The sequence below is a fragment of the Pseudomonas cichorii genome, assembly GCF_015471405.1.
Taxonomy (GTDB): domain Bacteria; phylum Pseudomonadota; class Gammaproteobacteria; order Pseudomonadales; family Pseudomonadaceae; genus Aquipseudomonas; species Aquipseudomonas serbiensis.
In genome coordinates this window covers 401,808-455,656 of sequence record NZ_BLVZ01000002.1, presented here as the reverse complement: position 1 = coordinate 455,656, position 53,849 = coordinate 401,808, and the positions used below count along the sequence as shown (strand labels likewise).

Annotated in this window: 67 protein-coding genes (2 of these 67 cut by a window edge); 20 read left to right on the top strand and 47 right to left on the bottom strand. The window is 57.2% G+C overall.

Translation table 11 applies throughout. The features are described from left to right. The 36 genes from JL015_RS04075 to JL015_RS03900 all read right to left on the bottom strand — a co-directional run. A protein-coding gene (locus tag JL015_RS04075; RefSeq protein ID WP_201017539.1) for a Com family DNA-binding transcriptional regulator crosses the window boundary here: on the bottom strand, positions 1–150 show its 5' portion. The gene continues 42 nt to the left of window position 1, outside the view; 150 of the gene's 192 nt are visible here — the first part of the coding sequence; the start codon lies at positions 148–150; its stop codon lies beyond the left edge, outside the window. A 137-nt stretch (positions 151–287) separates the two neighbouring features. Next, positions 288–602 (bottom strand): hypothetical protein, encoded by a 315-nt coding sequence (locus JL015_RS04070; RefSeq protein ID WP_201017509.1) that lies wholly within the window; start codon positions 600–602, stop codon positions 288–290. After that, the gene (locus JL015_RS04065) at positions 596–1,165 is read right to left on the bottom strand and encodes a hypothetical protein (RefSeq protein ID WP_201017508.1); all 570 of its coding nucleotides are present in this window, start codon (positions 1,163–1,165) and stop codon (positions 596–598) included. Before JL015_RS04065 ends, JL015_RS04070 begins: the two co-directional genes overlap by 7 nt. A gap of 71 nt (positions 1,166–1,236) precedes the next feature. Next, a complete protein-coding gene (locus tag JL015_RS04060) occupies positions 1,237–3,798 on the bottom strand; it encodes a hypothetical protein (RefSeq protein ID WP_201017507.1) in 2,562 nt (853 codons plus the stop codon). Between the two features lie 11 nt (positions 3,799–3,809). Then, positions 3,810–4,175 carry a hypothetical protein gene (locus JL015_RS04055; protein WP_201017506.1) on the bottom strand — a complete coding sequence of 122 codons (366 nt, stop codon included), beginning with the start codon at positions 4,173–4,175 and terminating at the stop codon, positions 3,810–3,812. Continuing rightward, on the bottom strand, positions 4,172–5,302 hold the full coding sequence (locus JL015_RS04050; protein WP_201017505.1) for a phage tail protein: 1,131 nt from the start codon (positions 5,300–5,302) through the stop codon (positions 4,172–4,174). Before JL015_RS04050 ends, JL015_RS04055 begins: the two co-directional genes overlap by 4 nt. Then, entirely contained in the window at positions 5,295–6,416 is a 1,122-nt protein-coding gene (locus tag JL015_RS04045) for a baseplate assembly protein (RefSeq protein WP_201017504.1), read from the bottom strand. Before JL015_RS04045 ends, JL015_RS04050 begins: the two co-directional genes overlap by 8 nt. Continuing rightward, a complete protein-coding gene (locus JL015_RS04040; RefSeq protein ID WP_201017503.1) occupies positions 6,400–6,777 on the bottom strand; it encodes a GPW/gp25 family protein in 378 nt (125 codons plus the stop codon). Before JL015_RS04040 ends, JL015_RS04045 begins: the two co-directional genes overlap by 17 nt. 83 nt (positions 6,778–6,860) lie before the next feature. After that, positions 6,861–7,412 (bottom strand): phage baseplate assembly protein V, encoded by a 552-nt coding sequence (locus tag JL015_RS04035; RefSeq protein WP_201017502.1) that lies wholly within the window; start codon positions 7,410–7,412, stop codon positions 6,861–6,863. 9 nt (positions 7,413–7,421) lie between these two features. After that, a complete protein-coding gene (locus JL015_RS04030; RefSeq protein WP_201017501.1) occupies positions 7,422–8,537 on the bottom strand; it encodes a phage late control D family protein in 1,116 nt (371 codons plus the stop codon). Then, complete coding sequence (locus JL015_RS04025) at positions 8,525–8,731, bottom strand: tail protein X (protein WP_201017500.1); 207 nt, start codon at positions 8,729–8,731, stop codon at positions 8,525–8,527. The genes JL015_RS04030 and JL015_RS04025 overlap by 13 nt, the downstream gene beginning before the upstream one ends. Beyond that, positions 8,731–9,612, bottom strand: coding sequence for a phage tail protein (locus JL015_RS04020; protein ID WP_201017499.1), 882 nt, complete (start codon positions 9,610–9,612; stop codon positions 8,731–8,733). The genes JL015_RS04025 and JL015_RS04020 overlap by 1 nt, the downstream gene beginning before the upstream one ends. Further along, on the bottom strand, positions 9,612–12,299 hold the full coding sequence (locus JL015_RS04015) for a phage tail tape measure protein (RefSeq protein ID WP_201017498.1): 2,688 nt from the start codon (positions 12,297–12,299) through the stop codon (positions 9,612–9,614). Before JL015_RS04015 ends, JL015_RS04020 begins: the two co-directional genes overlap by 1 nt. Before the next feature lie 94 nt (positions 12,300–12,393). Beyond that, the gene (locus tag JL015_RS04010) at positions 12,394–12,750 is read right to left on the bottom strand and encodes a phage tail assembly protein (RefSeq protein WP_201017497.1); all 357 of its coding nucleotides are present in this window, start codon (positions 12,748–12,750) and stop codon (positions 12,394–12,396) included. 162 nt (positions 12,751–12,912) lie between these two features. Then, positions 12,913–13,434, bottom strand: a complete 522-nt coding sequence (locus tag JL015_RS04005; protein ID WP_201017496.1) for a phage major tail tube protein — start codon at positions 13,432–13,434, stop codon at positions 12,913–12,915. Beyond that, the gene (locus tag JL015_RS04000; RefSeq protein WP_201017495.1) at positions 13,434–14,861 is read right to left on the bottom strand and encodes a phage tail sheath subtilisin-like domain-containing protein; all 1,428 of its coding nucleotides are present in this window, start codon (positions 14,859–14,861) and stop codon (positions 13,434–13,436) included. The genes JL015_RS04005 and JL015_RS04000 overlap by 1 nt, the downstream gene beginning before the upstream one ends. Then, positions 14,861–15,061 carry a hypothetical protein gene (locus JL015_RS03995; protein ID WP_201017494.1) on the bottom strand — a complete coding sequence of 67 codons (201 nt, stop codon included), beginning with the start codon at positions 15,059–15,061 and terminating at the stop codon, positions 14,861–14,863. The genes JL015_RS04000 and JL015_RS03995 overlap by 1 nt, the downstream gene beginning before the upstream one ends. After that, a complete protein-coding gene (locus JL015_RS03990; protein ID WP_201017493.1) occupies positions 15,058–15,552 on the bottom strand; it encodes a Gp37 family protein in 495 nt (164 codons plus the stop codon). The genes JL015_RS03995 and JL015_RS03990 overlap by 4 nt, the downstream gene beginning before the upstream one ends. Continuing rightward, positions 15,552–15,983, bottom strand: coding sequence for a gp436 family protein (locus tag JL015_RS03985; RefSeq protein ID WP_201017492.1), 432 nt, complete (start codon positions 15,981–15,983; stop codon positions 15,552–15,554). Before JL015_RS03985 ends, JL015_RS03990 begins: the two co-directional genes overlap by 1 nt. Positions 15,984–15,986: 3 nt before the next feature. After that, positions 15,987–16,964 (bottom strand): major capsid protein, encoded by a 978-nt coding sequence (locus JL015_RS03980; RefSeq protein WP_201017491.1) that lies wholly within the window; start codon positions 16,962–16,964, stop codon positions 15,987–15,989. A gap of 9 nt (positions 16,965–16,973) precedes the next feature. Next, the gene (locus JL015_RS03975; RefSeq protein ID WP_201017490.1) at positions 16,974–17,342 is read right to left on the bottom strand and encodes a head decoration protein; all 369 of its coding nucleotides are present in this window, start codon (positions 17,340–17,342) and stop codon (positions 16,974–16,976) included. An 8-nt stretch (positions 17,343–17,350) separates the two neighbouring features. Continuing rightward, complete coding sequence (locus JL015_RS03970) at positions 17,351–18,370, bottom strand: peptidase (protein ID WP_201017489.1); 1,020 nt, start codon at positions 18,368–18,370, stop codon at positions 17,351–17,353. A 245-nt stretch (positions 18,371–18,615) separates the two neighbouring features. Further along, positions 18,616–19,092: a phage virion morphogenesis protein gene (locus JL015_RS03965; protein ID WP_201017488.1), complete on the bottom strand. Its 477-nt coding sequence runs from the start codon at positions 19,090–19,092 to the stop codon at positions 18,616–18,618. Position 19,093: 1 nt separating this feature from the next. Next, positions 19,094–19,954 (bottom strand): phage head morphogenesis protein, encoded by an 861-nt coding sequence (locus JL015_RS03960; RefSeq protein ID WP_201017487.1) that lies wholly within the window; start codon positions 19,952–19,954, stop codon positions 19,094–19,096. A 1-nt stretch (position 19,955) separates the two neighbouring features. Beyond that, positions 19,956–21,449 carry a DUF935 domain-containing protein gene (locus JL015_RS03955; protein ID WP_201017486.1) on the bottom strand — a complete coding sequence of 498 codons (1,494 nt, stop codon included), beginning with the start codon at positions 21,447–21,449 and terminating at the stop codon, positions 19,956–19,958. Continuing rightward, positions 21,446–23,065, bottom strand: coding sequence for a hypothetical protein (locus JL015_RS03950; RefSeq protein ID WP_201017485.1), 1,620 nt, complete (start codon positions 23,063–23,065; stop codon positions 21,446–21,448). The genes JL015_RS03955 and JL015_RS03950 overlap by 4 nt, the downstream gene beginning before the upstream one ends. A 1-nt stretch (position 23,066) precedes the next feature. Continuing rightward, complete coding sequence (locus JL015_RS03945) at positions 23,067–23,612, bottom strand: phage protein Gp27 family protein (protein ID WP_201017484.1); 546 nt, start codon at positions 23,610–23,612, stop codon at positions 23,067–23,069. A gap of 2 nt (positions 23,613–23,614) precedes the next feature. Continuing rightward, positions 23,615–23,911 (bottom strand): VpaChn25_0724 family phage protein, encoded by a 297-nt coding sequence (locus JL015_RS03940; RefSeq protein WP_201017483.1) that lies wholly within the window; start codon positions 23,909–23,911, stop codon positions 23,615–23,617. Beyond that, positions 23,908–24,213: a DUF2730 domain-containing protein gene (locus tag JL015_RS03935; RefSeq protein ID WP_201017482.1), complete on the bottom strand. Its 306-nt coding sequence runs from the start codon at positions 24,211–24,213 to the stop codon at positions 23,908–23,910. The genes JL015_RS03940 and JL015_RS03935 overlap by 4 nt, the downstream gene beginning before the upstream one ends. Further along, positions 24,203–24,427, bottom strand: coding sequence for a TraR/DksA C4-type zinc finger protein (locus JL015_RS03930; protein ID WP_236250154.1), 225 nt, complete (start codon positions 24,425–24,427; stop codon positions 24,203–24,205). Before JL015_RS03930 ends, JL015_RS03935 begins: the two co-directional genes overlap by 11 nt. A 6-nt stretch (positions 24,428–24,433) precedes the next feature. After that, positions 24,434–25,045: a lysis protein gene (locus tag JL015_RS03925; protein ID WP_201017481.1), complete on the bottom strand. Its 612-nt coding sequence runs from the start codon at positions 25,043–25,045 to the stop codon at positions 24,434–24,436. A gap of 216 nt (positions 25,046–25,261) precedes the next feature. Beyond that, positions 25,262–25,477, bottom strand: a complete 216-nt coding sequence (locus JL015_RS03920; RefSeq protein ID WP_201017480.1) for a DUF7940 domain-containing protein — start codon at positions 25,475–25,477, stop codon at positions 25,262–25,264. Next, positions 25,474–25,965 carry a structural protein gene (locus JL015_RS03915; protein WP_201017479.1) on the bottom strand — a complete coding sequence of 164 codons (492 nt, stop codon included), beginning with the start codon at positions 25,963–25,965 and terminating at the stop codon, positions 25,474–25,476. The genes JL015_RS03920 and JL015_RS03915 overlap by 4 nt, the downstream gene beginning before the upstream one ends. Before the next feature lie 133 nt (positions 25,966–26,098). After that, the gene (locus JL015_RS03910) at positions 26,099–26,515 is read right to left on the bottom strand and encodes a hypothetical protein (protein WP_201017478.1); all 417 of its coding nucleotides are present in this window, start codon (positions 26,513–26,515) and stop codon (positions 26,099–26,101) included. A 51-nt stretch (positions 26,516–26,566) separates the two neighbouring features. Continuing rightward, entirely contained in the window at positions 26,567–27,055 is a 489-nt protein-coding gene (locus JL015_RS03905; protein WP_201017477.1) for a hypothetical protein, read from the bottom strand. 17 nt (positions 27,056–27,072) lie between these two features. Then, positions 27,073–27,606, bottom strand: coding sequence for a helix-turn-helix domain-containing protein (locus JL015_RS03900; RefSeq protein WP_201017476.1), 534 nt, complete (start codon positions 27,604–27,606; stop codon positions 27,073–27,075). Between JL015_RS03900 and JL015_RS03895 the strand changes: the two genes are divergently transcribed. Continuing rightward, on the top strand, positions 27,595–27,807 hold the full coding sequence (locus JL015_RS03895; RefSeq protein ID WP_201017475.1) for a DNA-binding protein: 213 nt from the start codon (positions 27,595–27,597) through the stop codon (positions 27,805–27,807). The genes JL015_RS03900 and JL015_RS03895 overlap by 12 nt on opposite strands. Positions 27,808–27,852: 45 nt before the next feature. On the opposite strand, the gene JL015_RS03890 is transcribed toward JL015_RS03895, so the two are convergent. Beyond that, positions 27,853–28,113, bottom strand: a complete 261-nt coding sequence (locus JL015_RS03890; RefSeq protein WP_201017474.1) for a hypothetical protein — start codon at positions 28,111–28,113, stop codon at positions 27,853–27,855. 111 nt (positions 28,114–28,224) lie between these two features. On the opposite strand from JL015_RS03890, the gene JL015_RS03885 reads away from it, so the two are divergent. From JL015_RS03885 to JL015_RS03825, 13 genes are all read left to right on the top strand, one after another. Then, positions 28,225–28,704 (top strand): hypothetical protein, encoded by a 480-nt coding sequence (locus tag JL015_RS03885; protein WP_201017473.1) that lies wholly within the window; start codon positions 28,225–28,227, stop codon positions 28,702–28,704. Then, complete coding sequence (locus tag JL015_RS03880) at positions 28,701–29,003, top strand: helix-turn-helix domain-containing protein (protein ID WP_201017472.1); 303 nt, start codon at positions 28,701–28,703, stop codon at positions 29,001–29,003. The genes JL015_RS03885 and JL015_RS03880 overlap by 4 nt, the downstream gene beginning before the upstream one ends. Before the next feature lie 10 nt (positions 29,004–29,013). Beyond that, entirely contained in the window at positions 29,014–29,937 is a 924-nt protein-coding gene (locus tag JL015_RS03875) for a hypothetical protein (RefSeq protein ID WP_201017471.1), read from the top strand. 3 nt (positions 29,938–29,940) lie between these two features. Then, positions 29,941–31,716, top strand: coding sequence for a DDE-type integrase/transposase/recombinase (locus JL015_RS03870; protein ID WP_201017470.1), 1,776 nt, complete (start codon positions 29,941–29,943; stop codon positions 31,714–31,716). Further along, positions 31,716–32,897 (top strand): ExeA family protein, encoded by a 1,182-nt coding sequence (locus JL015_RS03865; protein ID WP_201017537.1) that lies wholly within the window; start codon positions 31,716–31,718, stop codon positions 32,895–32,897. The genes JL015_RS03870 and JL015_RS03865 overlap by 1 nt, the downstream gene beginning before the upstream one ends. Before the next feature lies 1 nt (position 32,898). Then, positions 32,899–33,216 carry a hypothetical protein gene (locus JL015_RS03860; RefSeq protein ID WP_201017469.1) on the top strand — a complete coding sequence of 106 codons (318 nt, stop codon included), beginning with the start codon at positions 32,899–32,901 and terminating at the stop codon, positions 33,214–33,216. Next, entirely contained in the window at positions 33,213–33,500 is a 288-nt protein-coding gene (locus JL015_RS03855; protein ID WP_201017468.1) for a hypothetical protein, read from the top strand. The genes JL015_RS03860 and JL015_RS03855 overlap by 4 nt, the downstream gene beginning before the upstream one ends. Then, positions 33,500–33,979 carry a hypothetical protein gene (locus JL015_RS03850; RefSeq protein WP_201017467.1) on the top strand — a complete coding sequence of 160 codons (480 nt, stop codon included), beginning with the start codon at positions 33,500–33,502 and terminating at the stop codon, positions 33,977–33,979. Before JL015_RS03855 ends, JL015_RS03850 begins: the two co-directional genes overlap by 1 nt. Beyond that, positions 33,972–34,598, top strand: a complete 627-nt coding sequence (locus JL015_RS03845) for a DUF3164 family protein (RefSeq protein WP_201017466.1) — start codon at positions 33,972–33,974, stop codon at positions 34,596–34,598. Before JL015_RS03850 ends, JL015_RS03845 begins: the two co-directional genes overlap by 8 nt. 233 nt (positions 34,599–34,831) lie before the next feature. Beyond that, positions 34,832–35,521, top strand: coding sequence for a DUF2786 domain-containing protein (locus tag JL015_RS03840; protein WP_201017465.1), 690 nt, complete (start codon positions 34,832–34,834; stop codon positions 35,519–35,521). Between the two features lie 75 nt (positions 35,522–35,596). Then, on the top strand, positions 35,597–36,076 hold the full coding sequence (locus tag JL015_RS03835; protein WP_236250153.1) for a hypothetical protein: 480 nt from the start codon (positions 35,597–35,599) through the stop codon (positions 36,074–36,076). Next, positions 36,073–36,528: a gp16 family protein gene (locus tag JL015_RS03830; protein WP_201017463.1), complete on the top strand. Its 456-nt coding sequence runs from the start codon at positions 36,073–36,075 to the stop codon at positions 36,526–36,528. Before JL015_RS03835 ends, JL015_RS03830 begins: the two co-directional genes overlap by 4 nt. After that, positions 36,525–36,890 carry a Mor transcription activator family protein gene (locus JL015_RS03825; RefSeq protein WP_236250152.1) on the top strand — a complete coding sequence of 122 codons (366 nt, stop codon included), beginning with the start codon at positions 36,525–36,527 and terminating at the stop codon, positions 36,888–36,890. The genes JL015_RS03830 and JL015_RS03825 overlap by 4 nt, the downstream gene beginning before the upstream one ends. An 88-nt stretch (positions 36,891–36,978) precedes the next feature. Here JL015_RS03825 and JL015_RS03820 read toward each other — a convergent pair whose 3' ends face one another. Further along, complete coding sequence (locus JL015_RS03820) at positions 36,979–37,797, bottom strand: Tc toxin subunit A (protein WP_236250151.1); 819 nt, start codon at positions 37,795–37,797, stop codon at positions 36,979–36,981. 612 nt (positions 37,798–38,409) lie between these two features. Between JL015_RS03820 and JL015_RS03815 the strand changes: the two genes are divergently transcribed. Continuing rightward, positions 38,410–38,640 (top strand): DUF6124 family protein, encoded by a 231-nt coding sequence (locus JL015_RS03815; protein ID WP_201017461.1) that lies wholly within the window; start codon positions 38,410–38,412, stop codon positions 38,638–38,640. A 127-nt stretch (positions 38,641–38,767) separates the two neighbouring features. Here the strand turns inward: JL015_RS03815 and JL015_RS03810 are convergent, their stop codons facing one another. Further along, the gene (locus JL015_RS03810) at positions 38,768–40,291 is read right to left on the bottom strand and encodes a fumarate hydratase (RefSeq protein ID WP_201000249.1); all 1,524 of its coding nucleotides are present in this window, start codon (positions 40,289–40,291) and stop codon (positions 38,768–38,770) included. Between the two features lie 186 nt (positions 40,292–40,477). Here JL015_RS03810 and JL015_RS03805 point away from each other — a divergent pair, with 186 nt between their 5' ends. Continuing rightward, positions 40,478–41,413 (top strand): iron-sulfur-binding ferredoxin reductase, encoded by a 936-nt coding sequence (locus JL015_RS03805; RefSeq protein ID WP_201017460.1) that lies wholly within the window; start codon positions 40,478–40,480, stop codon positions 41,411–41,413. Positions 41,414–41,523: 110 nt separating this feature from the next. Here JL015_RS03805 and pyk read toward each other — a convergent pair whose 3' ends face one another. Then, positions 41,524–42,975, bottom strand: a complete 1,452-nt coding sequence (pyk, locus tag JL015_RS03800) for a pyruvate kinase (RefSeq protein WP_201017459.1) — start codon at positions 42,973–42,975, stop codon at positions 41,524–41,526. Between the two features lie 178 nt (positions 42,976–43,153). On the opposite strand from pyk, the gene JL015_RS03795 reads away from it, so the two are divergent. Continuing rightward, entirely contained in the window at positions 43,154–43,528 is a 375-nt protein-coding gene (locus tag JL015_RS03795; RefSeq protein ID WP_201017458.1) for a tetratricopeptide repeat protein, read from the top strand. A 199-nt stretch (positions 43,529–43,727) separates the two neighbouring features. After that, entirely contained in the window at positions 43,728–44,087 is a 360-nt protein-coding gene (locus JL015_RS03790; protein WP_201017457.1) for a PilZ domain-containing protein, read from the top strand. Between the two features lie 10 nt (positions 44,088–44,097). Here JL015_RS03790 and JL015_RS03785 read toward each other — a convergent pair whose 3' ends face one another. From JL015_RS03785 to JL015_RS03760, 6 genes are read right to left on the bottom strand one after another with little or no spacing between them, the layout of a single operon-like run. Further along, on the bottom strand, positions 44,098–45,441 hold the full coding sequence (locus JL015_RS03785) for a DUF58 domain-containing protein (RefSeq protein WP_201017456.1): 1,344 nt from the start codon (positions 45,439–45,441) through the stop codon (positions 44,098–44,100). After that, positions 45,438–46,493, bottom strand: a complete 1,056-nt coding sequence (locus JL015_RS03780) for an AAA family ATPase (RefSeq protein WP_201017455.1) — start codon at positions 46,491–46,493, stop codon at positions 45,438–45,440. The genes JL015_RS03785 and JL015_RS03780 overlap by 4 nt, the downstream gene beginning before the upstream one ends. Further along, a complete protein-coding gene (locus JL015_RS03775) occupies positions 46,490–47,719 on the bottom strand; it encodes a DUF4350 domain-containing protein (RefSeq protein ID WP_201017454.1) in 1,230 nt (409 codons plus the stop codon). The genes JL015_RS03780 and JL015_RS03775 overlap by 4 nt, the downstream gene beginning before the upstream one ends. Next, positions 47,716–49,305: a DUF4129 domain-containing protein gene (locus JL015_RS03770; protein ID WP_201017453.1), complete on the bottom strand. Its 1,590-nt coding sequence runs from the start codon at positions 49,303–49,305 to the stop codon at positions 47,716–47,718. Before JL015_RS03770 ends, JL015_RS03775 begins: the two co-directional genes overlap by 4 nt. Then, positions 49,292–50,272 (bottom strand): stage II sporulation protein M, encoded by a 981-nt coding sequence (locus JL015_RS03765; protein WP_201017452.1) that lies wholly within the window; start codon positions 50,270–50,272, stop codon positions 49,292–49,294. Before JL015_RS03765 ends, JL015_RS03770 begins: the two co-directional genes overlap by 14 nt. After that, a complete protein-coding gene (locus JL015_RS03760; protein ID WP_201017451.1) occupies positions 50,269–50,994 on the bottom strand; it encodes an RDD family protein in 726 nt (241 codons plus the stop codon). Before JL015_RS03760 ends, JL015_RS03765 begins: the two co-directional genes overlap by 4 nt. Positions 50,995–51,153: 159 nt before the next feature. Here JL015_RS03760 and sbcB point away from each other — a divergent pair, with 159 nt between their 5' ends. Next, complete coding sequence (gene sbcB, locus JL015_RS03755) at positions 51,154–52,584, top strand: exodeoxyribonuclease I (protein ID WP_201017450.1); 1,431 nt, start codon at positions 51,154–51,156, stop codon at positions 52,582–52,584. Between the two features lie 87 nt (positions 52,585–52,671). Here sbcB and mvaT read toward each other — a convergent pair whose 3' ends face one another. Continuing rightward, entirely contained in the window at positions 52,672–53,049 is a 378-nt protein-coding gene (mvaT, locus tag JL015_RS03750; RefSeq protein WP_201000236.1) for a histone-like nucleoid-structuring protein MvaT, read from the bottom strand. A 346-nt stretch (positions 53,050–53,395) separates the two neighbouring features. On the opposite strand from mvaT, the gene purU reads away from it, so the two are divergent. Further along, positions 53,396–53,849: the 5' portion of a formyltetrahydrofolate deformylase gene (gene purU, locus JL015_RS03745; protein ID WP_201017449.1), read on the top strand. Its footprint extends 398 nt past the window's final position; only the first 454 of its 852 coding nucleotides appear in the window; it begins with the start codon at positions 53,396–53,398; its stop codon lies off the right edge, out of view.

The window sequence follows — 53,849 nt, the reverse complement described above, 5'->3', positions numbered from 1 at the left end:
ATGGCTTTGGGCGCTCGTTGGCGGTGTCAGGAGGCTCTCGGCCTTCAAGTGATTAAGTGTCCGGCAACGCGGACATTTGATCTGTAGCTCAATGAATCCACATGCAGCGGCAAGTTTCCGACTGCAGTGGCCACATCTAATCTCTTGCATCATCTGCAAACCTTTTGCACTTCTGGTAACCTCCTCTATGCTTACGCGTGAGCGGAGGGCCATGGCTGGCTTGCAGGCTATACCTGCTGGTTAGTGATCGATTTGAGTGCTGCAACACTCAAATCGATCGCCCTTTTTCAATCCGCGTGTCTTGCCACTCGGTCTGGTTCGATATTCTTTTCACAGTGCTTTGGATCAAACCGGTCCAGAAACTTGCAAAGCATGCATGCCCAACGCTTTCCCTTACGCGCCTCTTTACCTGCCCTGGAACTTATCGTTTCGTCTTCATGGCCACCAAATGCGGTATTGGCCAACTGATCATATGAAACAGCCAAACGCCAAGCGCGGGTGCTGTTGACCAGTACAGCAGCGAGCATCCAGAGACCGCCTACAATCGCCGCCAGCATGCATAACAGCCAAAGAGCAAGGCCCAGAGTCAAACGCTTCACCATACGATCACCTCGATATCCGGCAGGGTTTCTGCACGGTCAAGCTGATCCTCCAGAGCCTGCCGTTTACCGATAATAGCGCCTGAATACTTGGCGTAGCCCTCAGCCTTGGCCTGTACTCGGCTGGCCAACTCAACAGCCGTCAAGCCTCGTGCATCCGCGATAGCCGACAGCAAAGGTGTAGCGTTTGAGGGGTCAAGCAACAGCGCCGTGGCCTCTTGCACTTGCTGAGGCCAGCTCTGCAGTTCTCCCGCCGGATAAGTACTTGTCAGGGCTGTCAGCGAAAGGTCACAGGCCTCATTGATAAAAAGCAGCCTGGCAGCCTTGGCAGCAGCCAGTTTGTTTGACTCCGCTGCTGGGTATGTCAGTTCACCCAGATATTGGGTCTCTCCCAAGGAGCATGCGGGGATTTCATCAGGCTGCCCTGGGAGGATGACCGCGACAAAGAAACCATTCTCACGGTAGTCAGACGGCACAGCCCAGACACGGACCAGTGCATCTGCATGGATCAATGGCAGTTCGATGTGCTGATTACCAATAATCAGGACTCCATTTTCAACCTTCATTACTTTCTCCTACTGATAAGAGCGCCAGCTCGGTTGGTGCTCTCTGGGCATGGTTCAGTGCATGTGAAGCGTTACGCCTTTGCGAGGCGACCGCCTATGTATGAACTCGCATCTGATGCGGTGGTATCGATGTGTAAACAGAAGAGCCCAGCGCGTAAACCATGGCCATCGTAGCCACCATGGATTGCTATACAGCTGGCGTTGCTGTTGAAGTAGTCGCCGTAACTGCCGTTGCTTGCTGAGGCATCGCCTGTGGCAGGTACGAATATGTCCCGCAAGTCGTAATTGGTGTCTGAGTCCTGAGCCATGGTTACCGGGTAACAGCTCCCCAAAGCAGTCCGGTTGGTCGATTGATATAGCTTGTTGCCGTTTCGATCCCAGATCATGTATCGGCCCGTAGCATCGGTTTGCAGGCCGTCGACCATCTGCCAGACATTTCCCCAAAGCCCCACGATGCCGCGCCAAGTAGCTTGAGCAACCTGCTGGCTATCAACCGCCAGGACACTGCCAGTACTGACGTTGCCTTGACCGATGAGCGCTTGCGAGTCAGATCCGCCCATCTCAATCATTGCCAGCAACTGGATTGCGGACAACTGGTAGATCGACCACAGTGCGAATCCACTTACGCCTGAGACGTTACGTGCTGCAGCCAGAGCCTGCATGGCTTGGAAGTCGATATTCACAAGCGGTGTAGCCCCGGCCTTAGAGCCCAGCTTGCTCCCGTCCGCAGTACCTTGGTACTTCCCCACCCAGAACTGAGCGAGATCCGCGCCGACATTCTTGAATGCCGGGTGCAACTTGAAGCCCGTAGCTGGTTGATCAGAGATCCAAACTGCTTTTTTTCCAAGGTGTGGGCCTGAAGCGATGGTGCCGCGCTTCACATAGAACGCTGGAATCCTGACCATGCTCTGGCCATCAACGACTTGGTCCTGGATAGCGCCGTAGGTGGCATGCGAACTGAAGAACGAAGCATCAGTCACCTTTGTGGCCCCGGTTTCGTCGACCCGAGCCCACGTGCCTGCACCGCCGCCGGTGGTCAGCATGGCAATCCCGATAACATTCGCAAAGGCAGCTTTGGTGATGAACTTGCTCTCGGTAGACCACTCGGACCAACCTTTTGCCGCGCCCTTGTGGCGAACCTGGACATAGTAGTCCTGCTGCCCCTGCAGCAGCCTTCCAGCCGGAACAATAGCCGCGAGTTTATTGACCGTATCGGTACCGCTATCCCACACGGGAGCCGCATAGGTCCCTGCAGCCTGGCGGATTCGCCACTGGCTGGCCTCGTGCGTATCTGCATCACCCGAGACAGTGAAAACTGAACTGGTGATTGTGGGTTGCTCAGGAACATCGGTAGCGTTGGCTGCCGGACCTGTGACATTTGGCGCAACGACATACACGAATGAGGCCGCCGTGGAAAAACTGGACACCGTCGAATAGTCGGACCAAAGCCCTGCAACATCCTGCACGCGAGCCCGCCAATAGTAGGTCGAGCCTGCGACGAGCACTGATGCTGGAAGAGCATATGAGAGCCCGGAACCCAACACCCCTGAGTCATGCAAGACTGAGGTAAATGTTGCGGTCGTGGATAATTGGAACTGAACTGCAGCCTGGGCATTGCCAGACGGTGAGCTGTAGCCTGCCAGCGCCAGACTCGGTCGTTCCATCACCTCGGTTGCCGCTGATGCTGGCGCACTGATCAGTGGTGCCACAGGGCGCAGATCTGGGTTCACGAAACCGCCCAGCCCCGTCGACTGACCCAGCGCGACAATGTGCTTGATCGTCATGGCTTCGCCCTGGATATCCAGGCGCAACGAACCATCACCACGCATCGGCAGAATGTACTCATAGTCCGCATAGCCCGAAGGGATATCACCATCGGTACGGCGCAACGACCAACCCGTTTCCTTCCAGGCGGGCTGGTAGCCATCGCGATAATACAGGCGGGCCAAGCCAGAGTTCAGTGTGCGTCGAATCATTACTGAGCCACCTGCAGCATCGGTACCAATATTGATGGAGCGAGTCAGGTAGATGTCACCTGGTACTGCTGCTGCATGTGATGCGCTCAGCACCTTGATGCTGGAGCGGCGAAGCGTTGCGGTATTACCCCAGTCGCGAGAAAGGTTGGCGGTTAAACGAATCCGTGCATTGGACAGGATCGTTTGGATCTGAACTAAAGCCGACACTGGAGCCAGCTTTCCGTTCGAGTCGGTCGCAGCAGGATCACTCAGGACATAAAACTCTCCAGCGCGAAGCCCTGCTGTAGAGGCAACGTCGATAGAGTCATCACCACTGACACCCTGAACTACGGCGATCGGCTCAAGATCAATCAGCGTGTAACCCGAGACGAACATCTCGAAGCGAATCGCATTGTTGCGGTAGAGCCAGTCCAGATCCACCGCCCGCTGTACCGATACAGCGCTGGACAACTCAACATCTGCAAGGCGGTCATTCAGGTCGCCGACCTGGCCGCTCAACGTCAAATTGGCGTCTTCTATGGACTGGCGCAGCACAATATCGTTGTCCAGAAGCATCTGGTTGGCTGGGTTGAACGAGTCCGGGTGAGCGACACTGGATGTGGTGAGCTCAGGAAGGCTGATTGAAAACTTCGGCTCGGGACTTGGAATCAGTGGCATGGCGTTTTTCCTCAGTATTCAAAATCAAGGTCGAGTTCGATTTCGCTGGTGGACTCGAACTCTTTGGGTTTCACAACACGACGCCCCATGAGCACGCCAGTATCGGTTTCAACGGAAAACTCACGCAGCACATGGTTGCCGGCCATTGCTCCAGTCAGCGTTCCACTGACGGTAAGAACCGAGCCCGAGACGTTACAAACAACCGGCACGCGAGCGAACTCATCGACCAACCCAACGTCCTCATCTGGTGAGTAGGGATTGCTACCAGAGCCAAAACACATCCAGGCAGCCTTTGATAATGTGCCTCCTGTCGCAGCACAGACTGCGACGTGCTTCCGGTAGGCCAGTGTGGTTGGTGTGGCGTTTGGGTTACTCATAGCGGCTCCTGAGTTGTGATGCCGTTGTTTTTGACGCGCATGGTCGCGCTGAACCTAATACCGGGACCGCCCAGTTCGCCGCCAAGCAGCCATGTGCCGTCCAGGCAATGCATGCCAATACGATTGAGCTGAGCATCAGCGAGGCTTCGGCCCTCATCCAAGGGCCACCCCTGCAAGGTCTGCTTGTCCAGGCTCCAGCGCCCATCCAGCATGCGAAAGCGGTCCTCCAGGACCACAGGTGCTGGCGTACGCGCTCCACCCATGGACATGGCGGCACGCAGCGAGATTTTTTGGCGGGTATTGATGTGACCGCTCTCCAGGGCAAGCCCCGTTGGCGATCGTCCATTAAGCGGTCTGCCATCAAGCCGCCAGCCACCATCAAGCAACACGTCGACATAGCCGCCACCGAGCCTCCAGCAACCGTCAAGGGTGCGACGTTGTGCAGGCTGAAAGCGTTGGCATTTGGAGTACTTCATGCGCAAGCGGTCGGCCATCGACTTCAGGGTGATACGAGAGTCGAATCTGGCTTGCAGGGCGATGATGATGCCCACCAGCTCATCGCGGGCCGGCGCATAGGCCTCAGCGACCTGGCGAATACGCTTCTGCTGCTCGCGTGACCAGTCACCGTCAGAAGCATTAAGCCGGATCGCATACTGCGCCCAGTGGCTGAGTGCGATGCGCTTCATGACTTGGCCATTGATGCCAGTATTAGGTGGTGTCAGGTTGACCTTGCTGTCGAGCAACCAGGTGCCGTCCAGCGTCTTGCCACCTGCAGCAACCCACTCGGCCTGGTAGGTCTTCTGCTCGATTAGCTCTAGGACCGGATAGCCGATGATCGACAAGGCATGCTTGACCGCCCAGGGCGTGCCTTTATAGCGGTGCAGTTCAATGGCAGTCTTGATCAGGGCACGGCGGTCATCATCGGACCTGGCTACCGGCCAAGTGGCCTCATCGAGCATCGAGAACTGCTCTGCCAGTATCGGAAGCAGCGAGGGCTTCACCAGGTCGACCAGGTACACCAGCATCGCGTTGAGGTCGAGCTGCTGCACGTTCTCGTTCAGCAGTTCGTTAAACCAGACGAATCGCTCGTCACCAGCCAGCGCGGGCGGCAGTTGCTGCTCAGCCATTGGCAGTACCCGCATCCGTCAGCGTGATCGAGCTGCAGACGGCCCACTCATTCCCGGCCAGCTCACGCGGTACCGCTGGCAACTCTACAAATGCCCGGTACACACCTGGTACCTGCAGGCGGCTGGTCAACTGCTCAGGAACGATATCGACACCCAGCCTGGCGCTTAGCTCCAGAACGTAGTCATCGGCAGCCGCTCGAACGGCAGCCATGGTGGTGACCCGATCGGCGCTATTAAAGAAGACGATCCGGGCGTTGATCGAATAGTCGACCTGAGTCAGCAGCAAGGCATGCACGGTGTCGCACAGCGGGCGGACCTTCTCGCCGTTCACAACGTCCAGCATGCGCTGCAACAGGTCAGCGGTCGGCAGCCCGCGAGTCGTCAGGGGAAACAGCGCGACGTGGCCTGGCTGCTGTCCTTCAGCAGGACCATGGACGGCCACATCAATGATCGACTGATGTGCTGACATGGCGTGATATCGGTACGCGCCTCGGCTGCCGGCGTTCGAGAACGCTTCAGGTGCCAGAATGATGCGCTCGCGGTACCGGTCATCACTCTCGTCTTCGTCACCATCGGCGCTCACAGTGATGTTACTGGCCGTCAGGTCGTTCAACTCAGCATCTGATATGAGGCTGATCTGGCCCACCGCCCAATCGTTGCCGGTGTCACCAACCGTGCTACAAGTGGCAGTAATGCTAACCTGAGTTTGACCGGCCAGGATCAGGGCATCGGAGTCAGTCAGAAACGCAATCTTGCCGTCTTGCGTGGCCACCCGAGTGCCTATCGGGATCAACCGAGGCTGCGTTGCTACTGTCGCTAGGGTGAACCGCAGGGTACAACGTGCCGCGACAGCCAGCAGCCGAGGGGTGTCCACCATCTCGCCCAGGTAATCCAGGATCGGTCCATTCGCGTACCTGACCAGCAGTTGCTCGCCGGCATTCTGGATCGACATCTGCAGGCTGGTAGTGGCATAGGCGATCTGATCGATGAACAGTCGTTCGACCTGGGCTGGATACAGCGTCTTGCCCGACTTAGCCTCATATCGAGCAATAAGATCCGCTTCGGTGGCTGCCGGATCAATGGTGACGAATACCGGCTTAGGCAGCTCGCGCATACGACACCTCGGTCAGTTGTGGTAGACCATCGGCGACACGCCAGGTAATCCTGAGCCATACCTGTGAGCCTTCAATCGTCGGAGTGACTTGGACAACATTGATCCGAGGCTCCCAGATACGGATAGCGTCCACGGCCTCGCGCACCAAGTGCGGCACAACCCGGTTTACGGGCCAGTCGATATAGAGGTGGATGTCGCTGCCGAAGGTCGGGCGGTGCGGATCACTGCCCTTGGGGGTGGTGAGAATGATACGGATCGCCTGGTCGATATCACGCAGGCCTTCAACGACCGCGCCGGCAGTGCCCAGTGCGGGCTGCCAGTGGGCGGCGGTGATACTGGAAGGAGAGATAGGCGTCGTCATGCGCCCATAATGAGAAGGCCAGCCCCTACCTGCCTCTAAACAAGTTTAGAGTCCGTCTTTGCGTGACGGTCAGCTACTGCCGCTTAATGCGAGTGGTGATTCGAGTTGCCACCCGCATCCATCACCGAGCCAGCAGCATCGACATTTCCTCCAACCGTAACATTGCCGCTAACCTTCAGATTCCCCTTCAGATCCACCTCAGCTATGTCCAGCGTCGCTGAGGGTGCCTTGACCGACACAGGTTCACCGCACTCAACGCTGAGGTTCCTGGCGCATTTCAGTGTCGTAGCCCCTATGCAATCCACGGCCATGACACCTTCTCTGCGGTCGTAGGTCACGGTAGTGCCGTCACTGAACCGAATAAAGTCCGTGTCTTCGTCGACCACTGGTGGCGGTTCTGCAGACGAATAAACCCCGCCCAAGTACACGCCACCCACACCATCAGCATCGAGCAGCAAGGCCACTTGCTCGCCCAGTTCAGGCATCAGTGGCCTGCGCTTCGTGCCTTGGGTGTTGCGCTGCGGAACGCTCAGCCAATAGCTCTCGACACCATCGCGGTCATCAAGACGTACTCGAATCCGGCACCCCTGGTAATCAACCGCACTGACCTCGCCATACTCCAATTCAACGCCCATCGTTACCTCTTACGCCAGGGTGTCGCCCTGGGAAAAGCCATAGTGAGACAGCGCCAGGTCGGGCTGCGTGCTTTCTGACGTGAACTTGATCGACGGTGCTGATACCCGGCACAGATCGAGGTCGACCGTGTAGCCGCCATTGCGATTGATCCGGTGGTGCGCTGCAGTGATAAGGTAATTACCGCCCAGCTTGCCGGCAGCGCTCAGGCCGATGACATTGCCACTGACCAGGTTGGGCTGTCCCATCATTGCCCAGCCGCCCGTGGTGCGCTCTCGGTTCTTCTTGGCCAACTCGGCCTTTGCTTTGGCCTTGGCTTCTTCCACCGACGCTGCCCGCTTGCGACTCTTCTTGGTATCAGCACTGGTCGTGGTCTGGCTTGCGCTGCTGGGCACTGCCACGGTCTCGCCGTTCTGGATGTCGTAGGACATGAGCTTTTTGGTCGACGGGTCCTTGTGCTTGACCTGCACTTTGGCCGGTACCGTCATAATCTGGTCCCTCAACCTGACATTCTTCAACTCCTTCAGGCTCACCTGGACGACAGGCTTGCCCTTGGCCAGCTCGCTGATGGAGTGGAACACCAGCTTGGAACCGGTCACTTTGAACGCATAGTCATACTCGTCAGCCAGGTTGCGCAGAAACTCCAGGTCAGGCTCCTGCTGCGTTAGGCGATCGATCTTGATCGGTTCGATGCTGCCAACCAGAGTTAGGTTTTGCCGCTTGGCGATCGCCTGGGCAACAGCGGCCAACGTGGTTTTCTCATAAGCTTTGTGCTCGTCGGTTCGCAGTGCCGTGTTGATACCGGCTGCGATCGCACGGATGGTCACAGTAGAAGGCGGCGTGCTGAAGTTGATCTCATCGATCTCTAGGCTGGATAACTGGCGCAGCGGCTTGCCTTCCCAACCCATCGCCAGGGTCAGCTTATCGCCATGACCGGGGTACCAGGCGTCCAGCCACTTGCCATCTACGTCCTCCAGCTCGACATCGAGGCTGTCAGCCTGGCCGCTCAGTACGTCCGAATAGAAGATCGATATAAGGTGCTTGCTGATGTCGCGGGTAATATTGCGCTGCTGGTAGGTCAGTACAAATCGCGCTTCAGGCACCTGGGAAGGCGTTAACGCATCCATGGTGGAAGATCGTCCCCAGTCGTAACAGGTTCAAGGACAGGGATTGCCAGCTTCAAGCCTGAAGGCAATGCCCTGGTAATCGGCACGTGGGGATTGGCCTCAACGATCGGGTGGTACCGGTGGGCATCGCCGTAGTAACGCCAGGCCAATTGGTCCCAGCGTTCCCCCTCGACCGTCGTGTGTTCCAAGAACATCAAGCTCTCCTTGTGACGACTTGCGCGGCCAGTCCGGCGATGCGCGGTGATGCGCTTTCCATCTTGTCGTACGCCCGGCTCATGGATTCGCCCGAGCGCGTGAACCGCTCAGTAACGTTGTCCAGGTCAAGCGGGGTGAGGCTTGACCGGGCAATGCTGACATCGCCCATGACACCTTGGCCCAGGGCAACGATGTCTGAACCATCTTTCATCAGGCCAGCTACCTCGGTGAGCCCACCTATTGGCCCGAGCATGCGCTCACTCAAGCCGATCAATTGTGGCGCCTGGGCAAGCAACGTGGCCGGGTTGAAGTTCTTGACCGCGTCATAGATTCCCTTTGCCTGTTTGATCATGTTGCCAGCCTGGCGTGCGTAGCCAACCACCTGCTGGATAGTGCTCTTGGCCGGTGCAAGCTTCGATACCACTTCGGGAGTGGCCAGCTTCGATGCCAAGGTGTTCTTCACCGCAGAGTCCACCAGACCGGCTTTGACTGTCTTCGGCTTGAATTGGCCATCAAACTCCCGCAGGCCGACCTGAACCGCAGTTGAGAAAATACGACCATCAGCGGATGCGCGCTTCGGCACGCTGCTGATGTCCGTGACAACGAAGGTGCCGAGGTACTCGCCGCTGCCCAGGACAAACGCAAGCGGCTCATGCTTGGCTTTCAGTTCGCGTAAGTTGCGCAGACGGACCTCGGGATCGCCTAGCCACGGATGCAACTGCATGGTGAAAGTAATCTCTTCTAGGCCTTCACCAATCCACTCCAGCTTGGGCTTGCCCTTGATCAGCGGATGTTCAGCCCAGTCGGCTGTGCCTCGCTGCTCCATACCAGTTATGCCGCTGGCGACCTCAAATTCCAGCTTTCCCAGGACCGCAAACATCAGCGTGCTCCTGCAGCAGGACCGTAGCTACGGCGCGCCTGGTCGTGCATGTAGCGCTCCATGAACTTGACGAAATCGGCATAGCCCGCCTGTAAAGCTGAGCCCACCTGCGCACCTACGCCTTCGCCACCGGGAACACTGATCACCGGAGCATATGTGATGGAAGGCAGGCCAGAGCCTTGACTGCTACTGCTCATTCCATCTGGCCCGGCCATGGATGAACCACCTGCAGACATGCTGGCCCTTGTCGCGCCGGCCAGGTTGGGCAAACCCATCTCGACCATCGACTCGCTTGCCATGCCCAACGCCGCCTGGCGCACCATGCCTGCCTGGGAGGCAATGCCGATCGCTGCGCCTTCACTGATGTTGGCCCCGTAGCCCATGAACACCCGGCTCGGCGACTGAATGCCTAGGGGGTCGGTGAACCAGCCCTTGATCGAGGAGCCGATGCCCACCACTGTGTCCTTGGCGCTCTCCAACTTATTGCCCAGGCCTTTGATCAGGCCATCAATGATCATCCCGCCGAAGTCTGTGAACTTTGCCGGCAGCTCAATCCCAAAGTACGTCGAGACGCCCGCAAAGGCACGGTAGAACAAGCCGAGCGGCGAGAAGTTGGCGATATGGGCTGCCATACTGCCAAGGCCACCGCTGAAGGCATCAGGCAACGCGGTTATGCCTTCCAGAACCCAGCGCAGGGGCGCCAGCAGGCCGCTCAGGATCGAACCGACAACCTGGCCGAACTGGATGCCTGCATAGCCGACCCGACCCAAAGCATCACCGGACATGTCGACCGGCGTCAGTAGCTCTTTGAACCAGGTGATCACCGGCGCCAGTAACTGGCCCAGCTTCGTGAACATAGGACCAAATGGAGCGAATGCTGCCGAGAAGGCGGTGCCGATCGGCCTGATGCCATCCATGAAACCGGTGAAGAAACCACCGACGAACGCCTTGATTGGGTCCCAGTATTTATAGATAAGCAGGCCAGCAACAGCGACGGCTGCTATACCAGCCACTATCCAACCAATCGGCGTAGCCATAATGGCACTCCCGAATGCTGAAAGCGTGCCGGCGATCGCGGGAAAATGGACCAGCATGTGTGCCTTCAGCAAGGTCCACTTTGCAGATGCTGTTGTGAACATCGTGTTCATCGCGAGAAACGGTGCCATCACCAGGTTCGCTCCATAAGCGACTCCCAAGATCCCCAACTTCAGGCCGAACAAAGCACCCACTACCGCAACGGTGCCTTTAATAACTTCGGGGTTTTGGCCAGCCCAGTTCGAGAAAGCTTGCGCGACCGGAAGAATTGCCGAGGTGACATCAACCAATGCAGGCAGCAAGACGGTGCCTACGGTGATTGCTACATCGTTCAGGTTGGTAGTGAGCAGCTTCAACTGCTCTTTGGGGCTCTGCATTCTGCGAGCCCAGTCTTGGTCAAGCACACCCTGTTCAGCAGCAGCCATGCTGCCTTTCTGGATGTTCCTACCCTCATCTCTGTTCGCAATGGCAGGCCTAATAAAGGCAAGCACTTGCTGGTCTGCGAACAACTCACCCAGTTTGTACGATTCGTTAAGGCGGGCGAGCGCGGTTTCACGCTCAGTGTCATCCTTGATCGCCATAACTTTTTCAAAGTCAGCGGCAGCTTTTGGACCTTTTTTACTCATGTACTGAGTAATGATGTCCAGCATGGCCTGCATGGGAGTCATTCCCTTGGAGACCAGGTTCTTCATTGCGTCCTGAAGATCAATGCCCGCATCCTTGAATGACTTGAGCGTGTCGGCAGCAGTGATTTTTGACATGAAGTTCTTGAAATTGTTAGCGGCTTCGTCGTTGCTGCCAGCACCTTTACGGGCAATCTGTAAAGACGCACCGATCTCAGCTACAGCGCGCTCACCGGTAATACCTAGGGCGGCGAACTGGGGGGTCAACTGCGGCAACCATTTGGCCATGTCCGCAAGCTCGAATTGACCACTCTTACCTGCGAACGCGAGCATGTTCATAGACCGTTCAAGCCCCGCTGCACCGATCCCCAGATTGTCATTCAGGGCAATGGCAACGGAGCCTAGGTCATCCATGCTGGCACGTGTGGCGGTCGCGGTTTTGGCCATGATGGGGGCATAGCCTTCAAGCTCACGAACGTTTGAAATGCCACCCGCAATGAGCACGGCCGTTCCCTTGGCGACCTCTTCCTGAGTCTGGTTCCATTTCAACGCCGCGCCGCGCATCACATTGCTGAGAGACTCTTCCTTGGCCTGATCAAAGCCACCTGTAATAGCGATATCGTTCGTCTGGTCCTTGTAATCGATCGCCGACTTCATCGAGAGCACGACAGGCGCAGCGACCACGGCCGCATTACCGAGGGTCTCCATGATCTGGCCACGGGTTTCGCCGCGTTCTTCGGTATGCCGCTCTTGCCGAGCAATGCTTGCGTTGAGGTTTTCCTGCTTGACCTTTAACTGGTCGATCGTGCGGCCCAGTTGGGTGTACTGACTGCGCATCTTCTCGATGCCAGTGCCACCACGTGCCAGGCTCGCAGCAAGTTCTGCACCGAGCAGCTTTTGGCGGGTTGTGAGGCTGTCAGCGGTTCGACCAAGCAGTTGCATGGTCGAGCGCGCAGATCCGAATGCAGACTGCAGAGAGCCGGATACAGCGGCCCCGATGCGGAGCCCGACAAGAACTTCATTGGCCATTGCCAGGCTCCTTGAAAGTGTACTTCTGGGGTATTACTTGGAGTTCATGCGTTCTGATGCTTCGATGCGCCGATCAATTTCGCGTTCGCAGGCTTCAACCCAGAACAGGTAGTCCGGCATCTCCAGGTTCGCTATCTCCGACGGTTGCATCCGCAGTACCAGGAGCAGCGCTTCGTCCCAGGATTGCAGCCAGGTCTTGTCCCTCAGCCATTCCCCGAAACACCTTGGTCAGGGTTGCAGAGTCGGCAATATCGAGGTCGCTCAGGTCCTCCATGGTCATGCTGGTCATCTTGGCAACCAGAAAGTCTTCCTGATCGGCAGCGTCAGCGCTGTACTTTTGGGCAGAGGCGATGTCTTTGCGCTTCAGACGAGTGATCGGCAGTGACTCGATGCGAGTACCGAGAGCATTGTTGAAAGGGAATTTCAGAGGGATTTTGAGAGTATCAGCCATGATTGCAGCTCCAGATGACGGGGTTGTCTTTGAAAGAGTCCAAAGCGTCGCATCTGGTCTTCGGCCTGGCTTTTAACCGACTTTAAAGAGAAGCCCCGCACAGTGGCGGGGCTCCGTTTGCATCCATGCAGCCCCGTCCATGGGGCTCATCCTACTTCGCCATCAAGCCTGGCCAGTGTTCTTGCGATAGTTGACCAACTGGTCCTCACCGTTGACCTTGAAGATGTTGGCCATGTAGTCCAGGAGTAACACTTCTTCACCGTCGAGCACCTGGCGCACGTAGGTCGCTGAGAAAGGCGATTCGTACTTAGCCGGGTCGCGCGGCTTATGACTGCCGAGTTTGTACTCTTTGAATGTGATGGTCATCATCGTAACCAGCGGGATTTCCTTTACCAGGCCAGTGCCATCGAAGACCTGGACGTTCGAGCGACACTGGAGCTGAACTGCCTTGAACGGTGACGCCAGCTTACGGGCTGCGTCGGCATACATGCTGTTCCAGTTGATCTTGCCTTCGATTTTGTCAAAACCATCAGGCAGTTCAATCAACCCGATGAGGCCAAGGCCAAGGAAGTCGCTGGTGACAGCCTTGACTGAGCCCAGGTCAATTTCCTCGGCTTTACCCAGGAAACTGTTGCCATCAAGGTAAATTGTGGCGTTTGAAACCCGATGTGCAGAAAGGCCCATTACGGTGCTCCCAGGTTGACCAGGTATTCCCCGGTGATTTCAGTCTCGAACGTGCCGCGCTCGAATGGCAGTGGCACGGTCAGCTTGTAGTTGAACAGCACATGCCCCAGTTGCAGCTCGGTCTGAGGGTTGCGTGCCTGGTCGTACCAGCACTCGCCACCGATCAGCGCCTCGTCACCAATCAACTTGCGCAGAAACAGATTCACGCTTTCGGTGATGCTGTCGAGTAACGCATCCGTGATGGGCATATCGACGAACTGCAGAGAGCTGTAGCGGATCGACTCGTCGACAATGTCCTTTGTACGGCGGACATTCTCGAAGTTGCGCATCTCAGTCACTGTCGGCCATGCCGCAGTCCGGTTGCCCCACAGGCGCAAGCCGGTACCGAACGAGTTGAACACGGTGGTGATGCCGTTCTCGTTGAGCAGGTTGACCTCACTGCTCGCATCATCAACACGGGCGGTTAGTGGACGCTCCAGACCGATCACACCCAGCAGCTCCTGGTTGGAGCTACTCCACCAGTAGCCCTTGTCGTTATCGACTTTGGCACGCAAGCCTGCAGCACGAATGGACAATGGCTCCAGGCGCTCCAAGCTCGTCGCGGTATCGAGCACCTTGACGTGCGGATAACACAGACGAACACGGTCGCTGCTGGTATTGAAGTTGATCGCACCTGCAGGGCCGCGACCGGCAATGCACTGCTGCACAGTGGTGCCGATCGGCGCATCGATGTACGCAACGCCGCCGACCTGTGTTGCTGCAGCGATCAGTTCAGTGCTGACAGCATTGAGCTGGCTGAACCATGGGGCGATGAAGATCTTCGCGAAAAAACCCAGGGTGTTATAGCTGTCAGCGAAGGCCTTGATACCACTGCGCTGGCCAGCGATGTTCACTGCACCGACGATCTCGGCCAGAGTGACTTTGCTCGGGTCTGCATGGGTGTAATCCGCCAGGACCGCGCCATGAACTGGAATAGCGCCTGTGCGCATCCGCGTGACCTTGCCGGTCAGCATGTCGACTGTGAAGTCTGTGTCTTTCACGTAGGCATTGCCAGCGGCGGCAGGTTTCAGCGTCAGAGCCTGCAGCGCCCCGTGCCCCAGCTTCAGCAGGTCGTTATCGCCAAAGGACCGAGCCTGGTCGACGACATTGGTGCGGTGAACCAGCGGGTCAAGGACGTTGACCACGAGGACTGTGCCAGCGCCAAAGTCATAGATCCCTTCCAGGGCTTTCGGAATGCTGAAGCCGTCCAGGTCCGCTGGGCCGAACTGCGCACCATCGGTATCATTCAGCGACAGAGTCACCGCATTGACTGGGCCGACGGGCGCGGTACCGACCAAGGCAATGACCGCAGACTTGACCACGCGAATGGCACGAGGGCCTCGGGACACTTCGATCGTTTCAATACCGTGCAGGTAGTTAGCGGCCATCAGGTTTTCTCCTTGCCGGTCTTGGCGGGAACAGGTTGCAAGTGTTCGAGTACCAACAACACCTGGACATACTCGTGCTCGGCAGGCAACTCGACTTCTTGCTCGGGTATGAGCTGGACATCCAGCAGCTCTTTGGTGTCGCCCACACGCAGTGACGCTGCACTTTGAGGGCCTTTGTATAAGTAGCGTGTCAGTTTCACGGGCTTTCCTCGAAACGGAGCTGTGTAAGGCGAGGCCCATTTTCGGGCTCCATGATTTGCATCTGTGTTGAGCGGGTGGAAATGTCGAGGCCGTACTGCCACAGCCCTTGGCTCTGCCCGATGAATGTCTCCGCAACAGGTCGACAGGCAATGTCGCAGTGAGGGGGCTTCCAGCCCGTAAGCCTGGCGCGGATACGATCCAGATAGCTGATAGCCCCGTCCTTACCATTCAGCTGTCGAAACACCAATGTCAGACGCAAGGTGATCTTTCGAGCCTGGAACATTGAGTCAAAAGACTCAGACTCATCAAACGTCGACTTTCCGAAAGCCACGAGAACCGCTCCCCTTGGGTGGTTCATCCGATAGCCACTCGGACTTTCCGGGAACAACTCGACCATCAACTCCTTGCCAAACCCTGTTGCCAAGCGATCAACCATCGACGTCATCAGTTGCTCGGTTTGGGTCTGTGGTGGTGAGGCTGGCCGGCTCATCAGTATTTGTCCCATTCCGTGTCGCTGAACTGCTGACGTCTGGATCTGACGCGGATCTCGCCGGGCTCTGGGGCTGCCTGACCGGATGGCATGCCCAGGGTTACAACGCCATCGCGAATGCTTTCCAGCAGCTTGATGGTGTCTTTGCGGCTGTCCTTGACCGCATCCGGCAGCCCACCTTCAGGACGGCGCTGGTACAACCAGTGCCGTGCCAGATAGACCACCGCATCCCGCAATACAGTGGGTACCGGGTCGAGTGGCAAGGTGTAACGACCGCGCAGATAGCCATCCACCAGTTCTTCAGCCTGACGCACACCGTCCTCGACCACTGACTCATTTGCCTCCATGGCTGCTGAGTCGTCGTTCGAGAGCTGAATGAGCGTCATCTCAGGGATGGCGTTGCCGATATCGGCGCGGGTGCAGTAGCGCATCGGTCAGCAAGCCAGCTCAACAAGCGCTTCAGGGAACAAGCACATGGCCAAAGGATTGGCCTGCGCTTCCAAGTCCCAACCCTTGCCCAGCTTGCGTTCTTCCGCTTTGCTGTAGAACGGCAGCCCCATCGTGTTGACTGTTTCGTTGTAGTTCGCGGGCGCGTTGAACATTTTGAAAATGCCTTTCGCGACCGGGAACACGCGGGCTACGTTGCTCGGAATGAAACGCTGGCCACTGACTGTCACGTCGTACTCGATGAACTCGATACCACCGAAGGTGAAGCCAGAGCGCATGTCACCACCGAGCCGATCCTGGGCTTGCTGATAATTGGCAAATGCTGCTTTGACCTTATCGTGTTCAGTGAAGGCATCGAACCAGTCCGGGCCGCACATAGCTCTGAAACCCGTGACCATGACACTGCCCAGCTTGGATTCGGCATGACGCTTCGCATCCAGACAGATCTTACGAACGTTGGTCCCACCGACATCTAATGCTACAGGGACCTTCTTTTGCTCGACGCCGAACTCCTCGTAGAGATCCGCGATGACAGAACCGTCAGCGTCGAGCAGCTTGCCGCCCAAGGCACCGACCCGTTGAAACTCACGGGTAGCTTCGACGCTGTTTTTCATTTCCTGCAACTGGTCGTTGATCACGGTTGCCTGAGGCAGTGCTGCCGTTTCCTGGCCGAACGAAGCAATGCCTTGCAACTGGCTGGGCAATATCGGACGAGAGACTGGCAAGTGAAGGGTTTCAAAGGTGCGTCGCGCACGACCACCGCCTTTAACCGGCGCAGGATCTGCGTTGCGCGAAGTGTTGGGTACCAGCACCAGGCGCCCTTCATACTCATCGATCACGACATGAGTGGTGGTGATGCCTTTCTCTTCAAACAGGCCCATCGCGCCGACCTTGCCTGGAACAGTGGGCAGTTTGTTGATCGCGGCACTGAGGGTCGCAACGGTAAACAGATCTTGAAGATTCATAGCGTTTCCTTAGAGCGTCGCACGGGCGACGATGCCCAGAGCGATAAGCTCTTCCAGAGCGGTGGATTTCTGCGCGTCGGTAATACCGGCAGGCCAGGTAAGTTCGTTGATATCCAGGACGCCACCACGGGCAATGACCACGCCTGGGGTATCACCCGTGGTGGCGTCGACACTCTCTGTCAGCACTGCGGCAGCTTTCTTGGCAGCGCCAGTACCAGTTGGATCAAGAACCTGGTACTTGCCGCTGACCTTGGCCAGCACGCTGCCGAAGGGGTAGATCGAACCGCTCAGAAGCGTGATCTTTTCCTTGGTCCAGCCAACTGCTACTTCGACCAGGAGCAAATCGCCAACCTGCTTGGCGGGTTTAGACGTAGCCATACGGCCTCCTATTGCTTGCTGCGCGCTTCTGCGTCAGCGACCAGCGGGTTGATGGATTTATCCACGGTCTTGCCAGCGCGAGCCTTGGAGGCCTGCTCGCCGAAGTTGACGGCCCCTGTCAGTTCCTGGAACACGGCCTTGAGTCCGTCTGCCAGAGGTTGGCGGTCATCAACTTCACCGAACTCCAGGGGCTTGTCGCTCGACTCGGCAAAATTCAGAACTGCAACGACTGCCGGCACGTGAGCCGGCTTCATGCCGCTGGCGACCAGGGCCTCAGCGAACTCGGTGTTCTTGACGCTGATCGCTTCCAGGGCAGCGGCCTTGTCGGTCTTGTCGCGCAGAGCCAGGCTCTTTTTCAGTCGCTCGTTTTCCGCCTGCAGGGCGGCCTGTTCTTCCGTCGTCACGGCATGTACCTCAGTAGTGGATTTGGGTTCGGAGTAGGACGGGCCGATGCCTTGCTCTGGACGACGCGCAGCTTCAGCCAGGCTGTCGATCTCCCAAGAGGGGGCGACCTTGTCGGCGGTCTCGGCACCGAACTGGCCGATCAGAAATTCGCGAAAGCGGCGCCAGAGGCCGGAACTGACCTCATGTCCAAAGTCGCCGAACTCGATCACACCTTCATCGGTATCAGCGAGTTCGATCGGTCGCAGGCCTTTGATCGATGGTGGCTGTGCGCCGAGAAAGCCGACATGGCGTAGGTAGTACACACCTGGCACAGGGTTGCTCGGTGAATCTGGGTGGTAGAACGATGCGGAGATTTTCTTGTAGCTACCACGGCCAACCAGCTCGGCGAACGCTGGGTCGACCTGTTGAGTTTCGGCAACCAAGCCCTCGGATGTTGCCTGCAGAGACTTCACCCAGCCCGCAGCCGGTGCATCATGCTTCGGATGACCAATCACGAGAGGCGCTTCGTGCAGAGCTGGGGAGTAAGCACGCACCGTGGCGGCCAGGTCGCTCTCACTGAAATTGAAGCTGTCACCGCTCATTGCGGTGTGCTGACCTGGCTTGAAAATATGCAGTGGCTTCATCGGGAGTCTTTGCGTGTTTGTGGAATACACGCACAGCCTGCCCCACGAGCTGAACCAGGACTTTTAATCGGGTTTAAAGAGTGATTGAAAGGGGAATTTCAAGAAACGTTGCGTATGCACCTGCTCATCTGATCATGAGGTGCGGCAGGGAGTGCTTTATAAAGCTTTACAAGGCCCATGCAGATAACTTCATTGGGCAGTTGTTATGAATCATAAATGAACGCGCCTAATCGCGTCCTGAAGCCTTACAGGCGAGCAGCCTTTTTAAGATGCAGCAACGCCAAATCAAGAAGCGCCTCTTCAGCTTCAGGCTGCAATACTCCGTTTTCATCCATCGGCAGATAAGGTCGGGCTGGAATGTCACCCCACAGATGCGGAAAGGATGCCTTTGAGCCGCCAAAATGCATCATGGCTGCATAAGGTTTGTTGCTGCCCACCACTGCAGTAGCATCCGTGGAGTAGCTAGAGATCGAAGCTGCCAGGCCTGCCGAACTGACCTGCAGGATCTGCCCCGGCCATGTGCCAGATTTCTCGCGTTGCGAGATCCGCGCATCTGACAGCTCGGTCCAGTTGGGCCGACCTTGCTCTTCAAGGTTCTCTTCAGTCTGTGATGCCAACTCGGCAGCAAGTGATCGCATAAGCGGAGCAATATCACCCACGGCCCATTCGATTTTGTTCAGCAGTTGCTGCAGGCGCTGGTGATCCATCTCGATAGTGATCATGTCAGTCTCCTTGCATGGCATTGGCCTGTTTGGTTTTCAGAACAGCAGCAAGGCCTGTACCTGGTGCATGATTGAACCCTGGATCAGTGCGGAACAAAACCACCCGACCTTCGGCATTGGTTGTGCGGACAGCGGTTACTTGGGCAGTGCGAACTTCGCCAGTTCGTAAGTTGGTACCTGTTTCAACTGTTTCAGTCTGCATCCGTCCAGCACTGCTATCTACCGCCAGCCCTTTACGTTTGAGCGCAGCCTCGGTCAACGCTGTCACCCGGCATCGGCAGCGGAATCCGTTCGGTGGATAGATAACAGACCAGATCGGGTCATCATGGCGATAGACCTTTCCACTCATAACGCGATGACCAGGTCTGGTTTTTCCATCAAGGATAGCGACATAGCGCCAGTACGGGTGTGTGTCAGCCGTCTCTTCCATACTGACCTTCCGGCCTGCCATATACGCACTTTGCAGATTTGTCTGGTAGATCGTCTGAAGACGATGCGGACTGCCCAACTGGACCATCTCAGCATTGCCTTGGCTATCGACAATTGCCTGTTTTCCCCACCAGCCCTGCGCCTCAAGAGTAGGCTGCAGCGTTTTGATGAATTGGGACAGGGTTTGGCCATCCTGCAGGGCTGTCTCCAAAGCTGCACGGATATCAGACAGTAGGTCGAGGCGCATGGCTTTGGCGACAGTGAATGCCTTGTCGTGAGCCTCATCGAGCATGTCCTGCCATGCCCAGGTAATGGCATAGCCTTTGGACGTCATGTACTCGACAGCCTTCTTTGGCTCAAGACCAAAGATAGCCTTCAGATCTGCAATGGTCGGCTGCTTGACAGGTGCCTTGGGTGTTTTGTTCTTGGCCATGTCAGTCTTCCAGGTCAGCAGCGGCGCTCAGTCGGCCCCACATATCGGCGACGAACATCAGACGTGTCAGGGTCTCTTGCAGCCCCTTGTCATCCATCTTCGGATACACCTCGGCGAGCAGGCTCAGTGCTTCGACCTCGGTTCGGCCACGCTGTAGTGCTTCAAGGATCGGTGCAATCGCTTGTTCAGCCTGCTCCTGCAGCAGCTCGACGGGTAGTGCGGCAATCACCTGGTCAAGCGCGGTCTGATCAACGAGGGGCTTGAAATCTGGCTCTGCGAACTCAGCCGCAGGCGCTGCCACTTCTTGCGCAAGATCTCCTTCTTGCAGGTTGTAGGTCCGCATCCAGTAAGCAGGGGTGAACTTGACTCCCGAGTCGGTGAGGTTCTTATCGCGTTCGGCCAGGGTTTTGTCGATCTCATCCTGTTCCCAGAGTTCATAGACCGGAGCAACCACCGCTTCGCCAAAGTTGATGTCTACGATGCGGCGGATCACCGCGTTAAAGCTGGCTGCCACAATGCCTGCATCACCATCGCGGATATCATTGGTGACTTCTGCTCCCGCCATCGCACTGGCCCGGTTGCTCTCTTTTTCAGTGGTCTGGTTTTGTCCGAGCATGGCCACGTTGATCTCGCTACGGCAGTACTCCAGTAGTTCGCGATACACATCTGCACTGTCAGCTTTACCAGCGGCTTCTACGATCGACACACTTGAGTCGTCAGGGATCGCCGCCACGGCGTCCTGCACCATCGCCTCCAGGCTGTCGAGCAGCAAGTCGGTTTCCGCATCGGTCGCGCCACGTGGGTGCTTGCCGATCACCCAGGGCGAGCCGTATTTCTCTGTGAACTGTACCCAGAACTTCAGCCCGCCTTTCATGAAGATGGCCGGCCAGAAGCACATGCTCAGGTCTGGAAAACCGTAGGGGTTGGCGTAGGTCGCATCCTGGCGTGCCACAACGAAACGCAGCGGATCGCAGATCTCACCGTCCTTGCCAGCCTCTTTCGAGCGAAAACGCAGTGCGTTGTCCTGGTCGTAGAAGAACCACTCAGCAGGCTTACCCAACAGATCCTCGGGCACGGTGAACAGCCCAACCGGCTGCCACATCAGCTCAACGGGTTGATAGCCGTAAAGGGGGGCATCGAGCAGCTCACGGATCACACGATCAAGATCCAGGTCGGTGAGCCAGTCACGAATGAAGCGCTCGACCTTGGTCGGGGCGTTACCACGTTTCAGCCCGCGCTCCAGAGCCAGTACAGCCGACTTGCGGCGGCGCACGTTACCGCCGACCAAGGCAGCGCTGCGCAGATCGCGATAAGCCGTAATGTCCTTGCCTTGGGCTTTCAGGATCGGATCAGGGTTTGGCAGGTTGATGCCACTCATTGAGGCAATGTCGGCCCGGCCACGAGTGGCGACGTGATTAACGAGACCTGGCGAACGCTTGGCGTCTGCAAAGCTCACGAACTCGGTGGGGCTGACCCACACACCTTTGCTTTTCATGCGTACCCCTGGGTGATTCGGCGGCCCTGGCGAGGGCGACGTGATTTGACGCTGACCGGTCCTGAGCTGACTTCGAGCGTGGCGAAGTTGGCCAGCGCACCGGCCCCTGCAAAGTCACCGTGGCGGTACAGGTCAGGGTCTTTAAGGTCTTGAGAGCGGGCCTTGACGATCATCGGGATGCCGTCGACCTGCTCGATGGCGCGGATGTCCTGGTGCAGTGAATCGTCCTTGGGCATGGTCACGGTCCCGTCCTCGAAAAGCTGCACAAACTTGGGCATCCACATGCCGTACCAGGTGCGGCTGAGCTTCACCTGATGAATGCGGTTGTGGCCGAACTCATCTGCAGTATCCTCGGCCAGGGTCTCGCCACTGCCGGTGGCATCCAGCGCAGCCCCGACGAACTGGGGCAGCCGCCGTAGGATGTAGAACAGTACCTGTTGCTGTTGCCGGGTTGGCACCTTGTGCATCTCGACAACGAACGGCACATCGCGGTGACGATCCTGATCAACCGACATCGGGCTGATGATGGAAAAGTCTCGGTGCCGGGCATAGTCCATGCCAGCGTAGTGGCGTAGCGCACTGTTCAACGCGGCCAGCAAAGGGGCCAGATGCTGTTCAATCCATGCATCGACGTACGCTTCGCGTCGGTGGACCGGCTGTAGGGTAAAGTCATCGTCCAGCGCCAGGCGAAGGACCGTCCTACCGGGGCGCATGGCTTCATCAATCCACACACCGGGAATACACACGCCATTGCCGTCACGCGGGATGGCGTCCAGTTCTTCGCGCATCTGCGCTTTACGCGGGCCATATGCGTTACGAATCTTCTTGTACCAGGCTTCCTTGCCTTCGGCGGTCGCTTCCTTCCCGGCCATGAAGCACACGCGCTCATACAAGCCGTTGGCCACAGCATCATCGAAGGTTGCCCGGTAAACGACAGCAGAGTCTCCGTAACGGTTGTCACGGATGTCGTTGGCCATCTGGTTGAAAGCATTGCCCTTGCCGTTGTGCGTGCTGATGATGACGATCCGACCGCCCCAGATCAGCAGAGCCGTTGCGGCATCAAGCACAGCGGAAACGTCACGGTGAAACGCCGCTTCGTCGATCACTACCTTGCCCTGCAGTCCGCGCAAGTTGGCCGGGTTGCTGGACAGGGCCACGATCTTGAAGCCTGATGCATAGCGAATGCGGTAGGCATTGATTTGCCGGGTATTGCCATCGGTGTCCTGGTCTTCAAACAGGAACTCTTCGATCTGGCTAACACCGGACGCCTGGGCTTCAGCCATGACCCGCGAAAACTTTGCGCAGTAGCCGATAAACTCCAGGCCTTTTTCCTTGGTGTCGCCGATGTAGAAGCAGTCCATGCCGCCAGCGCTCTTGCGAGACGCCGCGGTAATGACCGAGTCCAGCGCTTCGGCGAAGGTGATACCGGTACGGCGGCCTTTTTCGCAGAGCTTGATCTGGGCTTGGATGCGCAGCCAGTCGGCCTGGTGCGCCATCAGAATGCCGTCGGCGACCGGGTTATAGCCCTCAGGGATCTGCCTCACGCTATCGGGCAGTTCTTCCCATTCGACAACCCGCAGGGTGCTGGTTGACGGTTTAACAGCAGAGGCGCTCACGTCACACCCCCAGAAACTTTTGGCGCCAGAACTGGGCCTGGTCTTCGGTCATACCTTGGGTCTTGACTGCCTTGTCCAGCTCAGCAGATTGCTCTCGCAGCAAGCGTTCACGGGTGGCTTTCTCAATCGCCTGGCGTTCCTTGACGCTCATCGTACGGGCTTCCATCGTCGCCTTCGCCGCCCTGGCCAGCGCCGTCACTTCACTGATGGTCACCTCGTCCTTTTCGTGCGCACCCAGAGCGGCCTGGTAGGTCAACGTCGAGATGGCTTCGACAAGCAAGACACCAGTCTTGTCGGAGGCATCCTCGCCTAGGGCGCCGACGAATGCCTCGGCCATCTCACGTTGCTGGCGGGCCTTCTGGGTCAGTTCTTCAAAGCCCTGTTTGAAGCGGCCCAGGGCGCTGCGGCTTGGAGACTTTTCATTCGGAAAGCGTCCCCGAATATCATCAAGCATGTCATCAAGCGTGAACCGATCTTCACGCAGTAGCTTCTGGATATAGGCCTTGACCACTGGGGGCAAGCGGTCGATCGACGATTTACCTGCCATGATCAGGCTCCCGGACGTTTGATACCGGGAACGCGGGCACGGCCAGCGGCAATGTCCTGACCACGCTCCGTCAGTGTTGCCACCAGCACTGGTCCGACATCGCTCAGAGCAAGCGCACCTTGCTCAGCCAGCCAGTACAGTTCCGTCTTCACCTGGTCACGACTGAGCGAGTGGCCGTAGCTATCCAGTGCCATTGTCAGCACCGAACTGTTGGCCCGGTAAGCGACCATCTCAGACAGTAGGCGCAGTAAGACCAGGCGGACGTCTTCGCGCAGAAACTCGGCGTAATGAGTCGTCATTTTTTATCTCGCAACAGGTAGTCGTTAATCCGATCCAACGATCGGGACAAAGGGGCCAGTGCATCCTTGACCCCCGTCAACTCGGATCGCATGGCTTTCATATCCCCGAGCAAATCGGTGACGGCAGCGTGATCTGGCAAGTGCCGGATGTGTTCCTCCAGGGCAATAATGCGAGTACGCAGCACCATCATTTCCTGGGCACTGGCGGCCTGGCGGTTGGTCAGCCAGGTGTATACCCCCAGCACGGCCATGACGACCCACTGCACCGTTTTCAAGCTGAAACTGGTTTCTTCAAAGGTCATCACAGGCCTCATTCATCAAAAATTGCAGAGTGTCTTTACAGTCTGCGCAGTGTTGAGTGCCAGGCTCGGCCTGGCGTCTGTCCTCGGGAATTGCATCGCCACAGTCTTCGCACCGATACCCCGAGTTGCCGGATCTGTGCTGCAAACCACTGCGGCGTGCATACAGCCCTGCAACCGCTTCTTCGTCATCCATGACGGGTTCTACAAAATCCATGCAGGGTCAGTCCTTTTGCAGGTCGAGTAGCGAGTTGAGTTGAGCCAGATTGTCTCTGGCCCAACGTCCGTAATCCTGGGCGTGAGCAAGAATGTCTGCTGGGGTGACGCCGCTTTCCAGTAGTTCGGCGTCAGTGCTGGAGGCGGCGCTGGTCGCTTCTGCAGCAGTACCGGCAGCGGCAGTTGAACTGGCGGCGGGCACACCAAGGGCGGCGTTGTAGTCGCGCAGCCAGCCAGCAGTAAACACGCAATGAGGAACAGGCCGAGCAGCAGCGCTCGGCTCGGGTTTGTACTGAGAGGTGACATGGGCGATCCGCTCCTTGAGTTGCTGCACTTCGTCAGCATGTACCGTGTACTGGGAGAACAAGGTTTCTTCAGCGGCCTGAGCGCGGTTGACCTGCAGTTGCAGATCGCTGTTGCTCTTTTTGGCAACCGCCAAGGCCTGCTCGGCGTAATGCTGTTTCAACTGGGCCAGCGCAGCAGTTCCTTTGGCTTCAGCCTGCTCGTAACCACTGGACCACTGCTGCTGGCCGTGGACATACGCAATCGCAAGAGCGGCAACAACAAGCAGGATCTGCCAGCGATCCAGCAGCCATTTCAGAATCTCAGCGACGCCCATAACCACCTCCATTCCCACACCAGAACCGCATTTTTCGGGAGCGCCGCTTGGCGGTGGACACCCCTGTCTTGCCGAGCCGGTATTGGGGCAGCGGAGAACGATGCCCCCAACGACCAGGTGAGCTGACTCCAGTCGTGCAAGCCAACCGGTTAGGAGCAACGCAGAGCCGTGGAAACCAGCGGCAGATGCGCGAAAATGCGAAACGCAGTAGCCGCATCAGACGATCTCCTGGTCTGGGCCTTGCTTGATCAGGCGCACTAGGAACAGCAGCCCGGCCAGCACGCTATTCGCCACCGCATACGCAGTGGGCGACAGCTCGGCTTGCCACATCGGTAACAGGTTGGCCTGTACAAAGCCGAACACGGCAATGAACAGACCCAACTGAACGCTGTACAAGCGATAGCAGCGGCGCCATTGGGGGATCAGCTTCATGCTGCAATACCCCGACCGTGAACTGCATCAGGGACAACCCCAGCCAACGCCAGGCCTTCTTTGATGACGTTATCGCCATACCATTGGCCGCCAGGCAGGGAGCCGGTGCCGTTCTCATGACGAACGATGGCCATCACAAGCGTGCGCATGGTGGCGTAGTCGTAGACATCAATGGTTTCGTCATTGGGGCCGATCTGCAGCACACCAGCCACGCTGATGACGTAGGCCTCGGTGTTGTTCTCGTTCGGTGGTGCCCAGCGCTCGATGATCTCGCGGACGGTGTCAATCCGGCTGCCGTCAGCGGCGCGGCGTTTGTCCTGGTACGTGATCAGGACACGGGCGATGGCGCGGATGCCCCATCGAGGGTCGGTGAACTGGACGAAGTCGGTGTCAGCTTGACTAGCCGCCTGGCCCTGCCAGCGCACGCCTTTCGCGTGACGGATGTTGCCGGGGTTAAAATTGCGGATGCCACGGGGATTGGGTCGCATATACGCCTCCTGCCGTTGTTCGGCGCCGCAGGATGCGGATGCCAGAAACGAACACGCCGCCATGATCGGCGGCGTGGTGCAGGAGGGCTTTTAATCCGGTTTAAAGAGATGGCGGAAAGACATCTCTATGTAATCACTTTACGATTCCCATTGAACGGTATACACCTCGGCCACCGGCGACAGCATCCGAATGTGTATTTCCATCAATACGGTTCACTGCATACAGAGACATCAATTCGGAGCAATCTTGTTTGGTCTTTGCGCCTAAAAGAATGGCATTCACGCCTTCGATGATATCGGTAGCCTCTGCGTACTGGCCTTTCTCACGAATCGCCTTGGTTATGAACCATACAACGTTGGCAAGCTTCTCTTCGTTTTCAAAGTTACAAACGGTCATGCCTCTCTTGAGTGCTGCTTGGGTACGTTCAACCTCTGGCGAACTGCTTTTCAGTGATTTATCCAAGCTCAGTTCAGTAAGTTTTTCCGCAACGTTTTCGGCTCTGGCGAATACAGAAAGTAGGGAGAGAAGAACCAAGATACAAGCTTTCAAAATACATTCCTTTGATGATGAACTAACACGACCTCTGGATTCAGGTAGAGATCATTTATTTGGGCTCTGCATGATACAGAACGCTAGAAACCCGGTGGCTAGTGTTATACCCAATGACCAGCCTTGCAAAGGTTCGGGTAGATAATCCTTCACTAGAAAGCTAAACACCGCTATAAAAACGCACCCTCCAAAGATTTTTAGCATCCGAAGGTCTTCTAAATCTTTTTGGCGTTTTCTCTCTTGCTCCTCTTCAATTTCGTCGTGTAGACGTAAATCATATTCACAATGCATGCACAGCTGCGTAAATCGCCAAGCAATGTTTCCACATTGCGGACACTCTCGAGCCATAGCACTACCATGAGGTGGAGTTTGCTTACCACCAGAATGAATCTCAAAGGTTTGTTTGCCTAAATTTATGTTCCCATGATCGCCCTTGATCTTGATGATGAACTCATGATCTTTACCGTCCTTAGGAAGGCTTTTAATTTCCTCATCAAGTCTATCCGATAGCCTGGAGATCAATTCATCTTCGCGCCGCATAAAGCCCCTTCGTCACATCAACGATTCACTACTAACTTCAACACTCGTTCGACCTGGGGCTCGTCCAGTCCTTTATCAGCGCTAACCGCGTTGTAAATTTCCGCTGCAACCGTCGCTAGCTTTCGGGCCGGCCACTTTCGTCCTGCCCGTTGAGCAGCAGCTTCGAGCATCTCGGTGATTCGCTCTAACCGATCTATGTTGATCTGCCCCAAATCATCTGAGCTCCCAGATGCAATATCGCCCGGACTTGACGATCCCGTGAGGATGAATTGCACATCCGCCCCAGCCTGAGCAAAAGAGAACAATACATCTCCACCTGGCACGGTGGTACCACGCTCATACCGCCCCCAAATTTCGCGAGAAACCCCGCACAAGGAGGCAGCACTGGCCTGATTCAGGCCTAGACGCGCTCGCTCTGCCTTCAATCTATCAGCAGAAAGAGAAGAAAAGGACACAAAAACCCCTTGATAAAGAGAACTAATGTTTACATAATCATTTGCACAAACAGCAATCATCTTTGCATCACAGGAGCCACCACCATGGCCACCCATGCCAAAGCCCTAACCGCCGACCAGGTGAAGGAAAAATTCCGTCAGGCCGGCAAAACCATCTCGGAGTGGGCGACCGAGAACGGCTACACCCGTAACGAGGTGTACCGCGTCCTCAATGGCCAAGCTAAAGCCAATTACGGCAAAGCCCATGACATTGCCGTCAAGCTCGGCTTGAAGCCAACCATTTCGCTAGCTGCGTGAGGTCGCTAATGGACAACTCATATGGATTTGATATGAACCGACCAGTCATCGGGGCTCATTACGCTCGAGGGATTTCAAATACCGAAAGTCAGCCAGCAACTGATCGGCCATATCCTCTAGCGTCTGTACGACAACTGCCCGACCAAGCACGTCTGGCCCCAGTCTTTCAGCAGCAATTCTCAGATCAGCTTGCAGCTTTTGCTCGTCAAGAATGCCTTGCCGTTGAAGGGTTGCCGAGAGAATCAGCACGCTGCGAGCAATGCCCTCAATGCGGCCAGCCAGCTCATCAAACTCCTGCGTGGTCATTGTCATGACTCCGTATGTCAATTTACCTGAAAAGATTGCTGTAGATGCAAACCTTTTGCATAGGCGCAAATCCCTTTTTTGTTTGGAAGTGTCTGTTTTGAGGGCATTCCAATGAGCCGACGCCGCTGGAAGAACCTCCAGCCCACATCGCTCCGTCATGCACTTGAGCTATGCAAGGACTTTGCTCGTGAGCAGCACAAACTCAGCGTCGAGCGAATTGCCGCTGAGATGGGGCTGGCCGACCACTGGGCTCTTTATAAGTGGTTTCAGACCGGACGCATGCCCGCGACTCTCATCCGCCCCTTTGAGCGCGCCTGTGGCTGTGACTATGTCACACGCTGGATTGCCGCGAGCGCGGGGCGACTGACAATCGAAATGCCATCCGGTCGCAAGTGTTCAGCGGAAGACACGCAAGCACTTCAGGAACTGCTGACCGCCGCTGCCGGAAAGCTTCTGGCCTTCTACTCAAAGAACGCAGAAGTAGAACCCACCCTTGCAGCAATCAAGGCCGCTATGGAAGCCCTTGCTTGGCACAACGGGAATGTTGCCCAAACCCAAACTCCGCAACTTGAACTGGGAGATCAGCCATGAGCGTGTCGATCTCGGCCTCTGCACGCGTGCTGCGCGTTTTGAAAGCCCTCAAGGGCCACACGATCACTGGGCTTAGCAACACCGAGCTGGCTCAGCTGGCGGGTGACAGCCCCAGCAACATTACTCGTGCCATGCAGACCCTCATTGAAGAGGGCTTGGCAGTCAAGCTGGACAATGGACGGTTCGCGCATTCAGTCGGCATGTTGCAAATCGCCCAGGCTCACGCCGAACACATGGCCCGTCTGCAGGGCCGCATGCAGGAAATTAACCAGCGCATCGCTGCTGGCTCGATGAACTAAGGAAACCAAGATGGCGCGTACAAAACTGGATGTAACACCGAAGGTTGAACTGGCTCCACTCGATGCCGAAGCTTTGACCACCAGCCAGAACCTGATGGCTTCGATGATTGGCACTCACAGCAACGAACGTGACCTGGTCAACCAGCTACTGGGTCAGGCACAGATGGCCGATGCAATTGGTAAGTTCACCGCGACCGTCGCGGTTTCAAAGATGGCTCACGTCAAAGAACACAAGCTTTATCAGGCACTGGCAGGAATGCTTGACCGCGACGGTCGCGGTTTGAAGGGGACTTGGGAGGAGTTCTGCAGCTTGCTGGGGTCGTCGGCCCCCAAAGTCAATGAAGATATTCACAACCTTCGCTCGTTTGGCGAGGCCGCTCTCGAAAGCATGAGCAGCATGGGCATCGGCTACCGTGAAATGCGCCAATACCGCCGCCTGCCTGAAGACTCGCAGGCCGCTCTGATAGCGGTAGCAGAGACTGGCGACAAGGAAGCCTTTTTGGACCTTGCTGAGGAAATCATCGCCAAGCACGCCAAAGATAAAGAAACGCTGACCCAGCGCCTGGACGAGACCAATGCTGACTATGAGGCGCAGTCCAAGGTCATGGCCACCAAGACCGCCGAGTTGGACAAGACACGTCAGGAACTGGAGAAGACGCGCAAACGCATCCAGGCCCAGCCTGCCAGCGAAACCATTACTGAACTTCGCAAAGAAGCCACGGCAGTTGCGTATGAGGCAGAAGCCATCATTCGCGGCTCTATACGCGAGGCCTTTTCCAAGCTCGCAGAACTGCAGATCGAAAGTGATGACCAGCGCTTCCTATTCGAGGCCAGCTTAATACGTCAACTGGAAATCACCTTGGGCGAGGTGCGTAGCGAGTTCCACTTGCCGACCAAGCTCGAAGGCGCTCCAGTCTGGATGGATCAGGCCTGACCTATGACGCCCATTCAAACCCAGCAACTGGTGCAGATCGCCCAGCGTGCCGCAAGCGCGCCTCATGGCCAGCGCACGCTGATCTACAAGGACGGCGCCGTTGAAATGGGCGTCTCGCTGCAAACCCTGCAGCGCAAGCTCAAGGAGGTCTCCGTGAACATCAAACCACGCAAACGCCGCAACGACGCTGGTAACAGTGCGTTGCCTGTTGCGGAAGCACGGTTGATCTCGGCCATGCTGCTGGAGTCCATCCGTGCAAACAACAAACAGCTCTCGACCATTGAGCGTGCGGTCGAGCGCCTACGCAGCAACAACATGATTTTGGCCGGTCGGGTGGATGAAGTGACGGGTGAGTTTAAGCCGCTGTCTTGCGGGGCCATTACTCGCGCACTTCGCACTTACAAACTGCACCCGGAACAACTTCTGCAAGATGCACCGGCTGTCTCCCTGGCGAGCAAGCACCCAAACCATGTCTGGCAGATCGACGCCTCGATCTCGACCCAGTTCTATCTGGCGGACGATGGTGCGCGAGCCATGAGCCAGTCGGAGTTCTACGAAGGCAAGCCGGGCAATCTGAAGAAGATCGAGCGCCAACGACTGTGGCGCTACGTGATCACAGACCACACGAGCGGTACGCTGTACCTGGAATACGTTCTGGGTGCTGAGTCTGCCGAGAACCTCTGTACGGTGCTGATTAATGCCATGCAGAAGCGCCACGCAGCAGATCCGTTTCACGGCGTCCCCTGGATGCTGATGACCGACCCTGGCGCAGCAATGACCAGTGGCATCTTCCGCAACCTGTGCCGGGCTATGAGCATTGAGCTGGTGATCAACCAGGTCGGCAACGCACGCGCCAAGGGCCAAGTCGAGCAAGCGCACAACATAGTCGAGCGGGAGTTCGAGAGCGCGCTCAAACTCCAATCCGCTGAAAGCCTGGCACAGATCAACGGCTGGGCAGGCCAGTGGATGCGCTACTACAACGCAACCTCTATCCATACACGCACCCAACGCACCAGATTTGGCGTCTGGCAACTCATCACCGCCGATCAGCTTCGCCTGGCTCCCGCCGTCGAAGTCTGCCGCGAGCTGGCCGTCAGCACGCCAGAAACCCGCAAAGTAACCAACCTTCTGCGCGTGAACTTTCGGGGCACTCAATTTGATGTCAGCACGGTGCCGGGCGTAATGGTCGGCGAGCAACTGCTGATCACCCGCAATTGCTGGCGAGACAAAGACACAGCCATCGCGGTGCTGGTAGGTGATGACGGGCGTGAGCATTACCACGTGATCGACAGGATTGGGGTGGACCAGTTCGGCTTCGCTGAAACCTCGGCCACGATTGGTGAACAGCACAAACACCACGCCGAAACGCCAGCTCAGCAGTCCCGCAAGGTCCTGGAGCAAATTGCAACCGGAACCAATAGCGAAGCTGAGGCCGAGGCAGCACGCAAGGCCAAGGCTGTGCCGTTTGGTGGCCAGATCGATCCGCACAAACACGTCACCGACACTTTACTGCCTTCGTACATGCCACGTCGCGGCACTTCGATGAACGTCAACGCGCCCTCGATTGAGCTGGCCCCACTGACCCACGTCGAAGCCGCGAAGCAACTTCGCTCCCGCCTGGGCACCACCTGGTCGGGCGAGTCGTTTGCCTGGTTGCAGCGCAAATTCCCTGAAGGTGTTCCTCAAGACCAACTTAATGCCATTGAGGCCGAATTGAGCGCACCTGCAGAAACAGCTCGCCCGGCACTCGCCCTGGTACGCGCCGTAGGAGGTGAATGATGTTGAAACTCAAGTCTGTATTGCAGGGGGTGGGCCGGCCTCAATCGGCCTTGGCCGAGGCGCTGAAGGTCAGCCCGGCCACTGTCGCCCAGTTGATCAATCACGGCCAGTGGCCCCGCAGCCTGGACAGTGAAGACCTGCAGGGACGCATTCGTGCGTTTTTGGTCGAGTCCGGGGCCAATGATGCTGACGTTGCAGATGTATTTGAAAAAGTGGACCCACCGTGCGCCAACACGGCAGGTCCGGCCCTTAATGAAGAGCCGTCCGGGGAGGACGAACCCATGCTACTACCAAAACAGACCCTGAAGGCAGCTACACGTAAAGCTTTTGGCCTTTTCAGAGATCCTTTCGATGAGCTGCAGGACGCCAAGGACATGTGGGTCAGCCCCGACATTCGCTACGTTCGAGAAGCGATGTATCAGGTGGCGCGCCACGGTGGCTTTATGGCGGTCGAAGGCGAGTCAGGCGCTGGCAAGAGCACTTTGCGCCGCGATCTCATCAACCGACTGGTCGAAAACAACGACCCGGTGATCATCATTGAACCCTACGTGCTGGCGTCTGAGGACAACGATACCAAGGGCAAGTCGCTGAAGAGCACCCATATCGCCGAATCCATGATGGCTGCAGTCGCGCCACTGGAAAAGGCCAAGAGCAGCCCTGAGGCTCGCTTCGCTCAACTCCACCGGGTGTTAAAAGAGTCACATGCTGCGGGTTACCGGCACTGCTTGGTCATCGAAGAGGCCCACAGCCTGCCGATCCCGACCCTCAAACACCTCAAGCGCATCCTGGAACTGGAGATCGGGTTCACCAAACTGGTCAGCATCATCATAATCGGACAGCCGGAACTGGCCGTGAAACTCTCCGAGCGTAACGCCGACGTGCGCGAGGTTGTGCAGCGCTGCGAGCGCGTAACGCTGCCGCCGATTGAAGGGCAGCGCCTGGAAGAGTTTCTCTGGTTCAAATTTGAGCGAGCAGGCAAAGACATGCGCCAAGTCATCGACGAGAGCGGCGTCCAGGCTATTGCTGCACGTCTTTCTCAGGTCGCACGTCGCGGTGGCCGCGATGAGGCCGTTTCGCTCCTGTACCCGCTGGCCATCGGCAATCTGGTTATCGCAGCGTTGAATCTTGCCGCCGAGCTGGGCGTGCCTGTAGTCAATGCTGACGTCGTAAAGGGGGTGTGAGATGGCACACCTGTACCTCGTACCACCACAGCCCAAGCCACCACTGAGCCTTCTGGCTCATGACTTCCAACCCATGCTCGCTGCGTTCAACCAATTGACTCGGGATCTTCGCGATGCGGGTGCCAATATCCGTTCGCTGAACTTCCTGGATAAACGCATCGTGATCTCAGGTGATGACCTGGACATTATTTCACGCCGCTTTGGTCATGAGATCCGTAGTCAGAGCAGCAAAACCAGCGGGCTCCACACCCGCCATTCAGTACGCATACGCGATATGAACGTGTCCTGGTTCTCACGTGTAAAGGAGCAGGACAAATGAGCGAATCCATTGTTTTTCATGCCTGCTCAACCCTCTGTAACCCGGATCTTTTGAGTGAACACCAAGTGCGCGCTGAGCTGAAACGGGCCAACGATGACCTGTTCGGTAAAGACCTGAAGATCATTGAGCTCAAAGAGCAAGTTCACGCACTTGATGCAATTTTGGTGAGGCTGGCCAAGCTGCAGATATCGGAAAACTACAGCGAAATTTACAACGAGATGCAGCGTCTTGCTGCTCACTACCAAGAGCAGAAAGTAGCACAAGCTGCAAGGCAGACTCACTGATGAATCAGGCTCTGAAAACCTCAATTGACACCCTGACTACAGCCGTCAGATCTGAAACTCCAACCATTTTTTGGCAAGAGGCTATGGAGCATGTCGCAGTGCTTCTTGAGCATGTACGAGGCTCATCAAATGCCACGGATTCAATCAAGTTAACCCGAGCAGCTACTTCCGAAGGTCGTTTTTCAGATGCAGCAGATCACCTTGACCAGGTACTGCATTCCCTTCAGGCCTTGGCGGGGGCGCACGTTGTGCCCCTGTCAGACTTGCTGGTTGATTTTGAAGCTGCACTCATGATCAAGCCGTTCTTATGGCTGGAAATCGGCTTCAACAGAGTGAGCGGCTGGATGATCACCGTCTATGACAAACAAGGGGGATTTGAGCGTGTGGTGGTGCAGGAGCACGACCTGAAGATCGACGACACTTGCCGATCTGCGTCACTCCAACTTCAAGCTCTTATAAAGGAAGAACATCATGTCTAACACCCAAAAAACGCCGATCCCCGTAGGCTTCTGGCAGGACGCACAAGGTCGTCTCGTTCACGAAAGCATGATCAAACCGATTGATGTGGAGCGCGATCGCTTAGTGCGCGATCTGGTTCAGCGCGCAGACAAAATTAATAGCGAACTGACCACTTTCAAAGCTGGCGCATTCGGCGATATCGAGGCTTTCGTTGAGCTGAGCGCCGAGCAATATGCCGTTAAATTGGGCGGAAAAAAGGGCAACGTCACCCTCTACAGCTTCGACGGTCGCTTCAAGATCCAGCGTGCTGTGCAGGAATCTATTGCGTTCGATGAACGCCTGCAGGCAGCACGTGCATTGATCGATGAATGCCTACGCGATTGGACTGAAGGTGCCCGCCCGGAAGTGGCGACTCTAGCGAATGATGCGTTCCGCACTGACGCTCAGGGCGAGATCCGTACTGCACGAGTTCTTGCATTGCGGCGCTTGGATATCAAGGACGAACGCTGGCAGCGAGCAATGACAGCGATCGGAGAGGCATGCCAAGTGGTGGGCTCTAAATCCTACATCCGCGTATATGAGCGAGTCGGAGACTCCGATCAGTACCGCCCAATCAGCCTCGATATCGCGGGGGTGTGACATGCAGTCAATCATTATTCGTTTACGTTACTCGACGGGGGCATACCACGCTTCCGCATCTGGTCATAAGGCAAAAGCGTCTTCTTCGATCAGTGGGCAACATGCGGCCGAAGCCTTGGTAAGAAAAATCTGCCCTATGAATGAGGTCGAAAGGGTCGAGCCGCTCAAAAGCGCTGGAATAAAAAACACCATTGATCTTCGGTTCCATTTCAAACAAGTCTTGGGGGTGTGACATGGAAGAGAATCGTATCCTCGATAAAATAAAAAAGTGCCTGGAGATGGCCAAGTCCAAAACCAGCAACCCCAATGAGGCAGAAACGGCGCTACGCCACGCGCGCAAGCTGATGGACATGTACAGCTTGGAGATGGGCGACGTGCTGGCCAGCATGGCGTGCGAGGTGTCGATCCTGGCAGGATCAGAGGGGCCTCCTCCGGCCTGGCGTGTTCGCCTGGCCCAAGTATGCAGCCTAGCTTTCGGTACCCGACTGATCATTCAGACAAGCCCCTTAAGTGCTTCACGCTTCATCCTGATCGGCTGCGCTGCGGCTCCCGAATTGACCGGTTATGCCTATCAGGTGCTGGTCCGGCAACTGCAGAAGGCTCGCCGTGAATACCTGGACACGCAGAAACGGTGCAAGCGGTCGACAAAAACAGCGCGTGGGGACGCATTTGCCAATGCCTGGATTGATGCCGTACACCAGAAAATCGACGAATTTTCCGGTGTTGAAGACAACATTGCCGAGGCGATCGAAGCCTATATTGAAAAGCACCATCCTGAACTGGAAAAGGCAGAAATCAAGCGGCGCAAGCTCAAGTCACGGGATGAGTCAGCGGCAGATGCTGGCTACCAGGCTGGAAAATCCGCTCAGTTGCACCGAGCGGTAAGCCATGAGCCTCGTGCCCGGCTGACGATGGGGGTTTGAATGCGAGTTCAATGCCCTTGTTGCGGCGAGCAGTTCCCTCTGGAAGCCGGGTTCTTAGATGATGAGGGAAAGCGCTTGGCTGCCCAGTTCGCTGATATCGAACCGCGCCTCGGCCGGGCGGTCCTCGGTTACCTACGGTTGTTCAGCCCAGCCAAGCGCGGCTTGCGCACCAGCCGCGCTATCAAACTGGTTGAGGAACTGATGGCCTTGGTCAAAACCGGCTCGGTCACCCGTGACGCTCGGACTGCTGAATCAAAGCCGGCGACTCCAGCAATGTGGGCAGCAGGCATTGATCAAATGCTGACTCAGCGGGAGCGCCTGACGCTTCCGCTGGACACCCACCATTACCTGCGCGCTGTGGTGTATGGCATAGCCAACGACCCTGCAGCGGTGATCAAGGCACAGCCAGTGACGCCGGGTCGCTCAAAATCCAGCATGACTGTGCAGCAAGTGCACCAGGAAAATGTTGGCCGAATCAAAAGTGACGTTCTGCTTGGGATTTGTACTGCAGAAGAAGGAGAGCGCCGCATCGCGGCCTTGGGGGATGAGGCATGAGTACAGATGAAAGGTTGCAACTGATCAAGCTGATCCATGTGGGCCGCCGCGAGCTGGGCATGGAGCCCGATACCTACCGACTGATGCTTGCTGGCATGAAACAGTTGGGTGGCGTCACTTCGACAGCAGATTTGAGCATTCCAAAGCTGAAGCTGGTTTTGGAACAGCTCAAAGCCAAAGGTTTCAAGGTACGTCCAAACAAAAAATCGGTTCGCCCGATGGCTGGCGATGCCCAGTCGAAGAAAATCAGGTCTATGTGGCTGGGCCTGCACGCTGCTGGAGTTGTTCGAGATTCGTCAGAGTCGGCGCTAGCTAAGTTCGTGTGCACGATGACAGGCGTTAAGGCGCTGCAATGGCTGACAATCGCTCAGGCCGGTCAGGTTATCGAGAACCTCAAGCAGTGGGAGCAGCGCGCAGGTAAGCAGAGCTCACGCTTGCAGGAGCCTATATGAGTATGAGCAAATCGCGCAGCAAGGCACCTGAGCTGCTGACGGATCTGGCAGAGCAGATATCTCATGCTCTTGTCGAGCTGACCAAGCTGGATAAGGAGCGAGCTGACCAGGTGGGTCGTGAGGTGGCCGAACGGATTGCATCCCACTGGGGTGGCCAAAACATCTACGTTCCAATGGGACAGTCAATCCGACTAAGCCGCCGAGATCTGCAGGTGTACAACGACTTCAACGGCTCCAATCACAGTGATTTGGCGCGGAAGTACTCAATCTCGCTGGTGTGGGTTTACAAGATCATCAAAACCGTCAGAAAGGAGGAAGTCGCCAAGCGTCAGAGCGATATGTTTGGTCCGATGGACGTCTGAAGTCCGCACTCAAAGCCATTGCGACCAATGCAATGGTTTTGCATCCTCTATCCCAACCTTTCCCATGTTCTCCCTTCATATCCCACATTTATCTTATTTGACCCTCTGTATTTATCTCAGTCCTAAACAGCTCGGGGCTGAACCCGCTCATCATCACCTGCGCTACGGAACTGTTGTGTTGCAGAGCTCCATAGGCGCTGGTCCCGGCAGATGTGGCCGGAACCTCAAGGCTTATACGGTAACTCAGCTCGCCCAGCCTCGGTTTCTTGCCGCCAAGGCCCAGCATGATCTGTTGATGGTGAAAGTTGTACGGGAACAGAAAGGGGTGTTTCTTTTCCGCCACCAATTGATAAATGGTCTTGTCCTTGTCCGCTTCTACGGTATCGACATAAGTGTCGATGGCCTTGCTCAATACCTGATTGACGATCTGCAAGGTCGGCACCGGAGTGAAGGTACTTTGCTGATCGATCAAAAGATCTTTCAGGTCCGGGCGACGGTCTTCGAGACTGATACGGTTTGTTTCCGGGGTGCTGCCTTCCAGCTCTTCCCTGGCAAACCTGTACAGGGACGTGAGGTACGCCGCGGGCGAGTCCTTGGCTTCAATCGCGCCCACCTTGCAAAACAGGTCCCAGTTTTCCTTGAACAGGTTGGGGAAGCTGGGACCGATATCCACCAGCGAGCGAACACCGGTACGCCTGGTAATGCTTTGAGTGCGCCCGGATGACACCAGTTGGTTGCGATACAGCCGAACAATCTGGGTGGCGTAACAACGGGCGTTTTCATAAGCCAGCTCACCGTTGGCATCGCTCAACCGGGCAAGCTCTCGCACGAAAGCAGGCTTGGCGCGGCGCACAATGTCGAATACCGAAGTAATCCCCATCTCTTGAATGGCGCTGATAAACGTCATTTTTCCATCTGCCTGTTCAACAGGAGATGGCTCGGTTTTGGCGAGATTTCTGAGTAAGGAAAAAGGCTGGTCGGACATGTCAGTGCTCCTGCGGGGATTACTGACAGCTTTTTTCAATAGAGGGTTTTTGTCATCTGACAGAAATGACAGTGAGGAAGGAATATGTTTTTTTTTAAAATTTAAAACAATGAGTTACATGTTTTTAAAGGCATAGCTTGATGGGTGATAAAGGCCGGGTTTTTTATGAGAATGGATCTTTACCGATGCTTCGGTCATTCAGTTTTTTGTTCTAAATGACAGGATGCCTCTCTTTCCCTTGAAGGACATTTCCGAGAAAATCCCAACCTCTTGCGCCTTGTCATTCAGGTCTCTAGGCTGCCCCGGTCGCTGCAAAATCAGCGATCAGGTTTGGTAGACCTGAGCTAGCCCGGCGCAATGCGCCACCTTCTACGGGGCGCGTTTTTACGGCCTGCGTTTATGGTGGCCGTGCGCTCGGCGTTCTCGGACGCACCGGTTCGCCAGGCTGCCGGTCTACCAACTTGCGCACGGCCGCCACCCTGATCGTTGGTAGCGATAAGAGGCGGCTCCTTTAACAAGCCTGGAGTTGCACAAATGCTCGATAAAGTCATACCAGCCCCACCCACAGCCCTGTTTATCGTCAACGAGTCCGTCAATCGGGAAGAAGCGCTCAATTACGCTTCCGACCTGTTGCGCTGCATCATCACCACAGCCTACGAGTCGGGCGACTGCGCCCAGGGCACAAGCCGCGATCTGGCCTTCTCGGTGCAGCATCTGGCGGAAATGGCCAAGGCTATGGTGGATCGTTCGATAGCCTGTTTGTAGATACCGTCCCTTCGCGAATGAATTCGCTCCTACCGGACCGTGTAGAAGCGAATTCATTCGCTAAAGAGCAAGAACACAAAAAGAAAACCCGGCATTGCGCCGGGTTTTTTGAGTACGCCAACCAGACTTACTGCACTTCCACCGCCAGGCTGTCGCTGATCTTTTTCTGCCAGATCTGCGGGCCGGTGATGTGTACGGATTCGCCTTTGCTGTCGACGGCGACCGTGACTGGCATGTCCTTGACCTCGAACTCGTAGATCGCTTCCATGCCCAGTTCGGCAAAGGCCAGGACCTTGGATTTCTTGATCGCCTGAGCCACGAGGTAAGCAGCGCCACCGACGGCCATCAGGTACACAGCCTTGCTGTCCTTGATCGCGTCGATAGCGGTCGGGCCGCGCTCGGATTTGCCGATCATGCCCAGCAGGCCGGTCTGTTCAAGGATCTGGCGGGTGAACTTGTCCATCCGCGTGGCCGTTGTCGGGCCAGCCGGGCCAACCACTTCTTCGCGTACCGGATCGACCGGGCCGACGTAGTAGATGAAACGGCCCTTGAGGTCTACCGGCAGGGTTTCGCCCTTGTTCAGCATCTCGACCATGCGCTTGTGCGCTGCGTCGCGACCGGTGAGCATCTTGCCGTTGAGCAGAACGGTTTCGCCCGGCTGCCAGCTCTGTACTTCTTCCGGCGTCAGGGTGTCGAGGTTGACGCGGCGGGCCGACGGGCCTGCTTCCCAGACGATTTCCGGGTAAGCGTCCAGTGGCGGCGCTTCCAGGGAAGCCGGGCCGGAGCCGTCCAGAACGAAGTGCGCGTGACGGGTGGCGGCGCAGTTGGGGATCATGCACACCGGCAGCGAAGCGGCGTGGGTCGGGTAGTCCATGATCTTGACGTCAAGCACGGTGGTCAGACCGCCAAGGCCCTGAGCGCCGATGCCCAGTTGGTTGACCTTCTCGAACAGCTCAAGACGCATTTCTTCGATACGGTTTTGCGGGCCACGGGCCTTCAGCTCGTGAATGTCGATGGACTCCATCAACACTTCCTTGGCCATGACCGCCGCCTTCTCGGCAGTGCCGCCGATACCGATGCCCAGCATGCCCGGTGGGCACCAGCCAGCGCCCATGGTCGGAACGGTTTTCAGTACCCAGTCGACGATGGAGTCGGACGGGTTGAGCATCGCCATCTTCGATTTGTTTTCCGAGCCGCCGCCTTTGGCCGCGACGTCCACTTCGACGGTGTTACCCGGCACGATGGAGTAGTGGATGACCGCCGGAGTGTTGTCCTTGGTGTTTTTACGAGCGCCAGCCGGGTCGGCCAGGATCGAAGCGCGCAGGACGTTTTCAGGCAGGTTGTAGGCGCGACGCACGCCCTCGTTGATCATGTCGTCCAGGCCCATGGTGGCGCCATCCCAGCGTACGTCCATGCCGACACGCACGAACACGGTGACGATACCGGTGTCCTGGCAGATCGGACGATGGCCGGTTGCACACATGCGCGAGTTGATCAGGATCTGAGCCATGGAATCGCGGGCAGCAGGGGACTCTTCACGCAGATAGGCCTCATGCATGGCCTGGATGAAATCAACGGGGTGGTAATAGGAAATGAATTGCAGTGCGTCTGCAACGCTCTGAATCAGGTCGTCTTGCTTGATCACGGTCATGCGGCGCGCTCCTCTGTAAGGACGGGAACATTCAATTACGCTATCGGCAGACATCTGGCACAGCGGCACGAGCCAGAGTTGTCAGGGTAGCCGTAGCGGGCGCAAAAAGGCGCGGCAGTATAACCCGCCCAATCGACCAACCTGTACAATCGCGCATATTTTCTGCGCAGGGCCTGGAACTTTCCGATGCCTGAGATACATGTCGGCGACCGGCACTGGCCGGTGGCTGCGGCCAGTAATCTGCTCGATGCCCTTAATCAGGCGGGTATTGCCGTACCTTACAGTTGTCGGGCGGGCAGTTGCCATGCGTGTCTGGTGCGCTGCGTACAGGGCGAACCTGCGGATGACAAACCCGATGCGCTGGCTGCGGACAAGCGTCAGCAGGGTTGGCGTCTGGCGTGCCAGTGCCGTGTGGTTGAAGATCTGACGGTGGAGGTCTTCGACCCGGTTCGCGACGGTTTGCCTGCCAGAGTGTCGGGCTGCGACTGGCTGAGCCCGACGGTGCTGCGTTTGCGTCTGGAGCCGGAGCGCCCGCTGCGTTACCGCGCCGGTCAGCATCAGGTGCTGTGGACGAGCAGCGGGGTTGCGCGGCCGTATTCACTGGCCAGCCTGCCCGGTGAAGACGCTTTTCTGGAGTTTCACCTCGATTGCCGCCGTCCCGGCGCGTTCTGCGATGTTGCAAGGCAGTTGCAAGTGGGCGATGCCATCAGGCTGGGCGAGTTGCGTGGCGGTGCCTTGCAATACGACCCCGACTGGCAGGAGCGTCCGCTGTTGCTGCTGGCGGCTGGCACCGGGCTTGGCCCGTTGTGGGGCGTGCTGCGCGAGGCGTTGCGTCAGGAGCACAAGGGTGTGATTCGTGTGCTGCATCTGGCACATGAAAGGAGTGAGCATTACCTTCGTGATGCATTGCAGGCGCTGGCAACCCGGCATGCCAATCTGCATATTCAGATGATCGTTGCCGATGAACTGCAAAGCGCATTGTCTGAATTGCGCCTTCTATCCAGGCAAGCCATGGCGTTGGTTTGCGGCAGTCCCGAGAGTGTCGAAGTGTTCGCCAAGCGGCTCTACATGGCTGGTTTACCTCGTAGCCAGATGCTTGCTGATGTGTTTTCAGGCCGTTAGGTATTGTTTTGAAGCGTCGCGACCAAGTCCCTTTCCAGATCATGCTTCCATAAAACGAAAACCCCCGGCTCGCGAGAGACCGGGGGTTTTCGTTTACGGCGTCTGGCGTTTTAAACCAGGGGATCGCCAACGTGCAGGATTTTCATGCCGTTGGTGCCACCGATGGTGTGGTAGCTGTCGCCCTTGGTCAGGATGACCCAGTCGCCTTGCTCGACCAGACCGCGCTTGAGCAGTTCGTCTACCGCAGCCTGGCTGACTTGACCTGGCGGCAGGGCTGCCGGGTCGAACGGCACGGTGTAGACGCCACGGAACATGGCGGCACGCGCCTGGGTTTCGCGGTGCGGGGAGAACGCATAGATCGGCACCGAAGAACGGATACGCGACATGATCAGCGGGGTGTAGCCACTTTCGGTCAGGGCGATGATCGCCTTGACGCCCGGGAAGTGGTTGGCGGTGTACATGGCGGCCAGCGCGATGCTTTCGTCACAGCGAGTGAACGAGTGACCGATGCGGTGGCTGGAGGTCTTGCCTGTCGGGTGCTTTTCAGCGCCCAGGCAGATGCGAGCCATGGCCTGTACAGCTTCGATCGGATAGGAACCGGCGGCACTTTCAGCCGAGAGCATCACGGCGTCGGTGTAGTCGAGCACGGCGTTGGCCACGTCGGACACTTCGGCGCGGGTCGGCATCGGGCTGGAGATCATCGACTCCATCATTTGCGTGGCAACGATCACCGCCTTGTTGTGGCGACGTGCGTGCAGGATGATGCGTTTCTGTACGCCGACCAGTTCGGCGTCACCGATTTCAACGCCCAGGTCACCACGGGCAACCATGACGGCATCGCTGGCGCGGATAAGCTCGTCGAGCACTTCATCGTTTGCAACGGCTTCGGCGCGCTCGATCTTGGCGACCAGCCAGGCAGTGCCGCCGGCTTCGTCACGCAGCTTGCGAGCGTATTCCATGTCCGCGGCATCGCGCGGGAAGGAAACGGCCAGGTAGTCCAGCTCCATTTCTGCAGCCAGCTTGATGTCCTGTTTGTCTTTTTCGGTCAGCGCGGGTGCTGTCAGGCCACCACCGCGGCGGTTGATGCCTTTGTGGTCCGAGAGCGGGCCACCGATCAACACGGTGCAATGCAGTTCTTCAGCCGTTTGTGTATCGACGCGCATGACCACGCGACCGTCGTCGAGCAGCAGCTCGTCGCCCACGCCGCAGTCCTTGACCAGGTCGGGGTAATCGATGCCCACGATTTCCTGATTGCCATCGGTCAGTGGATGAGCGGTGGAGAAGGTGAACTTGTCTCCGACCTTAAGCTCTATTCGTTTGTTGGCGAACTTGGCGATACGAATTTTCGGGCCTTGCAGGTCACCCAGCAGTGCGACGAAGCGCCCGTGTCTGGCGGCGATTTCACGGATCAGCCTGGCGCGAGCCTTGTGCTCATCCGGGGTGCCGTGGGAGAAGTTCAGGCGAGCAACGTCCAGACCCGAGAGAATGAGTTGTTCGATGACTTCAGGCGAATTACTGGCAGGGCCAAGTGTGGCGACGATTTTGGTGCGGCGAACGGTCATGCACAAACTCCTTAATTGAAGCGCAGCGAGAGGCTACTCCTGTCCGGGGCTTTAGTCATTGTTCCTTTGCACTACCTCTTCGGAAATCGGCAGGGCAATCGGCTGATGATCGGTGTTGAATCGGCCCTGAAGAAATGGGGCCGGGGGCCGATATCAAGGCACAGAACAGGAGACTCTCATGCGCATTTTAACGATTCTTGTATTACTGGTTGCTGTCAGCGGATGTACCCGTTGGGCGATGAACGCCAACTTGAATGAGGCCTATCAGGCTTATGATCGTGGTGATTGCGACAGTGTGATGCTGTCTCTGTCGAAGGTCGAGCGTCAGAGCCGTGATCGCCCGTACGTCCTGCCGGAAGTGTCTATGCTGCGTGGGCAATGCCTTGAAAGGCAAAAGCTGTATATAGATGCGGTGCAGACCTATCAATTTCTGATTGCCAGGTATCCTTCCAGTGAATATGCGTACCGTGCCCGCGCACGCCTCGATACCTTGTCGCAACTGGGCCATAACCTCGGTGGACAACCTGCGAAGCCCCTTCCTGCGTCAAAATGATTACACCCGATTGGGGGAAAAGTAGCGTTTTTGGGTGGATGTTAAAAAAATCTCGGCTAGGCTCTGTGTCAAGGGAATGGAATGTACAGAGCTAAACCTGTTTCAAGGGCTTTCCATGCGGCATGAGTAGGTCGTAACCGCAGGGAATTTGAATTGTTCGCGTGCAGGATCACGCCCAATAGTTCAGAAGGCGGCTGAGATGCAAAGGAATCGAAGGATTGAACGTCACCAATTGCAAGATTATCTTCACGTCTCAAATCGCTACACCGGCAGGTCGATAGGTTGTCTGGGCAATGTCTCTGAAGAGGGATTGATGCTCATCAGTGACTTGCCATTACTGGTCGGCGCAGTATTTGATTTGCGCATGAAGATGCCCGTTAACGAGAGCGGGCAAAGGATGGTAGATGTAAATGCCACCTGCCTGTGGTGCAACGAAGATGAAACACCTGGAAACTACAATTCGGGCTTTTTATTGAACACGGTGCCTGAGGGCTATCGTGATCTTGCCGATGCTCTGCGTCATTACTTCTGCTTCTACCTTGTGGAAGCTTCAGCCTGACGCAGGCGATTTACAGGGTTCCTGCTTTCTTCCAGCTCAAGTAACGAGTGACCAGTTGTGCGCCCAGTTCTGCTGGGCGTACATCCATGACCGGGATTTCCTGGGCTGCCAGGCGTTCATGAAGCCCGGCTCTCGCATTGAGAAAATCGATGGTCCCGCAATAAGCCAGCGCCTGATCGTAGGTTTGTACCGACGATTGACGCAGGCTGTCGAGAACCTCTTCACGCAGACTGGCGACCAGTACGCGGTGATGGCGGCTGAGCTGTTTAACGGCTGCCGGCAGCTCTTCATCGTCTTCATCGCGCAGGTTGGTCACCAGTACCACCAGTGCCCGGCGTTTCTGCCGCGCCAGCACCTGGCGTACCGCAGCGCTGTAGTCCGCTGCATGCTGAGTACTTTGCAGGTCATAAACCTTGTTGAGCAACAGGTTCAACTGGCTCTGCCCTTTGACCGGGGCCAGATAGCGCTGCTGTTCGCCGGCAAAGGTCATCAGCCCCACGGCATCTCCCTGGCGCAATGCAACGTAACTGAGCAAGAGGCAGGCATTGAGGCTGTGATCGAAGTGCGACAGGTCGCCATCCTGACTGCGCATACGTCGGCCGCAGTCGAGCATGAGGATGATTTGCTGGTCGCGCTCGTCCTGATATTCACGGGCAATGGGCGTGCGTTGCCGGGCAGTGGCTTTCCAGTCGATCTGCCGCAGGCTGTCACCTTCGCGGAATTCACGCAATTGATTGAATTCCAGCCCGAGACCCCGGCGTTGACGCTGGTGTACGCCGATCTGACTGAGCCAGTTATCCACAGCCAGCAATTGCCCGCCATACAGTCGGGCGAAATCCGGGTAGACGCGGGTGCTGCCGGGCAGCGGCAGATAGCGACGTGCAGACCACAGGCGCAACGGGCTGGGCAGGCTGACTTCGCAGTGCCCGAAGACGAAATGCCCTCGGCTCAAGGGGCGCAGACGATACCCCAGCCGGCCTTGTTCGCCGCTGGCCAGGGTGATCGATTGCGGCATGTTTTCAAATTCAAGACCGTTGGGAATGTGATCGAACACTTGCAAGGTCAAGGCACTCGGGTAGACGTGCTCAAGATCCAGCCGCACTTCGCTCCAGCGTCCCAGTGCCAGGCTGCCCGGCAAGTGGCGCTGCACGCCGGGTGACGGTTGGCGTGCGACCTTGATGAGGTCGAACAGGCTTGCCCCGGTCAGCCCGAGCAACGCTCCCCAGAACAGGGTTGTGACCTGGTGGGGTAGCTCGACGCCCAAAGCCTTGAGGGTTCCGAGCAGCAAGGCAATGCCCGCCAGCCCGCCAAGCCAGCGCAACAGTACGACAGAAGGCCTGAATGCCTGCTTCATAGGCGCGGTGCCGGAACCTGATCGAGTACTTGCTTGAGTACCTGATCCACCGAAAGACCTTCGATATCCAGCTCTGCCGATAGCCGCACGCGATGGCGCAATACGGCCAGGGCGCAGCCTTTGATGTCGTCCGGTATGACGAACTCACCGCCGCGTAACAGTGCGCGTGCCCGTCCGCCACGGGCCAGAGCGATGGACGCCCGTGGCCCGGCACCGAGGCTCAGGCCTGGCCAGGTGCGTGTGCTGCGCGCCAGTCGCACGGCATAGTCCAGAACCTGTTCGTCCATGGGCAGTTCGCTGGCGATGCGTTGCAATGCCTGAACCTCACGGGCTTGCAGGATCACCCGCAGGGGTTGCACATCAAGCATGTCGGCGCGGGTCGAGCGGGTGACTTGTCGAACCATGGCCAGTTCTTCCTGAGCGTCGGGATAATCCATGCGCAACTTGAGCATGAAGCGATCCAGTTCAGCCTCTGGCAACGGATAAGTGCCTTCCTGTTCGATGGGGTTTTGCGTCGCCAGCACCATGAAGGGCTGGGCAATGGGTAACGCTCGGCCCTCAAGGGTGACTTGCCGTTCCTGCATGGCTTCAAGCAGCGCGGCCTGAGTCTTGGCCGGTGCGCGGTTGATCTCGTCGGCCAGCAGCAGATTGGTGAACAGAGGCCCCTTGCGCAGTTTGAACTGCTCGGTCTGCATGTCGTACACCGCATGGCCGGTGACATCGCTGGGCATCAGGTCGGGAGTGAACTGGATGCGGGCGAACTCACCGCCGAAGCAGCGAGCCAGGGCGCGGACCAACAGGGTCTTGCCCAGCCCCGGCACACCTTCAAGCAACACATGGCCGCCGCCGATCAGGGCGGTCAGGACATCGTCGATCACTGCATTCTGGCCGATCAGTGCTTTTTGCAGCTCATTGCGCAGCGCCTGTGCCAGATGGCTGGCGCGTTGACGTTGCTGCGCCTGATTGCTCGGCGCCTGTTCGGCAGCACCCTGGGCTTCGGTAGGCGTGAGGTCGTCGGGAGTGTGAGGCTGGTCGGTCGTTTGATCGCTCATAGGGCATTCCTGAGGGTTTGCAGGTGGGCAACCTGACGGGTGAATTCGGCACTGGACATCCGCTGGCTGGGTCTTGGCCGCAGGGCGTCGCTGATGGCGCTGGTGGGTTGGCGAGTCAGGCGGGCCAGAACCTGCCACTGATCGGTTACCCCCAATCGTTCAAAACCGGGATGGCGCAGGCGGGCGCGCCGCAGGATATCCATTTGCAGGCTCTTGAGCAGAACCTGCTGACCACTGCGTCGGCGCACAAAGTCGGCACTGGCGCGCAGATGCTCAGCCAGTTGTCGCCTGCCTCTGGCGGCGGGCGCTTGCAAGGGGCCTTCACGCAGGCCGACATGCCAGAGCGTCAGGATGATCAGTAGCGCGAGTGTCACCAGCGCCAGCGGGAAGTTGCGCAGCAATAGTCCCGGCAGGCTGTCATGCTCGGTTTCCAGAAGCATGGTCACCGCGCTGTCCTGGGTGAGATACCACAACAGCCAGGCGTTGTCGTATTTGGCGATGGCGCGGTTTTTCCACAGATCCGAGTCCGTGAGGACAGTGATCAGCCCCTTGCCGTAGATCATTTGCAGCATGTGCGTGGCATCGGCGCTGTTGGCCCAGGACTGGGCGTGATCCTGCGGATCTTCCAGATGGAAGGCCGGGCTGAAACTCATGTAGGCCGGTTCTTTTTCGTTTTCCAGATACAGGCGAGTCAGTTCCGGCCAGCGCATGGAAGGTGCCGCAGGGCGCGGGGCAATCATGGGAAGGGGCAGTCTGGGGCGTGCCTCGTTTTCCAGCCGTTCCTGTTCGCGGTCCTGTCGCTTGATATCTCTTGTGAGGTATTGGCGAACCTGAACCCTGTCCAGCAACAGGTCGCCGCTCCGTCCCTTTTTTTCGTCCCATAGCTGCTCGGCGACAAACAGCAGATGGCCACCCGATCTGGCCCAGTCCAGCAGCCGTTCGACCTGAGCAGGCGTCATGTTTTCGCGACTGTCGAGCAGCAAGAGCGTTTGTGCCTGCTGACTGACATCGGGAAGAGCGAGCAGGGTGCGGGTCGTGTTTACTGACGTCGAGCGTTGCCGAAGGAAGTGTTCGGCAGCCAGGTACGGATTGGCCGCTACTTCCGGTGAAGGCCCTTGATCGATGATTTCTTCGTAGGGCTCAAGGTTCTTGTAGGCATAGACAGCGCTCAGTACCAGCGCCACGAGCACCAGCAAGCCGATGAGGATCTGCTTGCGCCGAGTCATCGCTGTACTCCGGCATCAAACAGGCGGCGCCAGCCGTCACAGAGTTCCTGCTGCAGATGAGCGGGTGGCAGGCGATGGCCGTAGGCGAGGTTTTGCCAATGGGTGGTCAGGTTGCGGCTGAACTCGCTCAGCAGTGGCTGGTTCAGTTTCGTGACCTGCTCCAGCACCTGGCCTTCGGTGTCGGCGTTCTTGAGGGGAAGTTGATAGTCACTCAACAAGCGGCTGAGCAAGCCGCGATACAACAGGCTCAACGCTTCTCGCGGTTGGGTGGCCCAGAGTCGCTGGGCGTGGCTGGCAATGTCGTCAGGCAGGCTTTGGGCCGTGATGGACAGGCCGAACAACTGCTCGGGCCTGTCATGCAAGGTTTTGCGCTTGCCATTGCCTCGGCCTACAAAGGTCTTGAACCACTCGCGATAACGCCAGACCAGCCAGCCGATCAGGGCGATGGCGGCCCCCCAAAGCAAGACCTCCAGTACGTTGGCGATCACATTTGCCGACCTCAACAAGCCGTTCAGCCATTTGATCAGGGCGCCTTCACTGCCGGGCTTGGCCTTGGACGCGGGCTCTTCGTGTTCCGGGAAGCGCCAGCCGCTTACGGTCTTGGGGTTCTTGAACGGTGGTTGTTGCAGCAGGGCCTTGATGTCCTTTTTCGCGTCTTCGCTGGTCAAGGCCTGATGCGTCAGGCGTGGTGTATCGGGCGCAGCGGGTTGCGGGTCATTGATGGCTGGATCCTGCTCCGGCAGCGGGCAGCTATAGCTTTGGGGTTCGTCTGCCAGGCTCGACGTGGGCAAGGCGGACAGGGCCAAGCCTGTGGCTATCAGCAGGACAGAAGCGCTGCCGATCAACCGTTGGCGCAGGCGCCTGAATATCAGTTCGATATCCCAGGCTTCCAGTGTGGTGCGGCGATTGAGGTACAGGGTAAAACCGCAGGCAACGTAGATCGGCCCCCAGAACACCAGCACCAAGGCATAAAGCGCATTGCTCAGGTGTTCAAGCCAGTTCCAGCTTCCGTCCGTATTCAGCATGCTGTACCAGCGCCAGTCGAGTTCGATCTGCTGGGGAATGAAGGCATAGAACAGCAGGATCAGGCCGAACCACAGCGCAAATTCCAGATGGCTGCCGACGATGGTCAGGCAGCGGGCGGCGCGCATGTTTTTTTGTTGGAGCAGGGCGATGCGCTGGCTTCGTTCGATGCCTGAAAGGTTTTCCAGTTGTTGCACCGGCAGCAGGAAACTGCGACTCAGGCTCAGGCGTCTTGTGGTCAGGCTGGGGAGCAACTGGTTCTTGAGTGTCGCAGGCCAGCCCTTGAGCGCCTGTTTGAGTGTCGGCGCAGGGCCGAACAAGGCCTGGGAGAGAATCAGCAGGGACAAGCGCTCAAAGACGGGTTTTAGCCACCAGATCAGGATGAAGACCAGCGAGGGATAATCCCACAGCAATACGCTGAGCAGTGTGAAGACCGGCAGTGTGACGATGGCCCAACTGCTCATCAGCAGGGCCCGGTGCTCGCGGGCCAGCAGTACGCCGAGATCGATGGCTTCCCAGGCGTTGCGCGGACGTATCGTGACGCTGGCGTCAGTCAGGCGCATGGGCTGTCCGTCCTGCCAGAGCCAGATAGGCAATCACCAATGCCCAGAGAGCGGCGCCCACCAGATATTTGATGAGAGGGGCGGGCCAGGTCATCGATGACCAGTAGGCTTCTATAAAGGCCGCAATAAACAGGAACAGAATGACGCCGCCGATCAACTGCACACTGGTTCGTGCCGCCAGACGCAAGGCTTCGGCGCGGGTCAGGCGACCCGGAGCCAGCAAGGCCCAGCCCAGTTTCAGGCCTGCCGCGCCGGCCAGGGCAATTGCCGTCAACTCAAAGGCACCGTGCCCCACCACGAATGACCAGAATGTCTGGCCAAAGCCGATCTGTGTCAGGTGGCCGGCAACGGCACCGATCATCAGGCCGTTGAACAGCAGGAAGAACAGGCTGCCCAGGCCAAAGAGCAATCCGCTGGCGTAGGTCTGAAACGCGATGCCGATGTTATTCATGATGTAGTAGCCGAACATCATCCAGTCATCGCTGGATTCTCGCTCCAGCGCCTGGCCTATGCGTTTCGCGGAGGGGTCGTACATGCTTTCCATGTCGCTGACCTGTGCCGGGCTGAGGATGCTGTAGACCAGATCCGGAAAGAAATACACCAGCAGGCCCATGCCGATCAGGCTGGCGAAAAACAACAGGCTGGCGACCAGTACGAAGCACCATTGCGCCCGAACCAGACGCGGGAAGCCTGCGAGGATGAAACTCAGGAACTGCGCACCGATGCTGCTGCGATGGCGGTAGAGCTGTTGGTGGCCGCGCATGGCCAGTTGTTGCAACGGGTCGATCAAGTGGCTGCTGTAGCCGCGTTCCCTCGCCAATGCCAGTTGATGGCAGATACGCCGGTAATCGCTGGCGAAGGTTTCGCCGGTTTCGGGATCGCTCTTGCTACGCTCAAGTGCATCCAGGCGCTCACTGAAACGTTGCCATTGGGGTTGGTGACGGGCTTCGAACAGGCTCTGTTTCATGTTGGCCCCAACAGGCCGCGGGCCAGGCCATTGATGTGCGCGACTGCCTTGCCGGGAGGAATGTGCAAGGGTTCTGCCAGAATGGCTGCCAGCTCTTCAGTGCGGGCAGCGGAGAGTTCGCCCTGGCGTTCCGCCAGATCCATGACGGCACGTTGTTCGTCCAGAGTCAGCGTGAACGGCGCAACAACCGGCTCGGCTTGCGGCAGAACGGGGCGCTGGACCGGTACATCGCGATAGATCACGCAGGTTCCGGCCGCCAGATCGCCCAGACGCTTGAACATGGGATGGCTCAGGCAACTGATGATCCCGATGCAGTAACCGAAAGGCAGCATGTCGACGACGCGCAGCAGGTTGCGGATCAGCGACGATGCCCAGTCGATGGGCGTGCCATCGTCCTGTACCACGCGCAGGCCCATGATGCGTTTGCCCGGCGTGCTGCCTTGATTCAATACTTCAAACAGCACCATGTACCACCAGGTCACCAGAAACGTGGCGATGGAACCCAGGCCTGTGCCGAGTTTGTCGAACAGCCGGAAGAACATGATGAGTGCGCCGATGATCAGCACTCGGATGCCGAGATCGATCCCGAAGGCCAGTGCGCGCGGCAGCAGACCGGCTGGACGGATGACCAGATCGATGCCTTCCGGGGTCTCGATCCCTATTCGGGTATCCAGTGGCGCGGGCGGCGCTGCATTCCTTGGCGAGGCTGGAGGCGATGACATTGTCGGGAGCAGGGCACCTGAAAGCGATTTGTGATGCTATCGAGCAAGGCTGTGGTGCGCAACAAGGCATTCCGGGCTTTGTGGGGCAATAAGGCTTTAATTCGCCACAGGCATGCTCGACAACCTACACTTTGCAGGTCTTTTGTTCAGGATCAGCCCGTGACCTCCAGCATCTTCTGGTACGACTATGAAACCACCGGTATCAATCCGCGCAGTGACCGTGCGTTGCAGATGGCCGGCATTCGTACCGACTTCGACCTCAATGAGATCGCAGAGCCCGTAAATCTTTATTGCCAGCCCGGCGACGACATTCTTCCTCATCCGGCGGCGTGCCTGATTACCGGGATCACGCCCGAGCGTCTGGCTGAAAAAGGGCTCTGCGAAGCCGATTTCATGACCCGTGTGCATGCTGAACTGTCGGCTCCCGGCACATGCGGTTCGGGCTATAACACGCTGCGTTTCGATGATGAGGTAACCCGTTACAGCTTGTATCGAAACTTCTTCGATCCTTATGCGCGAGAGTGGCAGGGCGGTAACAGTCGCTGGGATTTGATCGATGTAGTGCGAGCCGCCTATGCACTGCGCCCTGACGGGATTGTCTGGCCACAGGAAGAGGGCAGAGTAACCCTCAAGCTGGAACGCCTGACCGCCGCCAATGGCATTGATCACGGGCAAGCCCATGATGCGTTGTCGGATGTGCGGGCAACTATCGCTCTGGCGCGCCTGATACGTGAGAAACAACCAAGACTGTATGACTACCTGTTCGCTCTGCGCAGCAAACATAAGGTTCAGGAACAGATTCGTCTGATGCAGCCGCTGGTGCATATCTCAGGACGCTTTTCTGCGGCCCGTAATTATCTGGGTGTGGTATTGCCGCTGGCCTGGCATCCCAGGAATCGCAATGCCCTGATTGTGTGCGACCTGCATCTGGATCATTCGCCTCTGCTGGACCTGGATGCCGAAGTTCTGAAGCAGCGTTTATATAGGCGTCGTGAGGAGATGGCGGAGGGTGAGTTGCCGGTGCCGCTCAAATTACTGCATATAAATCGATGCCCGGTGATTGCGCCGCTCAGTGTCTTGCGCAGTGAAGATCAAGAGCGCTTGCAGCTGGATATGGCGGGCTATCAGGCGCGCGCGTCTCGGCTGAACGAGAGTCGTGAAGTTTGGCAGAGTAAATTGCCTGCTTTGTATGACAAGGATGATTTCACGGCCACCGAAGATCCCGAGCAGCAATTGTATGATGGATTTATTGGTGATCGTGATCGTCGACTTTGTGAGCAAGTACGCTGTGCCGAGCCGGAACAACTGGCCCATGATGCGTGGCCTTTTGACGATGGGCGTCTGCCTGAGTTGTTGTTTCGTTATCGCGCCCGTAACTTCCCCGATACCTTGAGTGACGAAGAGCAACAGCGTTGGCGCCATTTTTGTCAGGCGCGGCTACGCAGCCCGGAATGGGGCGCTCCCAATACCTTACAAAGTTTTACAGACGCGCTGGCCGAGTTGTCTGTTAATGCCACCCCTGCGCAGCTTCAGGTGTTGAATCAGTGGCAGAATTATGTACAGCATTTAACCGGGCGATTGGGAGTATAAGGCGAGAGGGGGGGAATCTTATTAATAAAAAAACGCCAGCAAGCTGGCGTTTTTAACGGGTGCAGATGCGGTGCAGCCCTGTAAGGCTTAGCCCAGCAGAGTGGCCCAGCTTTCAACCTCGTCGCTGCCCCACTTGGCTTTCCACTCTTTCAGAGTTTTATGGTTGCCACCTTTGGTTTCGATGACTTCGCCGTTGTGCGGGTTTTTGTATTGCTTGACTTTGCGAGCACGCTTGGTGCCGGTAGTTTTCACTGCACCGCCACGAGGCGCTTTAACTTTGGATTCTGGATCCAGAAGTGCAATGATGTCGCGCAGCGATTTTTGGTATTCGCCCATCAGTGTGCGCAGTTTGCCTTCAAATTCCAGCTCGGTTTGCAGTTTGTCGTCTTGCGACAGGTTTTTCAAACGGGCTTGCAGTTCTTTGATGGCTTCTTCTGTGGCGCGGTATTCGTTGATCAGGGACATGAGGGAACCTTATGTTGTGATGGGTTTCAGGGTTACAGTCACGCAATAATAGTCAGAGAACTTGAGCAAGTAAACATTAAATAAAAGTTTTATTGGATTATTTAGAATATACACCCCGTCTACAGATTCATGGAACTAGCAAGCGGGTGTGCGACTCCCAAAGATGCACCCTATTAAAGCACCGCTAAATAGAGGGTTTGTTTGGGGCTTGAGCGCTGACAATGTGATGCTGGCAAGGTGCAATCTCTGGCGGCGGGTTTTCTTGAGAGGCAGGCAAAGGGAATACTGCAGTTTTGCCGCACAGTCGCTAGAATAGCGCCTTTGCGAAGTTCTGGAGTTTCCCTAAATGCGCACTTTTCGTCTGGTGATTGCTTGCCCGGACCGTGTTGGCATCGTTGCCAAAGTCAGTAACTTTTTGGCATCCCATAATGGCTGGATTACCGAAGCGAGCCACCATTCGGACAATCTCAGTGGCTGGTTCTTCATGCGTCACGAGATCCGTGCCGATACATTGCCCTTTGATCTCGAGGGCTTTCGCGAGGCGTTTACGCCTATCGCCGAAGAGTTCTCGATGGACTGGCGCATCACTGACTCTGCGCAGAAGAAGCGCGTTGTGCTGATGGCCAGCCGCGAATCCCATTGCCTGGCTGACCTGCTGCACCGCTGGCACAGCGATGAACTCGACTGTGACATCGCCTGCGTGATTTCCAATCACCAGGATCTGCGCAGCATGGTCGAGTGGCACGACATTCCTTATTACCACGTCCCTGTCGATCCAAAAGACAAGCAGCCGGCATTTG

What these genes read in the sequence shown, in the direction of transcription:
- JL015_RS04070 (WP_201017509.1), bottom strand. Translation starts at nt 602, where the DNA reads ATGGTGAAGCGTTTGACTCTGGGCCTTGCTCTTTGGCTGTTATGCATG.
- JL015_RS04065 (WP_201017508.1), bottom strand. Translation starts at nt 1,165, where the DNA reads ATGAAGGTTGAAAATGGAGTCCTGATTATTGGTAATCAGCACATCGAA.
- JL015_RS04060 (WP_201017507.1), bottom strand. Translation starts at nt 3,798, where the DNA reads ATGCCACTGATTCCAAGTCCCGAGCCGAAGTTTTCAATCAGCCTTCCT.
- JL015_RS04055 (WP_201017506.1), bottom strand. Translation starts at nt 4,175, where the DNA reads ATGAGTAACCCAAACGCCACACCAACCACACTGGCCTACCGGAAGCAC.
- JL015_RS04050 (WP_201017505.1), bottom strand. Translation starts at nt 5,302, where the DNA reads ATGGCTGAGCAGCAACTGCCGCCCGCGCTGGCTGGTGACGAGCGATTC.
- JL015_RS04045 (WP_201017504.1), bottom strand. Translation starts at nt 6,416, where the DNA reads ATGCGCGAGCTGCCTAAGCCGGTATTCGTCACCATTGATCCGGCAGCC.
- JL015_RS04040 (WP_201017503.1), bottom strand. Translation starts at nt 6,777, where the DNA reads ATGACGACGCCTATCTCTCCTTCCAGTATCACCGCCGCCCACTGGCAG.
- JL015_RS04035 (WP_201017502.1), bottom strand. Translation starts at nt 7,412, where the DNA reads ATGGGCGTTGAATTGGAGTATGGCGAGGTCAGTGCGGTTGATTACCAG.
- JL015_RS04030 (WP_201017501.1), bottom strand. Translation starts at nt 8,537, where the DNA reads ATGGATGCGTTAACGCCTTCCCAGGTGCCTGAAGCGCGATTTGTACTG.
- JL015_RS04025 (WP_201017500.1), bottom strand. Translation starts at nt 8,731, where the DNA reads ATGTTCTTGGAACACACGACGGTCGAGGGGGAACGCTGGGACCAATTG.
- JL015_RS04020 (WP_201017499.1), bottom strand. Translation starts at nt 9,612, where the DNA reads ATGTTTGCGGTCCTGGGAAAGCTGGAATTTGAGGTCGCCAGCGGCATA.
- JL015_RS04015 (WP_201017498.1), bottom strand. Translation starts at nt 12,299, where the DNA reads ATGGCCAATGAAGTTCTTGTCGGGCTCCGCATCGGGGCCGCTGTATCC.
- JL015_RS04010 (WP_201017497.1), bottom strand. Translation starts at nt 12,750, where the DNA reads ATGGCTGATACTCTCAAAATCCCTCTGAAATTCCCTTTCAACAATGCT.
- JL015_RS04005 (WP_201017496.1), bottom strand. Translation starts at nt 13,434, where the DNA reads ATGGGCCTTTCTGCACATCGGGTTTCAAACGCCACAATTTACCTTGAT.
- JL015_RS04000 (WP_201017495.1), bottom strand. Translation starts at nt 14,861, where the DNA reads ATGGCCGCTAACTACCTGCACGGTATTGAAACGATCGAAGTGTCCCGA.
- JL015_RS03990 (WP_201017493.1), bottom strand. Translation starts at nt 15,552, where the DNA reads ATGAGCCGGCCAGCCTCACCACCACAGACCCAAACCGAGCAACTGATG.
- JL015_RS03985 (WP_201017492.1), bottom strand. Translation starts at nt 15,983, where the DNA reads ATGCGCTACTGCACCCGCGCCGATATCGGCAACGCCATCCCTGAGATG.
- JL015_RS03980 (WP_201017491.1), bottom strand. Translation starts at nt 16,964, where the DNA reads ATGAATCTTCAAGATCTGTTTACCGTTGCGACCCTCAGTGCCGCGATC.
- JL015_RS03975 (WP_201017490.1), bottom strand. Translation starts at nt 17,342, where the DNA reads ATGGCTACGTCTAAACCCGCCAAGCAGGTTGGCGATTTGCTCCTGGTC.
- JL015_RS03970 (WP_201017489.1), bottom strand. Translation starts at nt 18,370, where the DNA reads ATGAAGCCACTGCATATTTTCAAGCCAGGTCAGCACACCGCAATGAGC.
- JL015_RS03965 (WP_201017488.1), bottom strand. Translation starts at nt 19,092, where the DNA reads ATGATCACTATCGAGATGGATCACCAGCGCCTGCAGCAACTGCTGAAC.
- JL015_RS03960 (WP_201017487.1), bottom strand. Translation starts at nt 19,954, where the DNA reads ATGGCCAAGAACAAAACACCCAAGGCACCTGTCAAGCAGCCGACCATT.
- JL015_RS03955 (WP_201017486.1), bottom strand. Translation starts at nt 21,449, where the DNA reads ATGAAAAGCAAAGGTGTGTGGGTCAGCCCCACCGAGTTCGTGAGCTTT.
- JL015_RS03945 (WP_201017484.1), bottom strand. Translation starts at nt 23,612, where the DNA reads ATGGCAGGTAAATCGTCGATCGACCGCTTGCCCCCAGTGGTCAAGGCC.
- JL015_RS03940 (WP_201017483.1), bottom strand. Translation starts at nt 23,911, where the DNA reads ATGACGACTCATTACGCCGAGTTTCTGCGCGAAGACGTCCGCCTGGTC.
- JL015_RS03935 (WP_201017482.1), bottom strand. Translation starts at nt 24,213, where the DNA reads ATGACCTTTGAAGAAACCAGTTTCAGCTTGAAAACGGTGCAGTGGGTC.
- JL015_RS03930 (WP_236250154.1), bottom strand. Translation starts at nt 24,427, where the DNA reads ATGGATTTTGTAGAACCCGTCATGGATGACGAAGAAGCGGTTGCAGGG.
- JL015_RS03925 (WP_201017481.1), bottom strand. Translation starts at nt 25,045, where the DNA reads ATGGGCGTCGCTGAGATTCTGAAATGGCTGCTGGATCGCTGGCAGATC.
- JL015_RS03920 (WP_201017480.1), bottom strand. Translation starts at nt 25,477, where the DNA reads ATGAAGCTGATCCCCCAATGGCGCCGCTGCTATCGCTTGTACAGCGTT.
- JL015_RS03915 (WP_201017479.1), bottom strand. Translation starts at nt 25,965, where the DNA reads ATGCGACCCAATCCCCGTGGCATCCGCAATTTTAACCCCGGCAACATC.
- JL015_RS03905 (WP_201017477.1), bottom strand. Translation starts at nt 27,055, where the DNA reads ATGCGGCGCGAAGATGAATTGATCTCCAGGCTATCGGATAGACTTGAT.
- JL015_RS03895 (WP_201017475.1), top strand. Translation starts at nt 27,595, where the DNA reads ATGGCCACCCATGCCAAAGCCCTAACCGCCGACCAGGTGAAGGAAAAA.
- JL015_RS03900 (WP_201017476.1), bottom strand. Translation starts at nt 27,606, where the DNA reads ATGGGTGGCCATGGTGGTGGCTCCTGTGATGCAAAGATGATTGCTGTT.
- JL015_RS03890 (WP_201017474.1), bottom strand. Translation starts at nt 28,113, where the DNA reads ATGACCACGCAGGAGTTTGATGAGCTGGCTGGCCGCATTGAGGGCATT.
- JL015_RS03885 (WP_201017473.1), top strand. Translation starts at nt 28,225, where the DNA reads ATGAGCCGACGCCGCTGGAAGAACCTCCAGCCCACATCGCTCCGTCAT.
- JL015_RS03880 (WP_201017472.1), top strand. Translation starts at nt 28,701, where the DNA reads ATGAGCGTGTCGATCTCGGCCTCTGCACGCGTGCTGCGCGTTTTGAAA.
- JL015_RS03875 (WP_201017471.1), top strand. Translation starts at nt 29,014, where the DNA reads ATGGCGCGTACAAAACTGGATGTAACACCGAAGGTTGAACTGGCTCCA.
- JL015_RS03870 (WP_201017470.1), top strand. Translation starts at nt 29,941, where the DNA reads ATGACGCCCATTCAAACCCAGCAACTGGTGCAGATCGCCCAGCGTGCC.
- JL015_RS03865 (WP_201017537.1), top strand. Translation starts at nt 31,716, where the DNA reads ATGTTGAAACTCAAGTCTGTATTGCAGGGGGTGGGCCGGCCTCAATCG.
- JL015_RS03860 (WP_201017469.1), top strand. Translation starts at nt 32,899, where the DNA reads ATGGCACACCTGTACCTCGTACCACCACAGCCCAAGCCACCACTGAGC.
- JL015_RS03855 (WP_201017468.1), top strand. Translation starts at nt 33,213, where the DNA reads ATGAGCGAATCCATTGTTTTTCATGCCTGCTCAACCCTCTGTAACCCG.
- JL015_RS03850 (WP_201017467.1), top strand. Translation starts at nt 33,500, where the DNA reads ATGAATCAGGCTCTGAAAACCTCAATTGACACCCTGACTACAGCCGTC.
- JL015_RS03845 (WP_201017466.1), top strand. Translation starts at nt 33,972, where the DNA reads ATGTCTAACACCCAAAAAACGCCGATCCCCGTAGGCTTCTGGCAGGAC.
- JL015_RS03840 (WP_201017465.1), top strand. Translation starts at nt 34,832, where the DNA reads ATGGAAGAGAATCGTATCCTCGATAAAATAAAAAAGTGCCTGGAGATG.
- JL015_RS03830 (WP_201017463.1), top strand. Translation starts at nt 36,073, where the DNA reads ATGAGTACAGATGAAAGGTTGCAACTGATCAAGCTGATCCATGTGGGC.
- JL015_RS03825 (WP_236250152.1), top strand. Translation starts at nt 36,525, where the DNA reads ATGAGTATGAGCAAATCGCGCAGCAAGGCACCTGAGCTGCTGACGGAT.
- JL015_RS03820 (WP_236250151.1), bottom strand. Translation starts at nt 37,797, where the DNA reads ATGACGTTTATCAGCGCCATTCAAGAGATGGGGATTACTTCGGTATTC.
- JL015_RS03815 (WP_201017461.1), top strand. Translation starts at nt 38,410, where the DNA reads ATGCTCGATAAAGTCATACCAGCCCCACCCACAGCCCTGTTTATCGTC.
- JL015_RS03810 (WP_201000249.1), bottom strand. Translation starts at nt 40,291, where the DNA reads ATGACCGTGATCAAGCAAGACGACCTGATTCAGAGCGTTGCAGACGCA.
- JL015_RS03805 (WP_201017460.1), top strand. Translation starts at nt 40,478, where the DNA reads ATGCCTGAGATACATGTCGGCGACCGGCACTGGCCGGTGGCTGCGGCC.
- pyk (WP_201017459.1), bottom strand. Translation starts at nt 42,975, where the DNA reads ATGACCGTTCGCCGCACCAAAATCGTCGCCACACTTGGCCCTGCCAGT.
- JL015_RS03795 (WP_201017458.1), top strand. Translation starts at nt 43,154, where the DNA reads ATGCGCATTTTAACGATTCTTGTATTACTGGTTGCTGTCAGCGGATGT.
- JL015_RS03790 (WP_201017457.1), top strand. Translation starts at nt 43,728, where the DNA reads ATGCAAAGGAATCGAAGGATTGAACGTCACCAATTGCAAGATTATCTT.
- JL015_RS03785 (WP_201017456.1), bottom strand. Translation starts at nt 45,441, where the DNA reads ATGAAGCAGGCATTCAGGCCTTCTGTCGTACTGTTGCGCTGGCTTGGC.
- JL015_RS03780 (WP_201017455.1), bottom strand. Translation starts at nt 46,493, where the DNA reads ATGAGCGATCAAACGACCGACCAGCCTCACACTCCCGACGACCTCACG.
- JL015_RS03775 (WP_201017454.1), bottom strand. Translation starts at nt 47,719, where the DNA reads ATGACTCGGCGCAAGCAGATCCTCATCGGCTTGCTGGTGCTCGTGGCG.
- JL015_RS03770 (WP_201017453.1), bottom strand. Translation starts at nt 49,305, where the DNA reads ATGCGCCTGACTGACGCCAGCGTCACGATACGTCCGCGCAACGCCTGG.
- JL015_RS03765 (WP_201017452.1), bottom strand. Translation starts at nt 50,272, where the DNA reads ATGAAACAGAGCCTGTTCGAAGCCCGTCACCAACCCCAATGGCAACGT.
- JL015_RS03760 (WP_201017451.1), bottom strand. Translation starts at nt 50,994, where the DNA reads ATGTCATCGCCTCCAGCCTCGCCAAGGAATGCAGCGCCGCCCGCGCCA.
- mvaT (WP_201000236.1), bottom strand. Translation starts at nt 53,049, where the DNA reads ATGTCCCTGATCAACGAATACCGCGCCACAGAAGAAGCCATCAAAGAA.